General features: G+C 64.8%; 55 protein-coding genes and 2 tRNA genes (1 of these 57 only partly in view). 38 read left to right on the top strand and 19 right to left on the bottom strand.

Annotated elements, in window-relative coordinates; genetic code table 11:
* Positions 1–924, bottom strand: partial view of an ATP-binding protein gene (locus PMI15_RS18340; RefSeq protein WP_007872526.1) — the 5' portion only. Its footprint begins 393 nt before the window's first position; only the first 924 of its 1,317 coding nucleotides appear in the window; the start codon lies at positions 922–924; its stop codon lies off the left edge, out of view.
* 10 nt (positions 925–934) lie between these two features.
* Positions 935–1,684: a two-component system response regulator OmpR gene (gene ompR, locus PMI15_RS18335; RefSeq protein WP_007872524.1), complete on the bottom strand. Its 750-nt coding sequence runs from the start codon at positions 1,682–1,684 to the stop codon at positions 935–937.
* A gap of 278 nt (positions 1,685–1,962) precedes the next feature.
* Between ompR and PMI15_RS18330 the strand changes: the two genes are divergently transcribed.
* The 3 genes from PMI15_RS18330 (at position 1,963) to PMI15_RS18320 (ending at position 3,838) form a co-directional block, all read left to right on the top strand.
* Positions 1,963–2,496 carry a hypothetical protein gene (locus PMI15_RS18330; protein ID WP_007872522.1) on the top strand — a complete coding sequence of 178 codons (534 nt, stop codon included), beginning with the start codon at positions 1,963–1,965 and terminating at the stop codon, positions 2,494–2,496.
* A 65-nt stretch (positions 2,497–2,561) separates the two neighbouring features.
* Entirely contained in the window at positions 2,562–2,867 is a 306-nt protein-coding gene (locus PMI15_RS18325) for an EF-hand domain-containing protein (RefSeq protein ID WP_007872520.1), read from the top strand.
* 83 nt (positions 2,868–2,950) lie between these two features.
* A complete protein-coding gene (locus PMI15_RS18320) occupies positions 2,951–3,838 on the top strand; it encodes an alpha/beta hydrolase (protein WP_007872518.1) in 888 nt (295 codons plus the stop codon).
* On the opposite strand, the gene PMI15_RS18315 is transcribed toward PMI15_RS18320, so the two are convergent.
* Positions 3,810–5,012, bottom strand: a complete 1,203-nt coding sequence (locus PMI15_RS18315) for a PHB depolymerase family esterase (protein WP_007872516.1) — start codon at positions 5,010–5,012, stop codon at positions 3,810–3,812. The two genes, PMI15_RS18320 and PMI15_RS18315, sit on opposite strands and share 29 nt — an antisense overlap.
* A 274-nt stretch (positions 5,013–5,286) precedes the next feature.
* On the opposite strand from PMI15_RS18315, the gene PMI15_RS18310 reads away from it, so the two are divergent.
* The gene (locus PMI15_RS18310; protein ID WP_007872513.1) at positions 5,287–6,234 is read left to right on the top strand and encodes a rhodanese-related sulfurtransferase; all 948 of its coding nucleotides are present in this window, start codon (positions 5,287–5,289) and stop codon (positions 6,232–6,234) included.
* Between the two features lie 13 nt (positions 6,235–6,247).
* Positions 6,248–6,901 carry a glutathione S-transferase gene (locus PMI15_RS18305; RefSeq protein ID WP_007872511.1) on the top strand — a complete coding sequence of 218 codons (654 nt, stop codon included), beginning with the start codon at positions 6,248–6,250 and terminating at the stop codon, positions 6,899–6,901.
* Between the two features lie 170 nt (positions 6,902–7,071).
* Here PMI15_RS18305 and PMI15_RS18300 read toward each other — a convergent pair whose 3' ends face one another.
* Positions 7,072–7,503 (bottom strand): Lrp/AsnC family transcriptional regulator, encoded by a 432-nt coding sequence (locus PMI15_RS18300; protein WP_007872508.1) that lies wholly within the window; start codon positions 7,501–7,503, stop codon positions 7,072–7,074.
* Between the two features lie 153 nt (positions 7,504–7,656).
* Here PMI15_RS18300 and PMI15_RS18295 point away from each other — a divergent pair, with 153 nt between their 5' ends.
* Complete coding sequence (locus PMI15_RS18295) at positions 7,657–8,760, top strand: saccharopine dehydrogenase family protein (protein ID WP_007872505.1); 1,104 nt, start codon at positions 7,657–7,659, stop codon at positions 8,758–8,760.
* A gap of 9 nt (positions 8,761–8,769) precedes the next feature.
* Here PMI15_RS18295 and sbcB read toward each other — a convergent pair whose 3' ends face one another.
* The 5 genes from sbcB to icd all read right to left on the bottom strand — a co-directional run bounded on the left by sbcB (position 8,770) and on the right by icd (position 16,225).
* The gene (gene sbcB / locus PMI15_RS18290; protein ID WP_007872503.1) at positions 8,770–10,239 is read right to left on the bottom strand and encodes an exodeoxyribonuclease I; all 1,470 of its coding nucleotides are present in this window, start codon (positions 10,237–10,239) and stop codon (positions 8,770–8,772) included.
* Between the two features lie 19 nt (positions 10,240–10,258).
* Complete coding sequence (gene cls, locus PMI15_RS18285) at positions 10,259–11,716, bottom strand: cardiolipin synthase (RefSeq protein ID WP_007872502.1); 1,458 nt, start codon at positions 11,714–11,716, stop codon at positions 10,259–10,261.
* Positions 11,717–11,824: 108 nt separating this feature from the next.
* Entirely contained in the window at positions 11,825–14,161 is a 2,337-nt protein-coding gene (gene clpA / locus PMI15_RS18280) for an ATP-dependent Clp protease ATP-binding subunit ClpA (RefSeq protein ID WP_007872500.1), read from the bottom strand.
* Between the two features lie 69 nt (positions 14,162–14,230).
* Entirely contained in the window at positions 14,231–14,608 is a 378-nt protein-coding gene (gene clpS / locus PMI15_RS18275; RefSeq protein ID WP_074574175.1) for an ATP-dependent Clp protease adapter ClpS, read from the bottom strand.
* Positions 14,609–14,971: 363 nt separating this feature from the next.
* Positions 14,972–16,225: an NADP-dependent isocitrate dehydrogenase gene (icd, locus tag PMI15_RS18270; protein ID WP_007872496.1), complete on the bottom strand. Its 1,254-nt coding sequence runs from the start codon at positions 16,223–16,225 to the stop codon at positions 14,972–14,974.
* A gap of 204 nt (positions 16,226–16,429) precedes the next feature.
* Between icd and PMI15_RS24455 the strand changes: the two genes are divergently transcribed.
* Both PMI15_RS24455 and PMI15_RS18265 read left to right on the top strand, forming a co-directional pair.
* Positions 16,430–16,753: a cell envelope biogenesis protein TolA gene (locus PMI15_RS24455; RefSeq protein WP_081499636.1), complete on the top strand. Its 324-nt coding sequence runs from the start codon at positions 16,430–16,432 to the stop codon at positions 16,751–16,753.
* A gap of 95 nt (positions 16,754–16,848) precedes the next feature.
* Positions 16,849–17,343: a DUF192 domain-containing protein gene (locus tag PMI15_RS18265; protein ID WP_036839855.1), complete on the top strand. Its 495-nt coding sequence runs from the start codon at positions 16,849–16,851 to the stop codon at positions 17,341–17,343.
* Between the two features lie 81 nt (positions 17,344–17,424).
* Here the strand turns inward: PMI15_RS18265 and PMI15_RS18260 are convergent, their stop codons facing one another.
* Positions 17,425–18,006, bottom strand: a complete 582-nt coding sequence (locus PMI15_RS18260) for a Fe-Mn family superoxide dismutase (protein ID WP_007872493.1) — start codon at positions 18,004–18,006, stop codon at positions 17,425–17,427.
* 81 nt (positions 18,007–18,087) lie between these two features.
* Positions 18,088–19,407 carry an exodeoxyribonuclease VII large subunit gene (gene xseA / locus PMI15_RS18255; protein WP_007872490.1) on the bottom strand — a complete coding sequence of 440 codons (1,320 nt, stop codon included), beginning with the start codon at positions 19,405–19,407 and terminating at the stop codon, positions 18,088–18,090.
* A gap of 344 nt (positions 19,408–19,751) precedes the next feature.
* On the opposite strand from xseA, the gene PMI15_RS18250 reads away from it, so the two are divergent.
* The 6 genes from PMI15_RS18250 (at position 19,752) to adk (ending at position 23,660) form a co-directional block, all read left to right on the top strand.
* Complete coding sequence (locus PMI15_RS18250; protein WP_007872488.1) at positions 19,752–20,387, top strand: MotA/TolQ/ExbB proton channel family protein; 636 nt, start codon at positions 19,752–19,754, stop codon at positions 20,385–20,387.
* On the top strand, positions 20,384–20,812 hold the full coding sequence (locus PMI15_RS18245) for a biopolymer transporter ExbD (protein WP_007872485.1): 429 nt from the start codon (positions 20,384–20,386) through the stop codon (positions 20,810–20,812). Before PMI15_RS18250 ends, PMI15_RS18245 begins: the two co-directional genes overlap by 4 nt.
* Before the next feature lie 87 nt (positions 20,813–20,899).
* Positions 20,900–21,892 (top strand): tetraacyldisaccharide 4'-kinase, encoded by a 993-nt coding sequence (gene lpxK / locus PMI15_RS18240; RefSeq protein WP_007872482.1) that lies wholly within the window; start codon positions 20,900–20,902, stop codon positions 21,890–21,892.
* On the top strand, positions 21,873–22,055 hold the full coding sequence (locus PMI15_RS18235) for a Trm112 family protein (RefSeq protein ID WP_007872480.1): 183 nt from the start codon (positions 21,873–21,875) through the stop codon (positions 22,053–22,055). Before lpxK ends, PMI15_RS18235 begins: the two co-directional genes overlap by 20 nt.
* Positions 22,052–22,810, top strand: coding sequence for a 3-deoxy-manno-octulosonate cytidylyltransferase (gene kdsB / locus PMI15_RS18230; protein ID WP_007872477.1), 759 nt, complete (start codon positions 22,052–22,054; stop codon positions 22,808–22,810). Before PMI15_RS18235 ends, kdsB begins: the two co-directional genes overlap by 4 nt.
* Before the next feature lie 193 nt (positions 22,811–23,003).
* Entirely contained in the window at positions 23,004–23,660 is a 657-nt protein-coding gene (gene adk / locus PMI15_RS18225) for an adenylate kinase (protein ID WP_007872470.1), read from the top strand.
* 45 nt (positions 23,661–23,705) lie between these two features.
* Here adk and PMI15_RS18220 read toward each other — a convergent pair whose 3' ends face one another.
* Positions 23,706–25,391 carry a M14 family zinc carboxypeptidase gene (locus PMI15_RS18220; RefSeq protein WP_007872467.1) on the bottom strand — a complete coding sequence of 562 codons (1,686 nt, stop codon included), beginning with the start codon at positions 25,389–25,391 and terminating at the stop codon, positions 23,706–23,708.
* Positions 25,392–25,459: 68 nt separating this feature from the next.
* On the bottom strand, positions 25,460–26,404 hold the full coding sequence (locus tag PMI15_RS18215) for an asparaginase (RefSeq protein ID WP_007872464.1): 945 nt from the start codon (positions 26,402–26,404) through the stop codon (positions 25,460–25,462).
* A gap of 130 nt (positions 26,405–26,534) precedes the next feature.
* On the opposite strand from PMI15_RS18215, the gene lexA reads away from it, so the two are divergent.
* The 3 genes from lexA (at position 26,535) to PMI15_RS18200 (ending at position 28,917) form a co-directional block, all read left to right on the top strand.
* Complete coding sequence (lexA, locus tag PMI15_RS18210) at positions 26,535–27,239, top strand: transcriptional repressor LexA (protein WP_007872461.1); 705 nt, start codon at positions 26,535–26,537, stop codon at positions 27,237–27,239.
* A gap of 134 nt (positions 27,240–27,373) precedes the next feature.
* Positions 27,374–27,742, top strand: coding sequence for a hypothetical protein (locus PMI15_RS18205; protein WP_007872460.1), 369 nt, complete (start codon positions 27,374–27,376; stop codon positions 27,740–27,742).
* Positions 27,743–27,909: 167 nt separating this feature from the next.
* Complete coding sequence (locus PMI15_RS18200; protein ID WP_007872458.1) at positions 27,910–28,917, top strand: D-2-hydroxyacid dehydrogenase family protein; 1,008 nt, start codon at positions 27,910–27,912, stop codon at positions 28,915–28,917.
* A 33-nt stretch (positions 28,918–28,950) separates the two neighbouring features.
* Here the strand turns inward: PMI15_RS18200 and PMI15_RS18195 are convergent, their stop codons facing one another.
* Entirely contained in the window at positions 28,951–31,011 is a 2,061-nt protein-coding gene (locus tag PMI15_RS18195) for a hypothetical protein (RefSeq protein WP_007872456.1), read from the bottom strand.
* A 57-nt stretch (positions 31,012–31,068) separates the two neighbouring features.
* Here PMI15_RS18195 and PMI15_RS18190 point away from each other — a divergent pair, with 57 nt between their 5' ends.
* The 5 genes from PMI15_RS18190 (at position 31,069) to PMI15_RS18170 (ending at position 36,861) form a co-directional block, all read left to right on the top strand.
* On the top strand, positions 31,069–32,589 hold the full coding sequence (locus PMI15_RS18190) for a 3-hydroxyacyl-CoA dehydrogenase (RefSeq protein WP_036839863.1): 1,521 nt from the start codon (positions 31,069–31,071) through the stop codon (positions 32,587–32,589).
* A 167-nt stretch (positions 32,590–32,756) separates the two neighbouring features.
* Entirely contained in the window at positions 32,757–33,536 is a 780-nt protein-coding gene (locus tag PMI15_RS18185) for an oxepin-CoA hydrolase, alternative type (protein ID WP_007872452.1), read from the top strand.
* Positions 33,537–33,704: 168 nt separating this feature from the next.
* A complete protein-coding gene (locus tag PMI15_RS18180; RefSeq protein ID WP_007872449.1) occupies positions 33,705–34,430 on the top strand; it encodes a Crp/Fnr family transcriptional regulator in 726 nt (241 codons plus the stop codon).
* Between the two features lie 25 nt (positions 34,431–34,455).
* Positions 34,456–35,547 carry a phosphotransferase gene (locus tag PMI15_RS18175; RefSeq protein ID WP_007872446.1) on the top strand — a complete coding sequence of 364 codons (1,092 nt, stop codon included), beginning with the start codon at positions 34,456–34,458 and terminating at the stop codon, positions 35,545–35,547.
* Positions 35,548–35,601: 54 nt separating this feature from the next.
* On the top strand, positions 35,602–36,861 hold the full coding sequence (locus tag PMI15_RS18170) for an acyl-CoA dehydrogenase family protein (RefSeq protein WP_007872444.1): 1,260 nt from the start codon (positions 35,602–35,604) through the stop codon (positions 36,859–36,861).
* A gap of 12 nt (positions 36,862–36,873) precedes the next feature.
* On the opposite strand, the gene PMI15_RS18165 is transcribed toward PMI15_RS18170, so the two are convergent.
* Positions 36,874–37,560, bottom strand: a complete 687-nt coding sequence (locus PMI15_RS18165) for a hypothetical protein (protein ID WP_007872443.1) — start codon at positions 37,558–37,560, stop codon at positions 36,874–36,876.
* Positions 37,561–37,616: 56 nt separating this feature from the next.
* Between PMI15_RS18165 and PMI15_RS18160 the strand changes: the two genes are divergently transcribed.
* From PMI15_RS18160 to PMI15_RS18150, 3 genes are all read left to right on the top strand, one after another.
* Positions 37,617–38,321 carry a glutathione binding-like protein gene (locus PMI15_RS18160; RefSeq protein WP_007872440.1) on the top strand — a complete coding sequence of 235 codons (705 nt, stop codon included), beginning with the start codon at positions 37,617–37,619 and terminating at the stop codon, positions 38,319–38,321.
* Positions 38,322–38,430: 109 nt separating this feature from the next.
* Positions 38,431–38,507 (top strand) — tRNA-Arg (locus tag PMI15_RS18155).
* Between the two features lie 131 nt (positions 38,508–38,638).
* Positions 38,639–39,079 carry a response regulator gene (locus PMI15_RS18150; protein WP_007872431.1) on the top strand — a complete coding sequence of 147 codons (441 nt, stop codon included), beginning with the start codon at positions 38,639–38,641 and terminating at the stop codon, positions 39,077–39,079.
* 86 nt (positions 39,080–39,165) lie between these two features.
* Here the strand turns inward: PMI15_RS18150 and PMI15_RS18145 are convergent.
* Positions 39,166–39,242 (bottom strand) — tRNA-Pro (locus PMI15_RS18145).
* 154 nt (positions 39,243–39,396) lie between these two features.
* Here PMI15_RS18145 and PMI15_RS18140 point away from each other — a divergent pair.
* The 4 genes from PMI15_RS18140 to PMI15_RS18125 are packed head-to-tail and all read left to right on the top strand — an operon-like array spanning position 39,397 to position 42,324.
* A complete protein-coding gene (locus tag PMI15_RS18140) occupies positions 39,397–39,900 on the top strand; it encodes a C4-dicarboxylate ABC transporter substrate-binding protein (protein ID WP_238541152.1) in 504 nt (167 codons plus the stop codon).
* Positions 39,897–41,372: a TRAP transporter large permease subunit gene (locus PMI15_RS18135; RefSeq protein ID WP_007872428.1), complete on the top strand. Its 1,476-nt coding sequence runs from the start codon at positions 39,897–39,899 to the stop codon at positions 41,370–41,372. The genes PMI15_RS18140 and PMI15_RS18135 overlap by 4 nt, the downstream gene beginning before the upstream one ends.
* A gap of 53 nt (positions 41,373–41,425) precedes the next feature.
* On the top strand, positions 41,426–41,812 hold the full coding sequence (locus PMI15_RS18130; RefSeq protein ID WP_007872422.1) for a DUF488 domain-containing protein: 387 nt from the start codon (positions 41,426–41,428) through the stop codon (positions 41,810–41,812).
* A gap of 32 nt (positions 41,813–41,844) precedes the next feature.
* Positions 41,845–42,324, top strand: coding sequence for a DUF4188 domain-containing protein (locus PMI15_RS18125; RefSeq protein ID WP_007872414.1), 480 nt, complete (start codon positions 41,845–41,847; stop codon positions 42,322–42,324).
* A 14-nt stretch (positions 42,325–42,338) separates the two neighbouring features.
* Here PMI15_RS18125 and boxB read toward each other — a convergent pair whose 3' ends face one another.
* Genes boxB through PMI15_RS18110 form a run of 3 tightly spaced genes read right to left on the bottom strand, consistent with a single transcriptional unit; the run spans position 42,339 to position 46,384 of the window.
* Complete coding sequence (boxB, locus tag PMI15_RS18120) at positions 42,339–43,763, bottom strand: benzoyl-CoA 2,3-epoxidase subunit BoxB (protein ID WP_007872411.1); 1,425 nt, start codon at positions 43,761–43,763, stop codon at positions 42,339–42,341.
* A 9-nt stretch (positions 43,764–43,772) separates the two neighbouring features.
* Positions 43,773–45,464, bottom strand: coding sequence for a 2,3-epoxybenzoyl-CoA dihydrolase (gene boxC, locus PMI15_RS18115; RefSeq protein ID WP_036839861.1), 1,692 nt, complete (start codon positions 45,462–45,464; stop codon positions 43,773–43,775).
* Between the two features lie 23 nt (positions 45,465–45,487).
* A complete protein-coding gene (locus PMI15_RS18110) occupies positions 45,488–46,384 on the bottom strand; it encodes a helix-turn-helix transcriptional regulator (protein ID WP_007872408.1) in 897 nt (298 codons plus the stop codon).
* A gap of 143 nt (positions 46,385–46,527) precedes the next feature.
* Between PMI15_RS18110 and PMI15_RS18105 the strand changes: the two genes are divergently transcribed.
* From PMI15_RS18105 to PMI15_RS18065, 9 genes are all read left to right on the top strand, one after another.
* The gene (locus tag PMI15_RS18105; RefSeq protein WP_007872407.1) at positions 46,528–47,019 is read left to right on the top strand and encodes a flavodoxin domain-containing protein; all 492 of its coding nucleotides are present in this window, start codon (positions 46,528–46,530) and stop codon (positions 47,017–47,019) included.
* Between the two features lie 78 nt (positions 47,020–47,097).
* Entirely contained in the window at positions 47,098–48,675 is a 1,578-nt protein-coding gene (locus PMI15_RS18100; RefSeq protein WP_007872406.1) for a benzoate-CoA ligase family protein, read from the top strand.
* 196 nt (positions 48,676–48,871) lie between these two features.
* Positions 48,872–50,059, top strand: a complete 1,188-nt coding sequence (locus tag PMI15_RS18095) for an ABC transporter substrate-binding protein (RefSeq protein ID WP_007872404.1) — start codon at positions 48,872–48,874, stop codon at positions 50,057–50,059.
* A gap of 106 nt (positions 50,060–50,165) precedes the next feature.
* A complete protein-coding gene (locus PMI15_RS18090; RefSeq protein WP_007872397.1) occupies positions 50,166–50,792 on the top strand; it encodes a LysE family translocator in 627 nt (208 codons plus the stop codon).
* 8 nt (positions 50,793–50,800) lie between these two features.
* Positions 50,801–51,664 (top strand): branched-chain amino acid ABC transporter permease, encoded by an 864-nt coding sequence (locus tag PMI15_RS18085; protein ID WP_007872396.1) that lies wholly within the window; start codon positions 50,801–50,803, stop codon positions 51,662–51,664.
* Positions 51,661–52,683, top strand: coding sequence for a branched-chain amino acid ABC transporter permease (locus PMI15_RS18080; protein ID WP_007872395.1), 1,023 nt, complete (start codon positions 51,661–51,663; stop codon positions 52,681–52,683). Before PMI15_RS18085 ends, PMI15_RS18080 begins: the two co-directional genes overlap by 4 nt.
* Positions 52,676–53,425: an ABC transporter ATP-binding protein gene (locus PMI15_RS18075; RefSeq protein ID WP_007872394.1), complete on the top strand. Its 750-nt coding sequence runs from the start codon at positions 52,676–52,678 to the stop codon at positions 53,423–53,425. Before PMI15_RS18080 ends, PMI15_RS18075 begins: the two co-directional genes overlap by 8 nt.
* 102 nt (positions 53,426–53,527) lie before the next feature.
* Positions 53,528–54,259 (top strand): ABC transporter ATP-binding protein, encoded by a 732-nt coding sequence (locus tag PMI15_RS18070; RefSeq protein ID WP_007872392.1) that lies wholly within the window; start codon positions 53,528–53,530, stop codon positions 54,257–54,259.
* Between the two features lie 27 nt (positions 54,260–54,286).
* Positions 54,287–54,978 (top strand): DMT family transporter (locus PMI15_RS18065; RefSeq protein ID WP_007872390.1); only part of this gene is annotated, 692 nt, incomplete at its 3' end.

Raw genomic sequence — 54,978 nt, 5'->3', positions numbered from 1 at the left:
CGCCACCTCGGCCGCCAGCGCATCCAGCGACACGGGTACCGGGGCTTCGCTGTCGGTGCTGCGGGCAAAGTCCAGGAACTGGCCGATGATGGCGTCCATTTCTTCCACGCCGCGCGTCATGCGGGCCATGAGTTCCTCATCGGCCTTTTCGCGCAGGATCTCTATGCCCAGGCGCAGCTTGGTCAGCGGCGTGCGCAGGTCGTGCGACACCCCCGCCAGCATCAGCGCGCGCTCGTCGTCGGCCTGGGCCAGGCTGCGCACCATCTGGTTGAAGCTGCGGCTCAGGTCGGCGATTTCCGTGGGGCCGTCTTCGGGCAGCGGCTGGGGGCTGCCGCCGCCGGCCAGGGTGTGCGCCGAAGCCACCACGCGCCGCAGGGGCCGGTTCAGGTGGCGATGGATCAGCAATGCGCCCAGCAAGGCCAGCAAGGCGCTGGTGAGCGAGGCCGCGATCCACGCACCGGTGAATTCGCGCGCCGGCAGCACGCCGGGCAAGGTCACCCAATGGTCGGCGCCATCGAGGCGCAGCCGCACAGCCAGGCTGCCGCCGGCCTCGCGGCGCCAGATGATTTCGGAGCCCTCGCCTTCCAGCGCAATGCCGCGCGAGGCTTCATTGACGAAGCGCCGCTCAAGCCGGCTCAGGAGCGGGCGCTGGCCGCGGCCTCCGCCTTCCTCGTCGTCCGCGATGCCCTGCATGGCACGGCGGTTGAACTGGGCCACAAAGGCTTCGCGCTGGGCCGGCGGCATGGCGGCCAGGCCGGCGCGGATGGCGCCGACGTTGCGGGCCACCGCCACCGACAGCTGCGCCAGCCGCGGCTTGACGATCAGCTGGCGCACCAGCAGCGCGCTGGCCAGCTGGCCGACCACAACGAGCACCACGATGAGCAGCACGTTGCGCCCGAACAGGCTGCGCGGGAACAGCGTCATGCAAAAAACCTCATGGCTTGCCCGCCTTGCCGTGTCTGGCCGCGCCGCCTTCGGGCACAAACACATAACCGACGCCCCACACCGTCTGGATGTGCGCCGGCTGCGAGGGGTCGGCTTCGATCAGCTTGCGCAGGCGCATGACCTGCACGTCAATGCTGCGGTCGGTGGCTTCGTGGTCGCGGCCATAGGCCAGCTCGATCAGCCTGTCGCGGCCCAGGGGGCGGTTGGGATGCAGCGCCATCGCCTGCAACAGGCTGAATTCGCCGGTGGTGAGCGGCACGTCCTCACCGTTTTTGTCCAGCCGGCGCGCATCGAGCGCCAGGGTGAAGTCGCCGAAGCGCACCGTGCCCCGGCCGGGCAGCGGACCGCTGTGCGCGCCCAGCATGCGCTGGCGACGTACCAGCGCCTGGATGCGGGCCAGCAGTTCGCGCGGGTTGAAGGGCTTGGGCAGGTAGTCGTCGGCGCCCATTTCCAGCCCGACGATGCGGTCCACCGGGTCGCCGCGGGCGGTGAGCATGACGATGGGAATGGTTTCGCCCTGGGCGCGCAGGCGCCGGCACACCGCCAGGCCGTCTTCGCCCGGCATCATCACATCGAGCACCAGCACGTCAAAGCGCTCGCGCGCCAGCAGGGTGTCCAGGGTTTTGGCGTCCTCCAGCGTGCGCACGGCATAGCCCTGGTCGCCCAGGTAGCGCTGCAGCAGGCTGCGCAGGTCGGCCTCGTCGTCGACCACCAGGACCCGGGCCAGTGGCTCGCTCATGGTGATGGGCCTGTCTGCAAAAGCGCGTTGAAAACAACCATCGGAAACACCCGCAGCAAGAAAGATGCCCCCATGGTAGCGGCCCGCGCCCGGCCGCCTGCCCGGCAAATCATGACAAATGATGACAAAGCCGGGGTTTGCTCATGCCTTGTCATCAAGAGGCCGCTTGCCGCCATGCCTGGTTCACATCTTGCGGCCACAGTGGCGTCACGGCGCTGCAATACGGCCGAAACCTCAAGTCCCTTCACCGTTCAACACCAACCTTCAAGGAGTTCGCCATGAAAACCACGCTTTCCGCCACCGCCCTGACATGTGCCTTGCTGGTCGCGGGTTTTGCCGCCCCCGCCGCCGAAGCGGCCAGCCGCCACGTGGTGCGAACCCACGCCGATGGCGGCGCCACCGTCAGCAAGGCCATCACCCGCCAGGGCCCGCAAGGCGGCACGCGGGTACGGAACCGCAGCACGACCGCCGACGGGCAAGGCAATGCCAGCACCGCGGGCAGCGTCTCCACCACGGGCCCCAACGGTGCCACCGCCGTGCGCAACGGCCAGGCCAGCCGCAGCGCGGACGGCTCGGCCGAGCGCAGTGGCAGCTTCGCCGCCACCGGCGCCAAAGGCAGCGTGGAAAGCAGCGGCAGCAGCAGCAAAACCGCCGACGGCAGCGTGAACGCCAGCCGCAACACCACGGCCACCAGCGCCGCCACCGGCAACAGCGTGCAAAGCACGGCGTCCTATAACCAGGCCACCGGCGTCACGCGCAGCACGACCTGCTATGACGCCACGGGCACGGCCATGAGTTGCCCCTCGCGCTGAACGGGCCCGGCCTTCCACCGGAGCGGATTCTTCCAAACCTTCCAACCTTTACCTGGAGCACTTTCATGACCCCCACCTTCCACCTCCGCGCTTTTTCCATCATGGCCGTGCTGGCACTGGGCACCGCGGCCCATGCCCAGTCAGCCAACGCCGCCCGCCTGGAAAAAGCCCGCACCGAATTGCAAAAGCGCTTTGACGCGGCCGACACCAACAAGGACGGCAAGCTGACACGCGAAGAAGCACAGGCCAAAATGCCCAAGGTGTACAAAAACTTTGATGCCATCGATACCGGCCATAGCGGCGCCGTTTCGCTGGCCGACATCGAAACCTTTGTGGTGTCGAAAAAAGGTTCGCGCAAGCCGGCCGGCTGAGCCGCATGCATGCTTCAAGCTCGACAACGGCCGGCTTTGCCTTCTTCCCGTCCCACCGGACGCTGATTGACTGGAGATTCTTGATGACGCTTCTTGCCACCCGGGCTGGGCATGCCGGCCTTGTCGCGACGCTGCTTTTGTCCGCCACCTTGAGCCTGGCCGCGCCGGCGATACCCGAGGGCGTGCGCCGTATCGCCGACCTGCCCTACGGCCAGGACGAGCGACAGCGCATGGACGTCTACCTGCCGGCCCCCACGTCGGGCATGGCGGGCAACACGGCGAAGGCGCCCGTCATCGTGATGGTGCACGGCGGCGCCTGGATGGTGGGCAACAAGGCCATGCCCAAGGTGGTGGAGAACAAGGTGGCCTACTGGGTCAAGCAGAAGGGCTATGTCTTTGTCTCGGTCGGCTACCGCCTGATGCCGCAGGCCGACCCCCTGCTGCAGGCGCGCGACGTGGCCACGGCGCTGGCCAAGGCGCAGGGCCTGGCGGCCTCCTGGGGCGGCGACCCGGCGAAGTTCATCCTCATGGGCCATTCGGCCGGCGCGCACCTGGTGGCCCTGCTGGCGGCCTCGCCGGCGCTGGCGCGCGAGGCCGGCGCCCACCCCTGGCTGGGCACCGTCGCGCTCGACAGCGCGGCGCTGGACCTGGAGCGCATCATGCGGGCGCACCACATGCGCTTTTACGACAAGGTGTTCGGCGCCGACCCGGCTTACTGGCGCAGCGTATCGCCCAGCAGCGTGCTGGCGCCGGACGCCACGCCCATGCTGCTGGTGTGCTCGACGCAACGGGGCGACGGCCCCTGCCCCCAGGCGCGCGATTTTGCCGCCAAGGCCGCAGCCAAAGGCGTGCGCGCGAGCGTGCTGCCGCAGGACCTCACGCACGAGCAGGTCAACGCCACGCTGGGCCTGCCCGGCGCCTACACCGAGGCTGTCGACGGCTTTATGGCAAGCCTGTTGTCTCGTCCTTAGGCACCGGCTCGCGGCGGTGGTGGCTGAAAAAAGTCCACATCAGCAGCGAGGCATCGGGCCCCTGGGGCTCGTTGAATTCGAAACTCGCGTTGCCGCCGCTCCAGGCGTGGCCCAGCATGTCCACATCACATTTGACGAGCTGCGGCTTGCGGCCCGCATACCAGGTGGCGGTCTGGTAGGCATGGCGCGGCCGCCGGCCGCCGCGGCGCTCGGGATGGCGGCGCACGACGGGCCCCTCGCGCGACGCGCCCTCGGTGATGGCCGGGCCGTTGATGATTTCAAACTGCTCGGCCAGCTGGTCGGCGTTGACCCGCCGCACCACGCTGTCGTGGTCGCCGTGGATCAGCAGGGCCGGCATGCCCGGGAACTGCGGCTGCTGGCTGGCAAAGGAGCGCGCGGCCGCGCCGTAGGATGAGCCCGAGCCGTGCTGCATGGCGCGGTAGGCGCTGAAGGGCGAATGCGTGGTGCCGAACACCGGCGCCGAGTGCATGCCCACGGCCGCGATCAGCTGCGGATGGCGCAAGGCCACGATGGCGGCCAGCGCGGCGCCGGCCGACAGGCCCGCGACATAGGTGCGCGAGGCGTCCAGGCCGTGCTTGTTCTGCACCTGAGCGATCATCGCGGCGATCACCTCGACATCGCCCTCCCCCCGCTGCGTGGCCCGCCTGTACCAATGCCAGCAACGATGGGCATCGGCCGCGGCCGATTGTTGCGGATAAAGCACTGCGAAGCCCTTGCGTTCGGCCAGCTCGTTCATGCGGCTGCCCGCCGCGAAGTCGGCCGCCGTTTGCCGGCAACCGTGCAGCATGACCACCAGCGGGCGCGGCGTAGCGGGCGTATCGGACACCCCGGCCGCGGTGGCGGGGAGGTAAAGCCAGTACATCATGCGCCGCGCATCGGTGTAGAGGCCGTCCCCCGGTAAAGTGAACCAGGCCTTGCGCCAGGTGCCGGGCAGGCCGGCGGCCGCGCGCGCCTTGGCCGCCGCGGACCGGCGCGCCTTTTTGGCGGCGGACAGGTCCGCGGCGGGCTTGACCTCCTTGAGCCGGGAGCGCGGCAAGCCAAACACCGAGCCTTTGGGCAAGAAGCTTTCGAACAGGCGCAAGCCCTCCGCCTGCTGGACCTTGCTGACGCGGCGCATGCTTTTCAGCCAGAGGCTGCTCAGGCTTTTGGACATGAAGGGCGGTGGAGTTGAGGGGTCATGGAAGACGGCGCGGTGTGCCGGGCCGGCGTGCAATTTATAAGTACACGGTTATTTTGCTGCATCGCAGCAAAATGTCTACCCACCAAGGGCTTTAAGCGCTGCCGTCCGGCTTGAATCGAGTGCCTTTCGTCACAAAATCAGGGTTTTCGGGTGCAAAAACCCTGGCCGTTACCATTGGGGGCCTGGCCCGCGCGCCCAAAAATGCCTTTTTGAGGCCCTCTTCGACCTGTTTCACCCGTTTTGCCCCATGCCCCAGTTTCTGACCGCCGCCCTCTACCAATTCGTCGAGCTGCCCGATTTCGCCGCGCTGCAGGCGCCGCTGCTCGCGCATTGCGAGGTGCATGGCGTCAAGGGCACGCTGTTGCTCGCCGCTGAAGGGATTAACGGCACGATTGCGGGATTGCCTGAGGGCGTTCATGCGGTGCTGGCCTATCTGCGCGCCGACCCGCGCCTGGCGAAGCTGGAGCACAAGGAGGCCTGGGCCGGGCAGATGCCCTTTTACCGCATGAAAGTGCGGCTCAAGCGCGAGATCGTCACCATGGGCGTGCCCGAAGTCCACCCGGCGCTGATGGCCGGCGAATACGTCAAGCCGCAGGACTGGAACAAGCTGATCCATGAGCCCGGCGTGGTGCTGGTCGACACGCGCAACGACTATGAGGTCTCCATAGGCAGCTTCGAGGGCGCGATCAACCCGCACACCGGCAGCTTTTCGGAGCTGCCCGGCTGGGTGGAGCGCGAAATGGCCGAGGGCGGCAAGCTGGCCGCGCGTGACGGCAAAAAACCCAAGGTGGCGATGTTCTGCACGGGCGGCATACGCTGCGAAAAATCCACCGCGCTGCTGCGATCCAAGGGCTTTGAGGAGGTCTACCACCTCGAAGGCGGCATCCTCAAATACCTGGAGACCGTGCCCGAGGCGCAAAGCACCTGGCAAGGCGAGTGTTTTGTGTTCGACGAGCGCGTCTCGGTGGGCCACGGGCTCAAGCCCGGCGGCTTCACGCTGTGCCGCTCCTGCCGCGACCCGCTCAGCGAGCAGGATCGCCAGTCGCCGCTGTATGAACTCGGGGTGAGCTGCCCGCACTGCCACGGCAAGACGACCGACGAACAAAAAGCCGGCTACCGCGAACGCCAGCGACAGGTCGAGCTGGCCGACAAACGCCAGGCCGCGCACATAGGCGTGCGCCAGCCCGGCGCCTGACGGTTTTCTGCCCATGACCGGCGCGCTGCCCGTCCTGTATTCCTTTCGCCGCTGCCCCTATGCGATGCGTGCGCGCCTGGCGCTGGCCGTGAGCGGCGAGCCTTACGAATTGCGCGAAGTCGTGCTGCGCGACAAGCCGGCCGAACTGCTGGCCGCCTCGCCCAAGGGCACGGTGCCCGTGCTGGTGCTGACTGATGGCACGGTGATAGACCAGAGCCTGGACGTGATGTTGTGGGCGCTGCGGCGCAAGGATCCGCAAAGCTGGCTGCAGCCGCCCCGGGGCTCCCTGGACGACATGCTCGCGCTGATCGGCCACAACGACGGCGAGTTCAAGCGCCACCTGGACCGCTACAAATACCCCCATCGTTATCCCGATGAATCGGCCGGTGATGCGCAGGCTTTTGCGTTGTTGAACCGCGCGCAAGGTGCGGTGTGGATGGCCCGGCTCGACGGCATGTTGGACGCCGGCTGGCTGTATGGCACACGCGCGAGCCTCGCCGACATGGCGCTGCTGCCCTTTGTGCGCCAGTTCGCGCATACCGATGCCGCCTGGTTTGCCGCGCAACCGTGGCCTAAGCTGCAGGCCTGGCTGGCGGAGTTTGAGGCCGGCGCGCTGTATGCCGGGGTGATGGACAAGCATGCGCCCTGGCGGGCCGGACCTGCCTAGCCCTTGGCATATTGCCGGAACTCCATCAGGCGTTCCCAACGGCGCAACCCCATGACCATCATCATTACAGGCAGATATTCATGAGACTTGGCCGCAGCAGCTTGTTGCGATGGTGCTAGGCCTCTTTGCGTTTTACCCCCTCTCCCTCTGGGAGAGGGACTAAGAAGGCCTCAGCGCTGAATACGCGTGGACAGCACCACCGAGGTATGCGTGCGCTCCACCCCGTCGAGCAGGCCTATGCCGTCTATCAGCGCGTCCAGCCTTTCGATGGAGCCGGCCTGCACGATGGCAATCATGTCGTAGGTGCCGCTGATGGACAGCAGTGAACGCACCTCGGGAATCTTGCGCAGCGCCGCCTCCACCGTGCCCGTGAGCTTGAGGCCGACGGTGAGCATCACGTGGGCCGATACCTGCGACTGTTCATAGGCCTCACCGGTGCGCGCGCCGTAGCCGGTGATGACCTTGTCGCGCTCCAGCCGCGTGATGCGGGCCTGTACCGCCGTGCGCGACAGCCCGACCTTGCGCGCAAGCAAGGCCATGGGGCAGCGCGCGTTGTCGCGCAGCTCGGCAAGCAGGGCCTGGTCTATGGCGTCGAGTTGCATGGTGTCACTCCAAAATAGTCAAATTGTGTATTTAGATAGACCATTTATCTAAAGTATGGCGTTATTTTGTCTAAATTGATACTGGTAACTGCCTGCCCCGGCTTCCACAATGGGCCATGCCTCGCACCGGGGCACATTCCCCAGGAGAACCTTATGAAAAAAATCATGGTCGCAGGCGCCGGAAAAATCGGCTCGGCGATTGCCGCGCTGCTGGGCGCCACCCGGGACTATTCGGTAACGGTGGCCGATGCCTCGCCGGCCGCGCTGGCCGGCATCAAGACCGGCCCGCGCGTGCAGCGGCTGGCGCTGGACATCGGCAACCCGGCGGCCCTGCGCACCGCGCTGGCCGGGCAATATGCGGTGCTCAGCGCGGCGCCCTTCCACCTGACCACGCAGATCGCCGAAGCCGCCGTTGCCGAAGGCGTGCACTACCTGGACCTCACAGAAGACGTGGCCAGCACGCGGCGTGTGAAGGAGCTGGCCGCCGCGGGCGCGCGCACGGCATTGATCCCGCAGTGCGGCCTGGCGCCGGGTTTTGTCTCCATCGTCGCGGCTGAGCTGTGCCGGCGCTTTGACAGCCTGCACAGCGTGCGCATGCGGGTGGGTGCGCTGCCGCAGTTCCCGTCGAACGCGCTCAACTACAACCTGACCTGGAGCACCGACGGCGTCATCAACGAGTACTGCGAGCCCTGCGAGGCGATTGTCGAAGGCGTGCTGCGCCAGGTGCCGCCGCTGGCCGAGCATGAGGAGTTCTCGCTGGACGGCGTAACCTACGAGGCCTTCAACACCTCGGGCGGGCTGGGCACGCTGTGCGAAACCCTGCAGGGCAAGGTCACCCACCTCAACTACAAAACCATACGCTACCCGGGCCACGCGGCCATCATGAAGGTGCTGCTCAACGACCTGCGCCTGCGCGAGCGCCGCCATGTGCTCAAGGACCTGCTGGAAAACGCCCTGCCCGTGACGCTGCAGGACGTGGTCATCGTTTTTGTCACCGTGAGCGGCCAGCGCGAGGGCCGGCTGATGCAGGAGACCTATGCGCACAAGATCTACAGCCAGGTGGTGGACGGTGTGCTGCGCAGCGCGATCCAGGTGACCACGGCTTCCGGCATCTGTGCGGTGCTGGACTTGCTGGCCGCAGGCCGGCTGCCGGCGCGGGGGTTTGTGCGGCAGGAGGAGATCGCGCTGGGGGACTTTTTGGCCAACCGCTTCGGCAAGGCTTATGCCGAGCACCCGGCCGAACGCGCCGCAGCCTGAGGACTGCGTTCAGAGATCTGGCGCTATCGCCTCGGCATAGTCATACAGCGCGCCCAGGATGGCCTCGCCGCGCTCGTCGGTGGTTTCCGAAAGCACGTCGATGCGTGCAAACAGCGCATCCACATTGCGCGCCCCGCCCTCGCCTTCGAGCAGCCAGGCCACGCGGTGCGCCTCCCAGCGTTCGGTGTCTTCGGGCGACAAGGTTTCGGGGAAATTGCGGGCGCGGTAGCGGAACAGTATTTCCTCGAGCCTGTCGTCGTCAAAGCCGGTGCGGCTGTGGGCGAGTTCGGCGGGCGACAGCGCACGCAGCTGGTTCAGGCGGCGCCGGTCGGCGTTGCCGACAAAGCCGCCGTAGAGGTCTTCATCGACGTCGGGCGCGGCCTCCTTGGGGCGCTGGAAGACCTCGGGCCAGATGGCGCTCATGTCGGGCAAGGCCGCGGCTTTTTCGGCATTGCGCAGGGCCGCGGGGATGTCCACGCCCCACTGGGCCGCCATTTCGGGCGTCAGGGTGGCGAGCTTGCGCACCACCATGGGCGATTTGTTGAGGTGCACCGACTTGATGGGCAGGCGCTGCACGCCCTCGGGCAGGTCGGCGGAGCGGCTGAACAGGCGCTGGCGCAGCGTGGCGACGTCCAGCAGCGGCAGCTCGGCGGGGTCTTGCGACAGGTCCCAGGCCAGCAGTTCGTTTTTGTTGGTGGGGTGCGTGGCCAGCGGCCACATGACGGCCAGGCAGCCGCGCTCGGGCGGGAACATGCCGGAGATGTGCAAAAAGGGCTGGGCCGTCTGCGGGCTGGTGGGCAGGCCGAGTTCCGTGGCAACCCTGTCCTTTTTGTGCAGGCTCAGGGCAAAGTCGAAGAGCTTGGGCTGGGCCTGGCGTATCAGCCGCGCCAGCGCGATGGTGGCGCGCACGTCGGACAGCGCGTCGTGCGCCGCATCGTGCATCAGGCCGTTGGCGCGTGCCAGGTCCTCGAGCTTGAAGCTGGGGCGGGTTACGCTGGGGTCATCGGGAAAACGTTCATCGGGTTTGCGCGGCCAGACGATGCCTTCGGGCCGCAAGGCGTAGCACATGCGCACCACGTCCAGCAAATCCCAGCGGCCGCAGTCGTTCTGCCACTCGCGCGCGTAGGGGTCTATCAGGTTGCGCCAGAACAGGTGGCGCGTGACTTCGTCGTCAAAGCGTATGGTGTTGTAGCCCACGCCTATGGTGCCGGGCTGGGCCAGCACGGCCTCGATGCCGGCGGCGAATTCATGCTCGGCCACGCCGCGCTCCAGGCACAGCTGGGGCGTGATGCCGGTGAGCAGGCAGGACTCCGGGTCGGGCAGGTAGTCGCTGGCGGGCTTGCAGTACAGCATCAGCGGTTCGCCGATTTCATTGAGGTCGGCGTCGGTGCGTATGCCGGCGAACTGCGCGGGCCGGTCGCGCCGGGGGTTGATGCCGAAGGTCTCGTAGTCGTGCCAGAGAAAGGTGTGGGAGGCCATGGAGCGTCTCGGTAAGGATTTAAAGCAGGGGGGAGAACAGCCGCGCCGTGGCGTCGGCCAGCCGCATCAGAAAACGCTGCGACCGGTGAGCACGCACGGCGGCGGCGCTGCGCAGGTCGGTTTCAAACTGGGCGGCCAGGGGCCCGGCCAGCGCCGGGCCATAGACCACCGCCATGACCTCGAAGTTCAGGCGAAAGCTGCGATTGTCGAAGTTGGCGGTGCCGGCCATGGCGCAGTTGTCGTCGACCACCAGCGTCTTGGAATGCAGCATGCGGGCCTTGTATTCCCAGACCTGGACGCCGGCGGCAATCAGCTCGTCGTAGTAGGAGCGCGCGGCAGCGCTGACGATAAAGCTGTCGCTGCGGCGCGGCAGCAGCAGGCGCACGTCGACGCCGCGCAGCGCGGCGCTGGTCAGCGCCATCAAGGCCGGCTCGCCGGGCACAAAGTACGGCGTGGTCAGCCAGGCGCGCTGGGTGGAGGCGTTGATGGCCGCGACCTGCATGCGGTGTATGGGCTCCAGTGTGGTGTCGGGCCCGCTGGTGACGATCTGCACCGGGATCTCGCCGGCCTCGGCGTCGGGCTGCAGCTGCGGCAGCAGTTGCGGCACGGCGCGCTGCCCGTCGTTGGGGGACTTGCCGGTGGTATAGGCCCAGTCCTCAAGAAAGGTGGTCTGCAGCCAGCGCACAGCACTGCCTTCTATGCGCAGGTGCACGTCGTGGTAGGCGTCGCGGCGGGCACGCCGGTCTTCCTCGTCGGTGATGTTGACGCCGCCAGTAAAGCCTATGCTGCCGTCGCAGACCACGATCTTGCGGTGGGTGCGGTAGTTGGTCACCGGGCGCAGCCGCCGGCCTATGCGGGTGTCGTGGAAAAACGCGACCTGGCCGCCGGCGGCCAGCAGCGGCGCCAGGAATTTGCCGCCCAGGCGCTTGGAGCCCAGCGCGTCCACCAGCAGGCGTACGGTGACGCCCTGCCCGGCTTTTTCCACCAGCAGGTCGCGCAGCAAGGTGCCTATCTGGTCGGGCTCGAAGATGTAGTACTCGAGGTGGACGTGGTCGCGCGCGCCGCGCACGGCCTTGAAGATGCTGTCAAAGGTGCGCACGCCGCCCGACAGCAGCTTGACCGAGGTCGCGCTGGATACCGGCAGGCCGCAGGCGGCGGTGCCCAGCGCCGCCATTTGCCGCAGGGCCGCGGGCGCCTTCTCGGCGGCCTCGCGCAGCAGGGCCAGGTCGGCACCCGCGCGCTCGCCGGCGCGGCTGCGCAAGCGCTTGAGGCGCTGTTTTTTCAGGCGCTGGGGCCCGAGGAAGTAATAAATGACAAAGCCCGCGAAAGGCAGCAGGGCCAGCGACAGTATCCAGCTCATGGTGGACACCGGAGCACGCTTTTGCATCACGATCCAGATGGACAGCACCGCGATGTAAAGGCTCCAGGCCAGGGAAAGGCCGGTTTTCCATTCGGAGCTGAGTTCGGGGAGCGTCAAGGCGTGGACTGAAAGGGTTGGCGGCGCTGGCGGACATGAAAAAAGGCCGATAGCGTGATGCTACCGGCCTTTTGGGTGAGTGCCGGGAATTCAGCGCCCCGGCTTGCCTCAGTTGGTCTCCGCCGCCTCGGCTTCGGGCTTGGCCTTGCCCTCTTTCTTGGGCAAGGGCTGGATGTCGAGCTCGACTTCGCCGGTTTCCACGCCTTTTTCGTCGGCCGTCACCTTCATGTCGACCGTGAGGCGCCCGCCGTCTATCAGTCGGCCGAACAGCAGTTCGTCGGCCAGGGCGCGGCGAATCGTGTCCTGGATCAGGCGCTGCATGGGGCGCGCGCCCATCAACGGATCGAAGCCCTTCTTGCCGAGGTACTTGCGCAGCGTGTCGGTGAAGGTGACTTCGACCTTCTTCTCGGCCAGCTGGGTCTCGAGCTGCAGCAGGAACTTGTCGACCACGCGCAGGATGACGGCTTCATCAAGCGCCTTGAAGCTGACAGTGGCGTCCAGGCGGTTGCGGAACTCGGGCGTGAACAGGCGCTTGATGTCGGCCATTTCGTCGCCGGACTCGCGCGGGTTGGTAAAACCGATGGTCGCCTTGTTCATCGTCTCGGCACCGGCATTGGTGGTCATGACGATGATGACATTGCGGAAATCGGCCTTGCGCCCGTTGTTGTCCGTCAGCGTGCCGTGGTCCATGACCTGCAGCAGCACGTTGAAGATGTCCGGGTGCGCCTTCTCGATTTCGTCGAGCAGCAGCACGGCATGCGGCTTCTTGGTGATGGCCTCGGTCAGCAGGCCGCCCTGGTCGAAACCGACATAGCCCGGGGGCGCGCCTATCAGGCGGCTCACGGCATGGCGCTCCATGTACTCGGACATGTCGAAGCGGATCAGCTCGATGCCCATGATGTAGGCCAGCTGCTTGGCGGCTTCCGTCTTGCCGACGCCCGTGGGGCCGGAGAACAGGAAGGAGCCGATCGGCTTGTCGTCCTTGCCCAGGCCCGAGCGCGCCATCTTGACGGCGGACGCGAGCACGTCGAGGGCCTTGTCCTGGCCGAAGACCACACTCTTGAGGTCGCGTTCCAGCGTCTTGAGCTTGCCGCGGTCGTCGTTGGACACGTTGGCGGGCGGGATGCGGGCGATCTTGGCCACGATCTCTTCGACCTCGGCCTTGCTGATGATCTTTTTGCGCTTGGACGCGGGCAGGATGCGCTGGGCGGCGCCGGCTTCATCGATGACGTCAATCGCCTTGTCGGGCAAATGGCGGTCGTTGATGTACTTGGCGCTGAGTTCGGCCGCGGCCTGCAGGGCGGCCACGGCGTACTTGACGCTGTGGTGCTCTTCAAAGCGCGACTTCAGGCCCTTGAGGATGTCGACGGTTTCCTGCACGGTCGGCTCGACCACGTCGACCTTCTGGAAGCGCCGCGACAGGGCCGCGTCTTTCTCGAAGATGCCGCGGTATTCGGTGAAGGTGGTCGCGCCTATGCACTTGAGCTGGCCCGAGCTGAGCGCGGGCTTGAGCAGGTTGGACGCGTCCAGCGTGCCGCCCGAGGCCGCGCCGGCACCGATCAGGGTGTGGATTTCGTCGATGAAGAGGATGCCGTTGGGCTTGTCCTTCAGCGCCTTGAGCACGCCTTTCAGGCGCTGCTCGAAGTCGCCGCGGTACTTGGTGCCCGCGAGCAAGGCGCCCATGTCCAGCGAGTAGACATTGGCTTCGGCCAGGATCTCGGGCACGTCTTTCTGCGTGATGCGCCAGGCCAGGCCCTCGGCGATGGCGGTCTTGCCCACGCCGGCCTCGCCGACCAGCAGCGGGTTGTTCTTGCGGCGGCGGCAGAGGATCTGGATGACGCGCTCGACCTCGTACTGGCGGCCGATCAGCGGGTCGATCTTGCCGTCCTTGGCGAGCTGGTTCAGGTTGACGGTGAACTGCTCGAGCGGAGAGGCTTTTTCGTTCTTCTCGCCGCCCTCTTCGTTCTCGGCAGCGCTCTCGCCGGCCTTGGCGGGCTCGGGCGGGTCGCTCTTCTTGATGCCGTGGGCGATGAAGTTCACCACGTCCAGGCGGGTGACGCCCTGCTGGTGGAGGTAATACACGGCGTGCGAGTCTTTTTCGCCGAAGATGGCGACCAGCACGTTGGCGCCGGTGACCTCCTTCTTGCCGTTGCCGGTGGACTGCACGTGCATGATGGCGCGCTGGATCACGCGCTGGAAGCCCAGCGTGGGCTGCGTGTCGACGTCGTCGGTGCCGGCGACCTGCGGCGTGTTGTCCTTGATGAAGTTGGCAAGCGACTTGCGCAGATCATCCACGTTGGCGGAGCATGCGCGCAGCACTTCCGCGGCACTGGGGTTGTCCAGCAAGGCAAGCAGGAGGTGCTCGACGGTGATGAACTCGTGGCGCTGCTGACGCGCCTCGACAAACGCCATATGCAAGCTGACTTCTAATTCCTGGGCAATCATTGATCTTCCTTTCGGCTTGCTTGGGTTAACTTAACTGACAGATAGTTCAAATATTGGCCGGATTCGCGATTATTCAATGGGCTCGCTGACACACTGCAGCGGATGGCCGTTCTTGCGGGCGGCCTCGGTGACCTGGTCGACCTTGGTGGCGGCCACATCCTTGGAGAAGACCCCGCAGACGCCTTTACCGTCCAGGTGGATCTTCAGCATGATCTGGGTGGCGGTTTCCCGGTCCTTGTTGAAAAACTCCTGGATCACCACCACCACGAACTCCATGGGGGTGTAGTCGTCGTTGAGCAGGACCACCTGGTACATCTGCGGCGGCTTGGTTTTTTGCGGCCGGCGCTCCAGCACGACCGAATCCCCTCCGGCGCCGTTGTCCGGCCTGACGGCGGGTACCGGAGGCTGCGCCGGGGAACTGGGAGATTTGGGAGACTTGGTTGCCATGGAATTCATTCTAGCCACCGATATAGCCCAGTGCGCCTGATAGGGAAATTGGTGGCGGGAACGCGACATTCAAGCGTGATTTTTTGCTTAGAACCTGCTTACGATTTATTGGGGGTCACGCAGGAGTCTTTTCGGGATGGGATGCAAGGCGCGGTGCGCCGCCAATAGCGAGCTATTGGCAAGCGCCGCAACGCCGCAGACCGCCCGAAAAGGCTCCTGCCCTTCGGGTTGGGGTGCAATCGGGCGATTTGGCGCCCCAACGTGACCCCCAATAAATCGTAAGCAGGTTCTTATTTCGCGGACATGAAAAAACCGCCTCGGGATTGCTCCCGGGCGGCTTCAGAATAGAGGGCTGGGCCCGCTTTACATGTGGTCGATCATGACCTGGCCGAAACCGGAGCAGCTGACCTGGGTCGCGCCTTCCATGAGGCGCGCGAAGTCATAGGTGACCTTCTTGGACTCGATGGATTTTTCCATCGAGCTGATGATCAGGTCGGCAGCCTTGGTCCAGCCCATGTGGCGCAACATCATCTCGGCCGAGAGGATCTCGGAGCCGGGGTTGACGTAGTCCTTGCCGGCGTACTTGGGCGCCGTGCCGTGGGTGGCTTCGAACATCGCGACGGTATCGCTCAGGTTGGCGCCGGGAGCGATGCCGATGCCGCCGACCTGGGCCGCCAGCGCGTCGGAGACGTAGTCGCCGTTCAGGTTCAGGGTGGCGATCACGCTGTATTCAGCGGGGCGCAGCAGGATCTGCTGCAGGAAGGCGTCGGCGATGCTGTCCTTGACCGTGATTTCCTTGCCGGTTTTCGGGTTCTTGAACTTCATCCATGGGCCGCCGTCGATTTCCACTGCGCCGAATTCCTTCTTCGCCAGGGCGTAGGCCCAGTCACGGAAGCCGCCTTCGGTGAATTTCATGATGTTGCCCTTGTGCACGATGGTCACGCTGGGCTTGTCGTTGTCGATGGCGTACTGGATGGCCTTGCGCACCAGGCGCTCGGTGCCTTCGCTGGAAACCGGCTTGATGCCGATGCCGGAGGTGTTCGGGAAGCGGATCTTCTTGACGCCCATCTCGTCCTGCAGGAACTTGATGAGTTTTTTGGCCTTGTCGCTGCCGGATTCGAACTCGATGCCGGCGTAGATGTCTTCCGAGTTTTCACGGAAGATGACCATGTTGGTCTTCTGCGGCTCTTTGACGGGCGAAGGAACGCCCGCGAAGTACTGGATGGGGCGCAGGCAGACGTAGAGGTCAAGTTCCTGGCGCAGCGCTACGTTCAGGCTGCGGATGCCGCCGCCCACGGGCGTCGTCAGCGGGCCCTTGATCGACACGACGTAGTCGCGCACGGCATGCAGGGTTTCCTCAGGCAGCCACACGTCGGGACCGTAGACCTTGGTGGACTTTTCGCCGGCATAGACTTCCATCCAGTGGATCTTCTTCTTGCCGCCGTAAGCCTTGGCAACAGCAGCATCGACCACTTTCAACATGACCGGCGTGATATCGGCGCCGGTGCCGTCGCCTTCGATGAACGGGATGACGGGTTCGTCAGGCACATTCAGGGAGTTGTCGGCGTTGACAGTGATTTTTTTGCCTTGGGAAGGCACTTTGATGTGCTGGTACATGTAGGAAAGTCTCCGGTGGGCGCTGTGGCGATGATAGGTACGCCGTGTAGCAGGTTAGGTAAAAACCCCTAAATTCTAGCCGTAAATCCACGGGGGAAAAGAATTTGGGGGCTTGTGTCAACGGCCGGTGAAGGGGCTCCGTTACGGAAGGGCCTCCGAGAAGTTCGGGGTATTTTTTCCAATAACGTTTTAAGGAAATTCCAAATGAACAAAATCCTCGCTGCTCTGATCGCTGGCCTCTTCGCCGTTGGTGCCTACGCACAAGCTCCCGCTGCCAAGCCTGCTTCCGCTCCTGCTGCTGCAGCAGCCCCCGCAGCTACCCCCGCTACGCCAGCCACCCCTGCTGCCAAGCCAGCAAAGCCCACCAAGGAAGAAAAAGCTGCCGCTGCTGCCGCCAAGAAGGAAAAAGCCGCTGCTGAAAAGAAAGCAAAAGCTGAAGCCAAGGCCGCCAAGAAAGCTGAAGCTGCTGCAGCCAAGAAGGCAAAGGCTGAAGCCGCTGCCGCCAAGAAAACTGAAGCCAAGAAGTAAATTCCTGGTGACTTCGGTCAGAATGCCCGCCGCGTGCGGGCATTTTTTATGCGCGTCGTTTATGCTGGCAGGTCAACTTCATGCGTGGTGACTCTATGTTTTCAACCCCTGGCGCCTTCTCTCTGGGCAAGGCATTTCGGGCCCTGGCCGGCACTTTTTCCCTGGCCGCCCTGCTCTCCCCGCTATGCGCCTGGTCCCAGGACGGCCCACAGATGAACCTGCAGCGCGTCAAGCTGTCGGCCGGCATGCACCTGATTGATGCACAGGTGGCCCTCACGCCTGAGCAGCGGCAAACCGGCCTGATGTTCCGCAAGGAGATGCCGCAGCAGGAAGGCATGATCTTCGTGTTCGAGCAGGCCAGCCAGCAATGTTTCTGGATGAAAAACACCCTGCTGCCCCTGACGGCGGCCTTTGTGGCGGATGACGGCACCATCGTGAACCTGGCCGACATGAAGCCGCAGACCACGGATGCCCACTGCTCGGCCCAGCCGGTGCGCTATGTGCTGGAAATGAACAAGGGCTGGTTCGCGAAAAAAGGCATCAAGGCCGGCAGCAAGCTGGGCGGTCCCTTCTTTGAGGCCAGGCGCTGATTTTTCTGCCTGCCCGGAACAAAAAAAGCCGACTTGAAGTCGGCTTTTTTGCGGGGGCGCTGGATGCGCCGCAAGCGTCAATCAGGCGAAGTTGGCTTCCGCGAAGCTCCAGTTGACCAGGTTGGACAGGAAGGTTTCCACGAATTTGGGGCGAAGGTTGCGGTAGTCGATGTAGTAGGCGTGCTCCCAGACGTCCACCGTCAGCAAAGCCTTGTCGGCGGTGGTCAGCGGGGTGCCGGCCGGGCCGGTGTTAACGATGTCCACGGTGCCGTCGGCTTTCTTGACCAGCCAGGTCCAGCCGGAGCCGAAATTGCCCACGGCAGATTTGACGAAGGCTTCCTTGAAAGCTGCATAGGAGCCGAATTTGGCATTGATGGCCGCGGCCAGCGCGCCGCCGGGCTCGCCGCCGCCGGCGGGCTTCATGCAGCTCCAGAAAAAGGTGTGGTTCCAGATCTGGGCCGCGTTGTTGTAGACGCCGCCGCTGGACTTCTTGACGATCTCTTCGAGCGTCATGGACTCGAACTCGGTGCCTTTTTGCAGGTTGTTGAGGTTCACCACATAGGCGTTGTGGTGCTTGCCATGGTGGTACTCAAAGGCTTCCTGGCTGTAATGCGGCGCCAATGCGTCGATCGGGTAAGGGAGTGGTGGGAGCTTGTGTTCCATGATTTTCCTCGTGGTGATGAATAAACTGTTGTTGAACGATTGTGAACGCGGTTGCGAACACTGTCCGGGCCATTGTAAAAACTAAATCAGCCGGCGCGCCGTGACGGTCAAATCGACCTCGCCGCCGGCAAGGGTAGCGCGCACGGGCTGGCCTTCATGCGTGTTCTCGGGGCTGGTGATCGGTTGTCCCTGCAGGTCGGCCAGCCAGGCGTAGCCTCGCATGAGGACCAGTTTGGGGTCCAGCAGTTCCAGCCGCAGCTGCGCGCGCTCCAGGCGCTGGCGGCCGCGCAGCAGGTTTCCTTGCACCTCGCGCGGGAAATCGCCCGCCAGGGATTGCAGCCTCAGCCGCTCACGCTGCAGGGCCGAGCGCATGGCGTGGCTCAGGCCTTGCCCCAAGCCAGCCAGCCGCGCATGCTGGCGCGTCACCAGATGGGAAGGACGGCTGACCCGGGATGCGGCCCAGTCCAGGCGCTGGTTGTGCGACTGCAGCTGCCGGTCCACGCCGTTTTGCAGGCGCGAAGCGGCCAGATCCAGCGCGCTGAGCCAGATGCTTTGCGGCTGCGCGCACAGCTCGGCCGCGGCGGTGGGCGTCGGCGCGCGCACGTCGGCGCAGAAATCGGCAATCGTGAAATCGGTTTCATGGCCCACGCCGCTGATGACCGGAACCGGCGATGCCACAATGGCCCGCGCGAGTTGTTCGTCGTTGAAGGCCCACAGGTCTTCCATCGCGCCGCCGCCGCGCACCAGCAGCAGCACGTCAACCCGGTCCTGGGCGCGCCTCTGGTAGGCCTTGTGCAAGGCCTCCCGCAACTCGCCCGCGGCCTGCCCACCCTGCACGCTGGCCGGGTAAATCACCACGGGGATGTGCGGCACGCGCCGCTGCAGCGCGGTCGCCACGTCGTGCAGGGCCGCAGCGCCCAGCGAGGTGACCAGGCCGATAGCGCGCGGCAGCAGGGGCAAGGGGCGCTTGCGGCCCGGGTCAAAAAGCCCCTCGGCCTCCAGTTTCGCCTTGAGCTGCAGGAATTGCTCAAACAGATTGCCCTGCCCGGCCTGCCGCATGGATTCCACCACCAGCTGCAGTTCGCCGCGCGGCTCGTACACGCCCAGGCGGCCTCGCAGTTCCACCAGTTGGCCGTCGCGCGGGGCGAAGTCGAGCAGACCGGCCGCGCGGCGAAACATGGCGCAGCGAATCTGGCCTTGCTCGTCCTTGAGGGAAAAATAGCAGTGCCCGCTGGCGGCGCGGGAAAAGCCGCTGATTTCGCCCTGCACGGCGACCGGGTTGAAACGCGCTTCCAGGCTGTCCGCAATCGCGCGCAGCAAGGAGCCCACGGGCCAGATACGCACACCGGCCTCGCGTCCCGCCGGGAAAGGCCTCTCGGAACGCGCGGCTGGCTCAAACATGGCTAAACCCCTTGATTTGCTGGGGGTAGTACTCCACAGAGCGCCGTCCCGCGTGGGCGCAAGACCCTGTTTCCTGCGGACGGCGCGATAAATTCGTGTAACTCATTGATTTTGAATAACTTAATTCTGCTCAAATTTTCATCGTTCTGTCATATTCGCGATTTGGCGCGGCTTGGAGGGCGCATCGCCCTTACTTGCTCACAAAGTTATCCACAAGTTCTGTGGGCTACGTCCGACAAAAACAGCATCTTGAAAACATTCATGAGCGATGTGCCGCGCGCCATGCGGCACTGCAGTATCTGTAAGCCATAATCCACCACAAATTATCTGCTTGGAGATGTGCATTGTTTTCGATCATACAAGCCGCAGGCTGGCCGATCTGGCCCTTGGTTGCCTGTTCCGTCTTGGCTCTTGCCCTGGTTATCGAGCGTTTCACCAGCCTCAAAATCCGTAAAGTCGCCCCGCCCAAACTGCTTGACGAAGCCATCACCGTCTCCCGCGCTTCCATTCCTTCGCCAGATGTCGTGGCGCAGCTCGAACAGAACTCGGTGCTCGGCGAAGTGCTGGCCAGCGGCTTTCGCGCGCTGAACACCAACCCGCGCATCAGCGAGGACGACCTGCGCTCCATCCTGGAAGGCGCCGGGCGCCAGGCCGCGCACAAGCTGGAGCGCTACCTGGCGGCCCTGGCGACCATTGCCTCCGCCGCGCCGCTGCTGGGCCTGCTGGGCACGGTGATCGGCATGATTGAGATCTTCGGCTCCCAGGGCGGCGGCGGTGGTGTCAGCGGCGCGGGTGGCAACCCCGCGCAACTGGCGCAAGGTATTTCGATCGCCCTCTACAACACGGCTTTCGGCCTGATGGTGGCGATTCCGGCGCTGATCTTCTGGCGATACTTCCGGGCGCGCGTGGACGGCTACCTGCTGACCATGGAACTGGCCGCCGAACGCTTCGTGCGCCACCTCAACACCCTCCGAAAATGAACTTCCGCCCGCATCCCCATGACGAACCGGAGATCAACCTGATCCCCTTCATCGACGTGCTGCTCGTGGTGCTGATCTTCCTGATGCTGTCCACCACCTACAGCAAGTTCACCGAGCTGCAGGTCAAGCTGCCGGTGGCCGACGCCGAGCAGCAGCGCGACTACCCCAAGGAAGTCATCGTCGCGGTGAGCAGCGACGGACGCTACATGGTCAACAAAACCCTGGTCGAGGGCCGGGGCATAGAGGCGCTGGGCGCCGCACTGACCGAGGCAGCCAAGGCCGGCAAGGAAAGCGTCATCATCATCAGCGCCGATGCCAGCGCCACGCACCAGGCGGTCATCACCGTCATGGAGGCGGCGCGCCGCCAGGGCCTCACGCAAATCACCTTTGCCACCCAGAGCGCCGCGATGGCCGGGGCGAAATAAGCCCCGGCTTTCCCGGCCCCAACAGCCGCCCTTCCCCGCGAAACGGCCGTGAAACAACTTTTGCAAAACGCCTGGCTCAGCCGTGGAATGCTGGCATGCCTGCTCTGGCCGCTGGCGCAGTGCTACGGCCTGCTGGTGCGCCTGCGCCGTGCGCTGTACCGCCGCGGCGTCCTGCGCTCCGAGCGCTTCAGGGTCCCCGTCGTGGTGGTCGGCAATGTGATTGCCGGCGGCGCCGGCAAAACCCCCCTGGTGATCGCCCTGGTCAGGCACTTGCAGGCGCAGCGGGTGGCGGTGGGCGTGGTGTCGCGCGGCTATGGGCGCACAGCTTCCGATTGCATGGAAGTTACGCCGGCCGCACCGCCCTCGCAAACCGGCGACGAGCCGGCCCTGATCCACCGGCTCACCGGCGCGCCGGTGTTTGTCGCCAGGCAGCGCACGCAAGCCCTGCGGGCCTTGCTTGCCGCCCATCCCAACACCGGCGTGGTGATCTGCGACGACGGCCTGCAGCATTACGCCCTGCAGCGTGACATTGAGATCGCCGCATTTGACGACCGCGGCACGGGCAACGGCTGGCTGCTGCCGGCGGGCCCGTTGCGTGAGCCCTGGCCCGCACGCAAGCGACAGGGCCTGGACCTGGTGCTGCACACCGGGCAGCGCCCCGCCTTTGACGGCTTCCAATCCAGCCGGCAGTTGGCCGGCGAGGCCTGGTCTGCCGGCGGCGGGCAGCTTGCGCTGGACGGTTTGCGCGGCCGCCCGGTAACCGCCCTGGCGGGCATCGCCAACCCGCAGGCGTTTTTCGGCATGCTCAGGGACCGAGGCCTGATGCTGGAGGCCACCATCGCCTTGCCCGACCACCATCAGTTCAGCGAAGCCGACCTGGCCGGGCTGCAGGGACGCACGGTGCTGTGCACCGAAAAAGATGCCGTCAAGCTGTTTGCCCTGCCCGGCGCCGCCGGGCTGGACCTGCTGGCCGTGCCGCTGGTGTTTTCGCCAGAGCCGGCTTTTTTCTCCGCCTTCGATGCGCTGCTGGCGCCCCTGCTTTCTCCAGTACCATCGACGCATGGACACCAAATTGCTTGAACTGCTGGTCTGCCCCGTGACCAAAGGCCCGCTCGATTACGACCGGGAAAAACAGGAGCTCGTCTCCCGCAGCGCCCGGCTGGCTTACCCCGTGCGCGACGGCCTGCCGGTGCTGCTCGAGAACGAAGCGCGTACCCTGACAGACGAAGAGCTGGGCCTGTGAGCTTCACCGTCCTGATCCCGGCCCGGCTGGCCTCCACCCGCCTGCCCAACAAGCCCCTGGCCGACATAGGCGGTGCGCCCATGGTCGTGCGCGTGGCGCAGCGCGCCATGCAAAGCGCGGCCCTGCGCACCGTGGTGGCAACCGACAGCAACGAAATCGTTGAAAAATGCGCGGCCTTCGGCGTCACGGCCGTGCTGACCCGCGCCGACCACCCCAGCGGCAGCGACCGGCTGGCCGAGGCCTGCGGCGTGCTGGGCCTGGCCAATGAGGACATCGTGGTCAACGTCCAGGGCGACGAGCCGCTGATAGACCCGGCGCTGATCAATGCCGTGGCGCGCCTGCTCAATGAGCGGCCCGACTGCGCCATGAGCACCGCCGCGCATTCCATCGCCCAGCTGGCGGACCTGCAGAACCCGAATGTGGTCAAGGTGGTACTCGATGCGCGCCACACCGCGCTTTACTTCAGCCGCTCGCCGATTCCGGCGGGCCGCGACTTCGCCGGCCAGGCCTGGTGGGAAGCCGGCAGCAAGCTGCCCAAGCCGCTTCGCCACGTCGGCATCTACGGCTACCGCGTGGGCTTTCTGCGCGAGTTTCCCCGCCTTCCCCAGGCGCCGCTGGAGCAACTAGAGCAGCTCGAGCAGCTGCGCGCCCTGTGGCATGGCCACCGCATCGCCGTGCACATCACCGACGACGCGCCGGGCCCGGGCGTGGACACGGCCGAAGACCTGGACCGCGCCCGCAAGCTGTTTTCCTGAGCGCGCGCCTTGCCGGCAAAGCCCCGTCCTGTAAGTTGCTGTCAGGGGTGCGTGCTATCCTTGGGAAAAACGCAAGTGGAAGGCCTGCAGGACGCGCTGGCAACCCTTCACACCTGCCCCAAGCAACCCCATCGGGTAACCGGCGCGCCGGACCGGGGCTGACTTCACGAATTCATAAAATCCGAGGACATCCATGAGACTGATATTGTTGGGCGCGCCTGGCGCGGGCAAAGGGACGCAAGCGACCTTCATCTGCCAGAAGTACGGCATCCCCCAGATTTCCACCGGCGACATGCTGCGCGCGGCCGTCAAGGCCGGCACGCCGTTGGGCATCGAAGCCAAAAAAATCATGGATGCCGGCGCGCTGGTCAGCGATGACCTGATCATCAACCTGGTGAAGGAACGCATCGCCCAGGCCGATTGCGCCAAGGGCTTTCTGTTCGACGGTTTCCCGCGCACCATCCCGCAAGCCGACGCGATGAAGTCGGCCGGCGTAAGGCTCGACTACGTGCTGGAGATCGACGTTCCCTTCGAGGCCATCATCGAGCGCATGAGCGGACGCCGCTCGCACCCGGCCTCGGGCCGCACCTACCACGTCAAGTTCAACCCGCCCAAGGTCGAGGGCAAGGACGACGTGACCGGCGAGCCGCTGATCCAGCGCGAAGACGACAAGGAAGAAACCGTGCGCAAGCGCCTGGAGGTCTACAGCGCCCAGACCCGCCCGCTGGTGGACTACTACTCGAGCTGGTCCAAGGTCGCACCCGACGCCGCGCCCAAATACCGCGCCATCAGCGGCATGGGCACGGTCGACCAGATCACGGCGCGGGCTTTCGAGGCCCTGTCCGCCTGAGCGCCCCGCGGATTCGCGAAAAAGCCGTCCTTGCGACGGCTTTTTTCATGGCGCTTCAAAAATCGACAGCACCGGGTAGCGCCGCCATTGCGGTTCGGCATAGCGCGCGCAGTTCTCGAAGATAAAACCGAGCACCTGCTTGGGGTCGGACAGCAGTTGCGGGTTGGCCGCCTTCCACTGCTCGAAGCGCGCGCGCAGTTCGGGCTCGTCCTTGAGCAACTGCAGCGCCATGTCTTCGAAAACATAGTCCGAGAAGTGCTCCTTCTTCTCAAGGATGCTGTTGAAAAATCCCCAGCGGAAAAAACTGTCGTGCGCTTGCGGCTCCAGGGTTTCGACGGCATAACGCGCCTTGTCCTGGTCCAGCGGCACCCACCAGTCGCCGGCCTGCAATTCCACGGCCTGCAGGCTGGTTTCCAGCGTGATCTCGTCGTGGAACATATGGCCCTCATAGGCGCCTGGCCGGCTTTGCACGGTCTGGATGCGGCTGACCTGGGCCTGCACCGTGCGGTGGGCGGCGAGGCGCTCCATGCGCACGCCGTTCCAGTCCAGGCGCTCAACCACCGCGCGCCAGGCCTGCGGGATCACGTAGGCCAGGGGTGCGCGCACCACGGCTTCCTCGGCAAAGTGGGTGAAGTAATCGATCTCGCGCTCCCAGGGTTGCTCCCTGTCGTAAGCCAGGCGCTGGTAATTGCCCAGCAGGCTGGGCGAGTGCACAGCGGCGTAGCCTTTGAAGCGCAGGCGTGAGCGGCGGGTTTCATCGAGTTTCCAGCGCACCGGCCAATGGGTCCTGCCGCCCGCCGCCTGCCGGGCCTGCCGCCGCAGCGCCTGGATTTGCGGCGCGTTGGCCACCGTGAACGCCAAGGTCACATCCAGCAGCGCGCGCATGGACTCATAGCGGTCCCTGAACGGCTTGAGCATGTGGGTCTCGGGCATAAAGCCTATGGTGTGGTTCAGCGCCGCATAGCCGGTCGAAAAGCGCGGCACCTCCAGAAAGTCGGCAATCCCCTGGTCGGGGCTCACCTGCACCGGGTTCACATAGGGGCAGGTCGGCCAGCCGCGCTCCTCCATGCCGCGGTAAATCACCGGCAGCATGCTGTCCCGCAGGAAGGCGCCCAGACCGCCGCCCAGCTTGTCGGCCTGGGTATGGATCAGCGTCATGGTGTAGCTGTAGTCCGCGCCGTTGGAGGTGTGGGTGTCGACCATCACGTCCGGGTCCCAGGCCGTGAAGAAACGGTTGAACAGCTGCGCGTTGAGGCTGTCGCATTTGATGAAATCGCGGTTCAGGTCCAGGTGCAGGCTGTTGCCGCGAAAGCCGAAGGACTCGGGCCCGTCCTGGTTGACGCGGCTGGCATCGCCGCGGTTGCAGCTGCCGTCGACGTTGTAAACCGGGATGAAAAGGTAGACCGCACTGCCCAGCGCGACCAGGCGCTCAGGCTCCAGGCACAGGTCGCGTACCAGTGCCATGCAGGCGTCTATGCCTTCGGGCTCGCCGGGGTGTATGCCGTTGTTGTTGAAGAAGACGGTGCGCCCGGCCTGCCGGATTTTCTCGCGCTCAAAGACCCCGTCGGCACTGACGATGCCCGCATGGATGGGCACGCCGGCATCGGAGATGCCAATTTGCGAGAACTGCAGGACGGCCGGGTAGCGCCGGGCCAGCGCTTCATAAAAACGGATGCAGGCCTCCCAGGTGGTGGTCTGGTTCTGGTTGCCGAGTTCATACGGGGTTTGCATGGGGTGTCCGCGAGGTCAGGTCAAAGGGAAAGGAGCTTAGGGGCCGGCGCTACCGGTCCCGCAGAGATTCAGGCCAGCAACTGCAGGATCAGGCTGACGCGGGCCTTGACCGGGCTCAGGCCTTCTGAATCCGGAATCGCGTCAGCCGGGGTCGGCAGCACCCGCCCTGAGGCGCAGCGACTGGCGCGAATCACCTTGACGCCATCGGCCTGGGCCTTGAGCAAGGCGGCCTGCAGCTCATGGTGCAAGCTGCCGTTGCCGGTTCCGGCCACTACCAGACCTTGCACCCCCTGTGCTTGCAAAGCTTGCACGATGGCGCCACCCGCGCCGGCATGGTTCATGATGATTTCGACGCGGGGCACGGCGCCGGCCAGGCCGGCAATGCTTTTGGCGGCAGCCTGCGCGCGCCCAGCTTGGGCTTGCGGCCAGCAGCGCAGCAGCCTCAGCTGGCCCTCCTCTACATAGCCTATGGGGCCGGCATCGCCCGAACTGAAGGGATCGAGCTTATAGGTGTGCACCTTCTGGACATCCGCCGCGCCGTGGATGACACCGGCGCATACCGCGACCACGCCCTGCGCGCCCGCATGGCGCGCCACGGCTACGGCATCGAGCAGGTTTTGCGGCCCGTCAGGCACCAGCGCCGTGGCCGGGCGCATCGCGCAGGTCAGCACCACGGGCTTGGCCGGCGCCAGCAGCGCCTGCAGGAAAAAAGCGGTTTCCTCCAGCGTATCGGTGCCGTGGGTGATGACGATGCCCTGGATATCGGGCTGCGCCAGGTAATGGCTGACGCGCGCGGCCAGCTTGGCCCATACGGCGAAAGTCATGTCCTTGCTGTCGACCTGGGCCACCTGCTCGGTGAGCACGGAACCGGCTTGCGCCAGGCCCGGGATCGCGGCCAGCAGTTCTTCAACACCCACCTGGGCGGCGGTGTAGCCGATGTTGTCCGACGCGCTGGCGGCCCGGCCGGCAATCGTGCCGCCGGTGCCCAGAATCACAATATTTTGAGGATGCATGGAAAGTGATCTTGCAATCTTTTAAAAACTGGATGAAAATACAGGTACTGGATATTAAAACAGGTCCACACAGGTAAATGGGTTACAGCCCCAGCCTCTTGACCTGACTGAAGAACCAAGGAGTCCCGCCATGAGCATCCTCGCCGATTTCCCGCATTTTCCCTCCGAAGGTCCCAAGCTCACGGCGCGCCAGCAACAAATCCTGGAATTGATCCAAAGCGCCATCGCGCGCACCGGCGCACCGCCCACCCGCGCTGAAATCGCCAACGAACTGGGTTTCAAGTCCGCCAATGCCGCCGAAGAACACTTGCAGGCGCTGGCCCGCAAAGGCGTCATTGAACTCGTCAGCGGCACCTCCCGCGGCATACGCCTGCGCGGCGACACCCTGCGCTCCATCAACGAATCGCGCACCAAACAGTTTTCCCTGCCGTTGCAAAGCCTGGCCCAACTCGCCCTACCTCTGGTAGGGCGGGTTGCTGCTGGCAGTCCGATTCTCGCGCAGGAACATATCGAACAAACCTATTATTTTGAAAGCGGCCTGTTCCAGCGCCAGCCCGATTACCTGCTCAAGGTTCGCGGCATGAGCATGCGCGACGTCGGCATCATGGACGGCGACCTGCTGGCCGTCAAACAGGCCAAAGAAGCCAAGAACGGCCAGATCGTCGTGGCCCGCCTCGGCGATGAAGTCACCGTCAAGCGCTTTCGCCGCAACAAGAACCTGATCGAGCTTTTGCCCGAGAACCCCGACTTCAAGACCATTGTGGTCGAGCCCGGTGAACCGTTTGAACTCGAAGGCCTGGCCGTCGGTTTGATACGCAACACCATGCTGATGTAGGCCACCCCACCCGGCCACGCACCAGGTGGCGGGCGTTTGGCTGTTGTGGCCAACACCCTGGTGCGGCGGCCCTGCCGGCCTGTCGCCGGTCCGAAATCCTGCCTGTGTAAACCTCTCTCATACAGGAGTTCATCATGGGAATCGTCAGTTTTTCACATTCACCCCTTCTGTCCATTCTGCTGGCCCCCGCGCAGGCGCTGGCAGCCTGGTTTGTGCCCGCGCAAAGCAGGTCCGGCCGGTATGGCGCGCCTGCGCGTGCCCAGCGCGCAGGCGGCCAACTGACATTGCCTTTTTCTTCGGGCGCCGCCACGGCCCTGCGCGAAACCAACCCAGCCGGCAAGGCCATGCCCAAACGTCCCACGCCCAGCCGCCTGCGCATCGTGCGCGAATTTGACGCCAATGTCGGCCCGGCCTGCGCCGGCCGTATGGTCATCTCGGGCCGTATGGCCGACGTCTGCGCGGAGCTTGATCGCATGGCCCAGCGCGAGGCTGCGCTGCAGTAAAACAAGCCCGGGGCCCGCCTTCGCCCCCTGCAGCAAAGGCCCATGAGACCGCGTAGCGCGCCGCCGCAAGGCTGAAATACCGCAACAGGTTTCCTGGCGATACAAAATGAGCGCGTTCGGGTAGCCTTTCCGGCAAGCAAGAAAAATCTTGCAGGCACAATATCGGCATGAATATTGTGATCCTCGACGACTACCAGGACGCAGTGCGAAAACTGAACTGCGCTGCCAAATTGGAGGCCTACCCCGCCAAGGTCTACACCAACACCGTCAAAGGCATAGGCCAGCTGTCCGTCCGCCTCAAGGATGCCGACGTCATCGTCCTCATCCGGGAGCGGACGCAGCTCAGCCGGCAGGTCATTGAAAAACTGCCCAAACTCAAGCTGATCGTGCAGACCGGCCGCGTCGGAGGCCACATCGACGTCGCGGCCTGCACCGAGCGCGGCATCGCGGTGGCCGAAGGCACCGGTTCGCCCACCGCACCGGCCGAACTGACCTGGGCCCTGGTCATGGCGGCCATGCGCCGCATCCCGCATTACGTGGCCCACCTCAAGCACGGCGCCTGGCAGCAGGCCGGCCTCAAGTCGGCCTCCATGCCGCCGAATTTCGGCATAGGCTCCGTCCTCAAGGGCAAGACCCTGGGCGTGTGGAGCTACGGAAAGATCGGGCAAATCGTCGCCGGCTACGGCCGGGCTTTCGGCATGCGGGTCATCATCTGGGGCCGCGAGGCCTCGCGCGAACGGGCCCAGGCCGACGGCTACGAAGTCGCCGGCAGCAAAGCCGAGTTTTTTGAGCAAAGCGATGTGCTGAGCCTGCATCTGCGCCTGCACGACGAAACCCGTGGCATCGTCACGCTGGAAGACCTGTCGCGCATGAAGACCACTTCCTTGCTGGTCAACACCTCGCGCGCCGAACTGATAGAGCCCGAAGCGCTGATTGCCTCGCTTAACCGCGGCCGCCCCGGCCTGGCGGCCATCGACGTGTTTGAGTCCGAGCCCATCCTGCAGGGCCACGCCCTGCTACGCCTCGAAAACTGCATCTGCACCCCGCACATCGGCTATGTGGAGCAAGACAGCTACGAGCTGTACTTCGGTGCGGCTTTCGACAACGTCGTCAACTTCATCAAGGGCACACCCACCAACATCGTGAATCCCGGCGCGCTGCAAGTGCGGCGCTGAGGCGATGTATTCCCTCCTGAAGCAGGGCCGAAACTAGGCTTTCGGGGCAGGCCTGGAGACCGGCGCATCGAGGTCGAACTCGATGAGGTTGCTGAAATCACCGGCTTCGGGCGCTATGTCCATCATGGCGATCGCAGGCAGCGGCGCAAGGGCGTCGCCGGCTTCCTCCTGGCTCAAGTCAATGTCCAGCCCAAGCCTCGGTGAAACAGGCGGCCGCGTCAGGTCCAGGCTGGGCACAATTTCCGTGGAAAAAGCGCCAGCCCCGGCGACCGGAAGTGCAACGGGAAGCGGCGGCGGCGTTTCCTGCAAGCGGGCGGACAGGGGCAGGATGTTGGTCGGGCCAAAGCTGCTCGCCTGCGGCAGGGCGGCAGTCAGGCTGGGCATCCCAGGTACCGGCACGCCGGCGCCCTCCCCGGGCTCCACGGGCCGGGTAACGATCTTCTTGGCGATGGAGTGAAGCAGCAGCAGCTCGCGGTAGGCCGCGAGGCTGAAAACCTCGCTGCGCGAGTCGGGTTTGCGAAAAATCGATTCTTCCAGCACATCCAGCACCTTGGGCGTGGGCCACAGCGACTCGATGCGCGTGAGGGCCGCCACATAAAACTCCAGGCCGTGCGTGTCCATCGCATAGTCGTCGAAGGCGGGCACCTGGGCATTGAACATGCGGTGGAACTCCTTGCGCAGCGCGTCGTAGTCGTCCTTGCGACCCAGGCTGTGGTAGAGGTCGAACAGGTCCAGATAGACCAGCGCGCTGGTCTCCACGTTGTCCATGATGTGCAAGCGCAGGACATCCACCGCCTTGTCGGGATGGCCCAGCGAGACGAAAAAATCCGCCTGCTGCTGGACATCAAACAACTCTTCGGCATTGACGATGCGGGGCATGCCGCTCAAGCCGCCCAGGCTGGGCAGGAATTCGGGGCGATCCACAGGCGCAACCGGCCTGGATGCGGGCAGCTTGCGCGTGCTTTCAAATTGAAGCGCGTCCAGGTCCAGGTCGACCGCCGGCGCCGGCGCCGGCGCCGGCGCTAGGCCGGCGGACCGGGAGGCCGACCCCGCCTCATCCGCAAACCCACTGGGTTTACCCTGGCCGGCTTCTTTGTCCCACCAGTGGCTCAGGCGCAGCGCCTGCTGGCGATCGCGCCTCCAGAAAAAAGCGGCTGCCAGCAGCGCGAGCAGCACAAGTGCGCCCAGGGCATACACCAGCCAGTTGCTGTAGCGCTCCTGGCGCGCCTGCTCCAGCTGGCCGCGCAGGTCCGTCACGGCCTGTTCCGTTTTGCGGCTTTGCGCCAGCATCGCGGCCACGTCGGACTCCAGGGACTTGAGCCGCTGGCTGTCACGTACCATGTCTTGCGGTTGGGCGTTAAGCGCCTGCCACAGCGCGGCCGCGGAAGCCCGTTGCTGGGCATCAGCGGAAGGCAGCGTCAGCAGCTCCGGCGACGCGCGAAGCACGGGGTCGCGTTCGGCGGCCAGGTCGATGGGGGCCAGTTGCAGGCGTGGCCCCGGTTTGCGCACCGCCGCTGGGGTTGGTGTGTGTTTTGGTGTCTGTTTGCCAGCCGTGCGGACCGGCGGCATGTCCAAAGAAGAAGCCATCGCGGTGCCGGCCCGGGTTTGCGGCTTGGCCTTCGATATGCCCGCTCGGGATGGCGCTGCCGTGCCCGCCGCCGCAACAGCCGGCGCTTGCGCAAGGGTCGAGGGCGCCGGGACGCTGTTGTCGCCCAGCATCTCGGCCAGCAACACGTATTTGCGGGAATTCTTTTGCAGGCAGCCCTCGCGCGCATACAGCGTCACGACCGGCTCATCCAGCACGACCGTCGTGCGGATGCGGACCAGGACTTCACCGGCAGCGGCGCCCGGCGAGATCGAAGTGCGCACCTTGTCGGGGGAAATCTGGCTGTCGCCGAAAAACACCTCGGCGGAGAGGCAGACGGAGGATGGGTTTTCAGCGTCGCCCAACTGCGCGCTCAGCGTGACGTCGAGCGGGCCGCCCACGATGGCCGCACCGCGCACGCGGCCCAGGGATGCGGCCAGCGCATTGGCGGCAAGCACCACCAGCAAAGCGCCAAGCAGGCATTTCAGAAACTTCTCGGCGGATTTCATGGGGTGAGCGAATTTTGCCACGCGCCTTCGCTGAAGACGCTCAGCCATAATTCGGCCATGAAAGTAAATTTTGCAAATGTGGGAATAGTTGGCACCGGCGCGATGGGACGCGGCATTGCCCAGATCGCCGCGCAGGCCGGCAGCACCGTCAGGCTGATGGATGCGCAGGCGGGTGCCGCCGAAAAAGCGCGCGAAGCCATCTGCGCCCAATGGGACAAGCTGGTTGAAAAAGGCCGCCTCGAAGCCCAGGCGGCCGCCGCGCACAAAGACCGCCTGCTGCTCGCCGGCACCCTGGCCGATCTCTCAGGCTGCGACCTCGTCATCGAGGCCATCGTCGAGCGCCTGGACGTCAAGCGCGCGCTGTTCGCCGAGCTGGAGGCCCTGGTGCCCGCGCAGACGGTGCTGGCCAGCAACACCTCTTCGCTGTCCGTGACCGCCATCGCGGCGGCGCTCAAGCACCCCGAACGCCTGGCCGGTTTTCACTTCTTCAACCCGGTTCCGCTGATGAAAGTGGTCGAGGTGATCGCGGGCCTGAAAACCAGCCCCGGCGTATGCGAGGGCCTGAGCCAATACGCCCGGCAAATGGGCCACACCCCCGTGCAGGCGCAGGACACGCCCGGCTTCATCGTCAACCACGCGGGCCGGGGCTACGGCACCGAGGCGCTGCGCATCGTCAGCGAAGGCGTCGCCGATTTCGCCACCGTAGACCGCATCCTGCGCGACCAGGCCGGCTTCAAGCTGGGCCCCTTTGAGCTCATGGACCTGACCGCGCTCGACGTCTCCCATCCGGTGATGGAGTCGATTTACCACCAGTACTACGAAGAGGCACGCTACCGCCCCAGCGTCATCACCGCGCAGCGCCTGGCCGGCGGCATGTTGGGCCGCAAGACCGGTGAAGGCTTTTACCGCTACGCGGACGGCGCCATGCAGGTACCCGCCGAACCCGCCGTTCCCCAGGTCGCCGAACTCCCGCCGGTCTGGGTCTCGCCCCGCGCCTCGCGCCGCGCTGAACTGCTGCAGCTGCTCAAGAACCTGGGCGCCAAAATCGAGACCGGCGCCTCCGCCTCGCCGCAGGCCCTGACACTGGTCGCCCCGCTGGGTTTTGACATCACCACGGTCGCCGTGGTCGAGCGCCTGGACCCGGCCCGCACCGTCGGCATCGACATGCTGATCGACGACGCGGCCACCAAGCGGCGCGTGCTGGCCACCAACCCGGCCACGCGCAGCGACATGCGCGACGCCGCACACGCCCTCTTCGCCCGCGACGGCAAGGCGGTCAGCGTGATCCGTGACAGCGGCGGCTTCGTCACCCAGCGCGTGGTGGCCACCATCGTCAACATCGCCAGCGACATCTGCCAGCAAGGCATCTGCAGCCCGAAGGACCTGGAAACCGCCGTGACCCTCGGGCTCGGTTATCCTCTGGGCCCGCTGGCCATGGGCGACCGCTACGGCCCCACCAATGTGCTGGAGGTGCTGTTCAACATGCAGACTGTTTACGGCGACCAGCGCTACCGCCCCTCTCCCTGGCTGCGCCGCCGCGGCGCTATTGGCCTGAGCCTCATGCACCAGGAAGAATGAAACACCCCCGTCGAAGATGAATCACCCCCGTCGGATGCTCACTTCGTGTAGCACCTTCCCCCCTCGAGGGGGCGGCGCCTGCGGCCTGGCGAAGCCAGTTCCGCGGCCCCCACTGGCGTGGGAATCCGCTCTCTGGCCACCCCTTCTTTCGCATTGGAACAACTGACATGGCAGGCGCAATCAAGAGTACCAGTGAGGGCCAGACCCTTATCCTGACGATCAGCAACCCGGAGTTCAGGAACGCCCTGGGCCCGGATATCTACGCGGCCGGCATTGAAGCCCTGAACGCCGCCGAGAACAACCCCGACATCCGCAGCGTGGTCATCACCGGCGAAGGCGCGATTTTCTGCGCGGGCGGCAATCTGCAGCGGCTGGAGGCCAACCGCCGCGAGGCGCCCGAGGTGCAGGCGCAGAGCATAGAAGGCCTGCACAACTGGATAGATTCGATACGCACCTACCCCAAGCCGGTGATCGCCGCCGTGGAAGGCGCGGCCGCCGGCGCCGGTTTTTCGCTGGTGCTGGCCTGCGATTTTGTGGTGGCGGCGGACAACGCCGTGTTTGTGATGTCCTACAGCACCGTCGCGCTGTCGCCCGATGGTGGCGGCAGCTGGGCGCTGGCGCGCGCCCTGCCGCGCGCGCTGGCCAGCGAGCTGCTGATGAACGGCGAACGCATAGGGGCGCGCCGGCTGCATGACTTCGGCCTGGTGAATCGGGTCACGGCCCCTGGCGAAGCCCTGGCCCAGGCCCGGGAACTGGCCGAAAGCCTGAATGCGCGCGCGCCCAACGCGCTGGCCAGCATCAAGGAGCTTATCAACGAGGCGGCCGGCAACACGCTGAACCAGCAGTTGGCCCGCGAGCAGGACCACTTCGTGCGCAACCTGCACGATGCCAATGCCGGCGAAGGCATAGACGCCTTCCTGAACAAGCGCACGCCGCACTACCGCTAGGCAGGCCTTTTGCGGGCCGGCCCGTCGCAGGCCGCCCAGCCGCCGAGCTTCGCAGAGCCGCGCCATTGCCCGGCACTCGCCGGGCGACACCCATGCGACAGCCCGCTGGCGCCGGACGGGTCCCTCAAGCGACAATGGACGTCTTGTTAGTCACTCAAAAGACAGACCATGGACGATCCCATTCTTACGATAGAGGAACGAGAGGCCATCAACAACGGCCGCTGGTTTTCATCCCTGTCCCCATCCCTGAGGCACGACATATTCCGATGCGCCTACGTCAAACGCTACAAAGACGGCGAACTCATCAGCGCCCGCGGCGATGTGCCGGAAGAATGGATCTCCTGCGCGCGGGGCGCCATTCGCGTGAGCTCGACCTCGATTTCGGGCAAACAGGTGACCCTGACCTATGTGGAGCCCGGGCTCTGGGTCGGCGACGTGGCGATCTTCGACGGCGAGCGGCGCACCCACGACTCCTATGCCCATGGCGAGACCACGCTGCTGTGCGTCTCGCGCGCCGACCTGCGCAAGATTTTGAGCCAGCACGTCGAGCTCTACGAAGCCCTGCTGCGCCTGCACGCGCGCCGCATCCGCCAGCTCTTCGGCCTGGTGGAAGACCTCAACACCCTGCCCCTGCGCGCGCGCCTGGCCAAGCAGCTGCTGCACCTGGTGCGCAGCTATGGCGTACCCAGCCTGGCGGACGGCGGCGAAGTGCGCATAGGCCTGCAGCTGGCGCAGGAGGAACTGGCCCAGTTGCTGGGCGCCTCGCGCCAGCGCGTGAACCAGGAACTCAAGGCCATGGAACGCGAGGAAGCCATACGCATAGAGCCGGGCGGCCTGGTGGTGCGCAACCGGCAAGCCCTGATGCGCATTTCCGAAGCCGAAATCGAAAAATAGACACACAGGGACAAGCCCCTTCAGCATGAGCAACTTCGACCACTTTGTCGGCACCCGGGCTGTATCCGGCGCGCACGCGTTTGACCTCGACGCGCTCACCGCTTACCTCGGCAGACACCTGCCCGGCTTCAAGGGCCCGTTGACGGCGGAAATCTTCAAGGGCGGCCAGTCCAACCCGACTTACAAGCTGCTCACGCCCACAGCCTCCTATGTGATGCGCGCCAAGCCCGGACCGGTGGCGAAGCTGCTGCCTTCGGCCCATGCGGTGGAGCGTGAATTCAAGGTCATGCAAGGCCTGCAGGGCACCGACGTGCCGGTGCCGAAGATGTATTGCCTCTGCGAAGACGAGTCCGTGATAGGCCGCGCCTTCTACGTGATGGAGTTCGTCGAAGGCCGCGTACTCTGGGACCAGTCCCTGCCCGGCATGGACAAAACCCAACGCGGCGAAATCTACGACGAAATGAACCGCGTGGTCGCCGCGCTGCACAAGGTGAAGTTCGCCGAGCGGGGCCTGGCCGACTACGGCAAACCCGGCAACTATTTTGAGCGCCAGATAGGCCGCTGGAGCAAGCAGTACATCGCCTCCATCACCCAGCCCATCACCGAGATGGACAGCCTGATGCAATGGCTGCCGGCCAACATCCCGGCCAGCGCGCGCGACGAAAGCCTGGTTTCCATCGTGCACGGCGACTTCCGGCTCGACAACCTGCTGTTCCACGCCACCGAGCCGCGCGTGCTGGCCGTGCTCGACTGGGAGCTGTCCACGCTGGGCCATCCGCTGGCCGATTTCAGCTACCACTGCATGGCCTGGCACATACCGCCCGGGGCCTTCCGCGGCATAGGCGGGCTGGACGTCGAAAGCCTGGGCATCCCCACCGAATCCGAGTACATACGCCGCTACTGCGAGCGCACCGGCCTGGCCACGCCCGAAGCGCTCAAGGCCGACTGGAACTTCTACATGGCCTACAACCTGTTTCGCATCGCGGCCATCCTGCAGGGCATTGCCAAGCGCGTCGAGGCCGGGACCGCCTCCAGCGCCCAGGCCGTGAGTTCGGCCGCCGGCGCGCCGCTGCTGGCCAAAATGGCCTGGGGCTTTGCCCTCAAGAGCCAGGGCTGACGACAGCCCTCTCCTTTACAACAACACCGCCCCACACCCCTTTCTGGAGATTTCATGGACTTCAACTACACCCCCAAGGTACAGGAACTGCGGGCGCGCCTGCTCAAGTTCATGGATGAGCACATCTACCCGAACGAGGCGCGCTTCTTCCGCGAGATCGCCGAGAACCGCGCCAAGGGCAATGCCTGGGTGCCGACAAAGCTGGTCGAAGAACTCAAGCCCAAGGCCCGCGCGGCCGGCCTGTGGAACCTGTTTTTGCCGCACTCGCCGCGCGCGCCTGAAGGCCTGTCCAACCTCGAGTACGCGCCGCTGTGCGAGATCATGGGCCGCGTGCCTTTCGCGGCCGAGGTCTTCAACTGCTCGGCGCCCGACACTGGCAACATGGAAACCATCGCCCGCTACGGCTCCGAGGCCAACAAGGACCAGTGGCTGGACCCTCTGCTCAAGGGCGAGATCCGCTCGGCCTTCCTGATGACCGAGCCCGAAGTCGCATCGTCCGACGCAACAAACATCCAGTGCCGCATTGAGCGCGACGGCGACCACTATGTGCTCAACGGCCTCAAGTGGTGGTCCTCCGGCGCTGGTGACCCGCGCTGCGCCGTCTACATCGTCATGGGCAAGACCAATCCCGACGCCGGCCGCCACGAGCAGCAATCGATGATCCTGGTGCCGGCCAACACGCCCGGCATCACGGTGATCCGCCCGCTGTCCGTGTTCGGCTACGACGACGCGCCGCACGGCCACATGGAGGTGCGCCTGACGAATGTGCGCGTGCCCGCCGCCAACCTGCTGCTGGGCGAAGGCCGTGGCTTTGAGATCGCCCAGGGCCGCCTGGGGCCCGGACGCATACACCACTGCATGCGCAGCATAGGCATCGCCGAGCGCGCGCTGGAACTGATGTGCAAGCGCCTGAACAGCCGCGTCGCCTTCGGCAAGCCGATTGCCAGCCAGTCGGTCTGGCACGAGCGCATCGCCGAGGCGCGCTGCATGATAGAGCAGGCCCGCCTGCTGACGCTCAAGGCCGCCTACATGATGGACACCGTGGGCAACAAGGTCGCCAAGGCCGAGATCGCGATGATCAAGGTGGTGGCACCCAATATGGCCTGCCAGATCATCGACTGGGCCATACAGGCCCACGGCGGCGGCGGTGTGTCGGACGACTTCCCGCTGGCTTACGCCTATGCCAGCCAGCGCACCCTGCGCCTGGCCGACGGCCCGGACGAGGTGCATCGCGCCTCGCTGGCCAAGCTGGAACTGGCCAAGCACCTTTTGATGCCGGGCGAAGTCGAAATGCCCATTACGCGCGGCAGCTGAAGGGAATGCCTCTTACAGCGTGAGGTCGTTGGAGAGGCCAGCGATCGCCGACTCGCAAGCCGTGGTGAAAACCAGGGCCGCATGCTCCAGCGTGGGCATGTCGGCCGGGGTGTACTGCATGCGCAGATAGGCCTTGCCGCGCAGCACCATCAGGATAAAAGGCACCTGCGGGTCGGGTGCCGGCTCGGGCCAGGACATCATCAGCTCGACCAGTTGCGGATCCAGCCAGGCCATCGCATTGGAACGGTGGTCGGCCATCACCGCGTAGCGTTCCCAGAAAGGCTTGGGCAGGCTTTCCCAGCCGACTTCGGGGTACATGGCCAGCCAGCGCACCTCTTCCGGCATGCTGGGGTCGGCGGTGGTCTGCAGGGTGTCGGTATAGGCCTGGTAGGCTTTTTTTTCCAGCGCATCCTTCAGGGCCCGGTTCATGACCAGGACGGTGACGTCGTCATTGACCTTGATCTCGCCGCGGGCGCGCAGTTCCTCGCCGCGAATGTAGTCGCGCGATGGGCGGCCGCGCTCCATCTTCCAGGGATTGCCGCCCACATTGCCCTTGAGCGCAAACCCCTTGCCCTGCCCCATGCCGGTGAAAGAAAAGCCGCGGGTCCCGGCCCATTCGGACACAGCTTCATCGGACGCGGCCGCATCGCCGGCATCCGCCTTACCCGCAACAAAGACTTTCTTCAGCCGCTCGAACATGGTTTTCGCTTTTCTCTTAAAGTGCAGCGTCCATCATAGTAGTCAAGGACAACCCGATGATCAACGTTTACTCATGGCCCACGCCCAACGGCCACAAAGTCCACATCATGCTGGAAGAATGCGGCCTGCGCCTGGGCCGCGACTGGCAGGCCATTCCCGTCAACATCGGCACCGGCGACCAGTTCAAGCCCGAATTCCTGGCCATCAGCCCGAACAACAAGATCCCGGCCCTGGTCGACCCGGTGGGCCCCGACGGCAAACCCATCTCCGTATTCGAGTCCGGCGCCATCCTGCTCTACCTGGCCGCCAAGACCGACAAGCTGCTGCCGAAAACCGACCGCCTGAAGTTCCAGGTGCTGCAGTGGCTGATGTTCCAGATGGGCGGTGTCGGCCCCATGATCGGGCAAACCCACCATTTTCGCCAGTATGCGCCCGAAAAAATTGACTACGCGATCAAGCGCTATACCAATGAAACCAGGCGCCTTTACGGCGTAATGGACAAGCAACTGTCCACCCACGCCTTCATCGCCTGCGATGAATACAGCATTGCCGACATCGCCATCTTCCCCTGGCTGCGCAACTGGGAGAACCATGGCATAGACTGGGCCGACTACCCGCACCTCAAAAAATGGTTCGACCTCCTCAGTGAACGCCCGGCCGTGCAGCGCGGCGTCAAGGTGCTGGCCGAGCTGCGCAGGCCCATCACCGACGACAAGGCGCGGGAAGTGCTGTTCGGCAAAACACAGTACGAAAAGCGCTGAGTTGGGGCCTGCCGGCAAGGCCGGCGGCCGGCGATTGAAGGTATGATTCGCGACGAGCTGGAAACGGCGGCCGCCCCTGCGCGACCCTTCCCCGGCTTGCATACACAGACTGCCCGTAGCTCAGTTGGATAGAGCATCAGCCTTCTAAGCTGAGGGTCGGGGGTTCGATCCCCTCCGGGCAGGCCAGACATGGCGCCAGCCACGCCCTCATCCGATACCAGCGAACTTCCCTGACACCGCCGGTTGGGGCCCGAGGTATATATTCGGGGTTACGGCCGCAAGCCCGAAGGCCGTCAAAACCAAGGAGGCGAGCAAACATGCCCAGACCAACCATGCTGCTGGTGGAGGATAACCCCGCTCACGTCGAGTTGACGTTGGTGACGCTGCAGGAAAACGGCGCCGACCATGAAATCATCGTCGCCCGCGATGGCACGGAAGCCCTGGAATACCTTTTCTGCGAAGGTGCTTACAGCGGCCGTCCGTCCGACCAGCCGCCCGAGCTGGTCATGCTCGACCTGAATTTGCCCGGGCTCAGCGGCGCGGAAGTCATGCAGCGCATGCGCGGCGACCCCCGCACCTTCTTTGTGCCCGTGGTCATCCTGACCTCCGAGCCCAAATACTCCCCGATCGTGAAGGAAATCCAGGGCGGCCTCAACAGCTATGTGCGCAAACCGCTGCATTTCCGGGATTTCCAGGAAAAGCTGGAACAGGTGCGCGAATATTGGCGCACTTCCAACTTCGGGCCGCTCAAATCCTGAGGATTGCGCCGCCGGGGCCCAAGGCCCGGGCCGCCTGAGGCGGACATGAAAAAGCCCACTCGCGTGGGCTTTTTACGGGGAAATTGTGGTCGGAGTACAAGGATTCGAACCTTGGACCCCCTGGTCCCAAACCAGGTGCGCTACCAGACTGCGCCACACTCCGACTAGTCAAATATTATAGCCCGAACCCACTACACTTTCCCGCGGCCTCCTCATTTTTTCCATTCAATGGATCGGACCATGAAACTTCGCAGCGCTGCCCTGCCTGATCCGCACCGGCCCGACGCAAAGGCTTGCCGCGGCAAGCCTGGAGCCGCATGAGGATGGAGGCCATCGCCAGCGCTGTGTCCGGGGTGGGCAAAGGCCTGACCCGCATGACCGCGGTGTTCGGCCTGCTGGTGCTGCCGCTGGCGGCGCTGCTGCTGGCCCAATGGCCGCTGCGTGAACTCGTGCAAGCCTATTCGCGCCAGGCCAATGATGCGGCGCAGGTGCTGTTCGCGCTGTATGTGGCGGTGGCCGTGACCGCGGCCTCCAGAAGCCACGCCCACCTGGCCTCCCTGCAGCCGCACCCGACCGGCGCATCCCGCCCGCGCTGGCATGCCTGGGCATTGCTGGCCTGCGTCGCGCCCTGGGCGCTGTTCATGCTCTGGGCTGGCTGGCCGCTGGTGCTGGCCTCCGTGGCTTCTTTGGAGCGGTTTGGCGAAACGCTCACGCCGGGTTATTTTGTGATCAAGCTCGCCATGGCGCTGATGCTTTTGCTGGTGCTGGCGGAAGGCCTGCTCGAACTTCTGCCGCACGGCCGCGCGCCGGGCTCGCCATGAGCCTCACCGGCCCCCTCGCGGGCGTGTGGATGCTGCTGGCGCTGGGCGCGCTGATTCTCGCCACCGGCCTGCCGGTCTGGGCCTTGCTGATAGGCGTGTCCAGCCTGTTCGCGGCGCTGGGCCTGGCCGCGGGCGCCTTCGACCTCCAGATTCTGCAAGCCTTGCCCGTGCGCACGCTGGGCCTGCTGGAAAACGATTTGCTGCAAGCCATGCCGCTGTACGTTTTTATGGGCGTGCTGCTGCAGCGGCTGACGGTGGCCGATGCCCTGTTTTCCGCGCTGCTGCGGCTGTTCCGCCCGCTGGCCGGCGCGCATGCCCTCTCGGCCCTGGGCGTGGGCGCCCTCATCGCCCCCATGAACGGCTCGGTCGCCTCCAGTTCGGCCCTGCTTTCGCGCCTGGTGGCGCCGCGCATGGCGCACCTGGACACCGCCCGGGCCGTCTCCATCATCAGCGTAGCCGCCACCATAGGCGTGGTGGTGCCGCCCTCACTGGTGTTGCTGCTGCTGGGCGACGCCATGATGCTGGCGCACCTGGAAGCCAGCCGGCTACCCGGTTACCTGCAGGCCGGCCAGCGCATCATCAACACCCAGGACGTGATGCATGCGGCGCTGCTGCCCGCCCTGTGCGTGCTGGCGCTCTGGGCCCTGGTGGCCTGGCGACAGGCACGCAAGCTCACGCAAGCGGCGCCGCCAATCCCGGCCGGGCGGGCGCAGACAGCCATCGCCCTGGCCGCGGGCGGCACCATCCTTTTACTGCTGGCCGGTGTCTTCACCGGAAAGCTCTACGCCGTGGAGGCGGCGGCCACCGGCGCGATGCTGCTGGTCGCCACAGCCCTCATGGGCCGTTCGCTGCCGGCCTCCGGCTGGCGGCTGGTGCTGGCCGACACGCTCAAGCTCAGCGGCGCGCTGTTCGCGCTACTGGTCGGCGCCACCACCTTCAGCCTGGTGTTTCGCATATTCGGCACCGACCGCTGGCTTAACGGCCTGCTGCTGGGCTCCACGCTCCCGCCGGGTGTGACGGCAGCGCTGGTGCTGTTGCTGGTGGCCCTGTGCGCCTGGGTGCTGGATGCGTTTGAGATGATTTTTGTCATCGTGCCCATCGTCGCGCCTGCGCTCATCGCGCGCCTGGGCGACGCCCAGCAGGCGGCGGTGCTGCTGCTGTTGGTGCTGCAACTGAGTTTCCTGATTCCGCCCATGGGTTATGCGGTGCTGATGGCCCGCTCCCGCTCGGGCTTGCCGGCTATTTCAAGCCGGCTGCTGCTGGGTGCGCTGTGGCCCATGCTGCTGGTGCAGGTCGCGCTCACGGCGGCAGTGTTCGCGTTTCCGGCCACCGCGCACTGGCTGGATGCGCCCGCCCCCGCGGCTTCCGCGCAGACGCCCATGGCCGACGATGAAATTGCCCGCCAGATGCGGGAGATGTCGGGTGCCGAACCCCTGGATCCTGGCGCGGCCACCGCCCCGGCTGCGCCCTGAATCGTTTCAAAATAGAGCCCTCTGAATAGCTTTCGCGAAAAAAGGAGACCGCAATGGCCGTGAAGATCGTCAGGCTGGGCACAGCCCGCAGCGCCAACGAGGGATTGCGCATCGGCACGGTGCGCAGGCCGCCGCGCGGCGTGCCCAAGACCGAGTTCGCCTCGCAGGATTGGTACGACGTCTGGTACCCCAATCTCGCGCCCAGCGTGGAAACCATGAAGCTGGGCCAGAGTGTCGATTCCGACAAGGACTGGGCCGCCTTCAGCAAAAAATACCGGGCCGAGATGAACGAGCCCGACGCCAGCCGCAACCTCGACCTGCTCGCGGCGCTGTCGCACCAGGCCAATTTCGCGATGGGCTGCTACTGTGAGAACGAGGCGCGCTGCCACCGCTCGCTGCTGCGTGGGCTGCTCCAGGAAAGAGGCGCAAGCATTGCCTGAAGGGGCACTTTGACACCCCAGCAAAGGAAACCATGATCCATCGTGAACGACTCACCGCCTCCGTCGAAGGCGACTTTGTGGTGTTCCTCATCGGCATGCGCATCAACCATCCGCTGAAGCTGCACAAGTGGCTCCCTGTCGCAGGGGCCATGCCGCGCATGATCAAGGAGTTGCGCAAACAGCCCGAGCTGGGTTTGTTGCATGCGGAGATGTGGTTTTCCCGAACCATCGTCCTGATTCAATACTGGCGTTCTATGGAACAACTCCTCGCTTATGCAAAGAATCGCCAGGCCCAGCACCTGCCGGCCTGGCAAGCGTTCAACAAAGCGGTGGGCACAGATGGTTCGGTAGGCATATGGCACGAAACCTACGCGGCCTCGGCAGGCAGCTACGAAAACGTTTACGTCAACATGCCGGCATTCGGGCTCGGAAAGGCCGGCACCCTCCAGGCGGCAACGGACGGCAGGCAATCAGCGGCGGGCAGGCTTCAGTCCCACAAAGCCGGGCCCTGAACCCACCCAGCCTCTCACAATTTCACGTATTCGTATTCAAGCGGGTTGGCGTTGATACCGCGGTCCGGCGGTGCAATCCACGCCGCCATCTTGCCGGGTTCGGTGACACGGTTCATCAGGCTTTTGACAAAAGCAATGTCGGCCGGCGTGGGCAGCCACTGGTCTTTCCTGGCCTCGAAATCGGCGGCACTGATCGGCTTGCCCTGCGGGTCGGTGAAATTGCCGGCCCAGGCACCGACCTCGCGGCGAAAACGCGTGGACGGCAGGGTCAGTTCAAAGTCCACGCCGGCGCGCTTGATGCCCATGTTCCAGCGCGTCACGCCGACATTGCAATCCTTGACGTATTCGAGGCGCGTGATTTCATTCATGCCGTTGCGGGTCGAAATGGTCTCGTTCTTGAGACCGCCCTGCCCGTCAGGCACCACGATGCTCATCTCGCTTTCCAGCTCCAGGTGGTCGGCGAACTTGGCTTCGTCGGGCCGGCCCTTGATGCCGTTGCTGAAGTAGTTGGCGGCGTTCGACGAGGCTTCCGAGCCGAACAGGTCCAGTGAGGAGGTGAACCAGAAGTTCATGAACTTCTGGATGGTGGGCAGGTCGATCACGCCGGCCTTGCGCAGCGTGGCCACATCGTCGGTGTCCAGCTCCTTCATCACTTCCAGCGTGCGCTTGATGACGCGGCCCACCCCGGTCTCGCCCACAAACATGTGGTGGGCTTCCTCGGTCAGCATGAAGCGCGTGGTGCGGGCCAGCGGGTCGAATGCGGACTCGGCAAATGACTTGAGCTGGAACTTGCCGTCGCGGTCGGTGAAATAGGTGAACATGAAGAAGCTCAGCCAGTTGTCCATGGGCTCGTTGAAGGTGCCCAGGATGCGCGGCTTGTCGGCATCGCCGCTGTGGCGCATCAACAGCTCTTCGGCCTCTTCGCGGCCGTCGCGGCCGAAATGCGCGTGCAGCAGGTACACCATGGCCCAGAGGTGCCGGCCCTCTTCCACATTGACCTGGAACAGGTTGCGCAGGTCGTAGAGCGAAGGCGCGGTGTGGCCCAGCAGACGCTGCTGCTCGACGGATGCCGGCTCGGTGTCGCCCTGGGTCACGATGAGGCGGCGGAAGGTGGAGCGGTATTCACCGGGCACGTCCTGCCAGACGTCCTCGCCCATGTGGTCGCCAAAGCCGATCTTGCGGCCCTCTTCCTTGTCGGCCAGGAAGATGCCCCAGCGGTAGTCGGGCATGGGCGTATAACCGTAGCTAGCCCAGCCCGAAGCGTCCACACCGACGGCGGTGCGCAAATAGACTTCCTTGGCCTTGAAGTCGCTGGGGCCCATCTCGTCCCACCAGTTCAGGAAAGCAGGTTGCCAGTGCTCGAGCGCGCGCTGGAGCTGTCGGTTTTCGCCAAGGTGGACGTTGTTGGGGATCAGGGCTTGGAGGTCTATGGTGCTCATGGTGTTTCCTTAAATCCGTTTCCAGTCGAACTTGGCTTTTTTGCCTGTGCCGAAGAGCTTGAGCGCACCGTCCTCACCCACCGCATTCGGGCGAATGAATATCCAGTTCTGCCAGGCCGAGAGGCGGCCGAAGACGCGCGTTTCCATGGTCTCCTTGCCCGGGAAGCGCAGCGAGGCCTCCATGCCGGTCATGGCGTCGGGCGAGAGCGAAGCGCGCTCTTCCAGCATGATGCGGATCTCGTCTTCCCAGTCGATGTCGTCGGGCGTCAAGGTGACCAGGCCCAGGGCCAGCGCCTGGTCGGCGCGCAGCGGGCTGTCGCCGAGTTTTTGCAGTTGGGAAATCGTGGCCTGGTCTTCGCAAAAGCGGGTCTGCAGGCGTGTCAGGCTGTTGACGGCCGGGAACCAGCCAAAGTTGGCTGGGCTCAGTTGCAAGGCCGGGGCGCTGTCGGGCGCATCGGGCAAATCCAGCATGTAAATACGGTCGCAAGCCAGGGCCAGCTCATAGAAGGTGCCGGCAAAGCACGAACCGGCATCCACCAGCGCGATCAGCGAACGGCTGGTGACATCCAGCCGTGCCAGCGTGCGGCGCAGCGCGCCCGTGGTTTCCTTGACCAGCCAGTGGTCTTTGAGTTTGGCCAACACCTCGTCCATGCGTATCACCTGGCCGGCATCGCCCGTGGTCTTGATGACCCAGGTGCCGACTTCGAGTTCATTCGTGCGCAGGTTCAGGATGGCGTCGTCGAGTTCGCGCTGCAGCTTGAGCGGGTACCAGTTGGCGCCGGCCGCCTCAATCGCTTCGGGCGTGGATTCAATGGCGCTTGCCGGCGCCTTCACCGTCAGGGTGGCGATGCGCTTTTCGCGGTCCACCTGCGCGTCGACGACGCTGTAGTGGTAGCCGCTGTCGTCGATCAGCGCCTTGAGCGGCGTCAGTTCAATGCCCTTGGCGCCGGCCCGTGTGGACTGCGCGCGCAGCGCCTGGATTTCAGCGGCCAGCAACTCGCCGAACTGCTGCGGCTTGGCATGGGCGTCGATCAGCTTCCAGTCCTTGGCGCGGTCGGCGCGCACGCCCTCGGAGGTGGTGCAAAAGATGTCGGCCAGGTCGCGGCGTACCTTGCGCTTGTCGGTCACGCGGGTCAGGCCGCCAGTGCCCGGCAGCACGCCCAGCAGGGGCACTTCCGGCAGGCTGACGGTGGAGGAACGGTCGTCCACCATGATGATGCGATCGCAGGCCAGGGCCAGCTCATAGCCGCCGCCGGCGCAGGCGCCGGTCACCGCGGCAACCGCCTTCAGGCCGTCGTGGCGAGAGGAGTCTTCCAGGCCGTTGCGGGTTTCGTTGGTGAACTTGCAGAAGTTGACCTTCCAGCCGTGCGTCGAGAGGCCCAGCATGTAGATATTGGCGCCCGAGCACCAGATCTTCTCCTTGCCCGACTCGAACACCAGCACCTTGACGGCCGGGTGCTCGAAGCGCACGCGGTTGATGGCGTCGTGCAGCTCGATGTCCACGCCCAGGTCGTAGCTGTTGAGCTTGAGCTTGTAGCCGGGCTTGATGCCGCCGTCTTCGTTGATGTCGAGCTTCAGGCGCGCGACGTCGCCCTCCACGCTCAGCGTCCAGTGCTGGTATTTGCCCGGGTGGGTCGAGAAGCTCACGAGCTCGCGCTCCTGGCCGGCGATGACTTGTTTGAATAAAAGCGGCTCTGTCATGGCGTTCATGGGGTTGTCTCCGGTTAGGTCCGTTCCAGCTGGTCGCGGACGGTTGTTTTGGGAACGGCGCGTTCCAAGTCTTTCAGGCTTTGTTTCAGTGTGCGCGCGGCGGTATCAACCACGGCGTCGGCGCGGGCATACAGCGCCTCGCGGCTGGAGAGGATGCGGCGTATGTCTTCCATCGCCTCGTCGGTCGCACCGCGTGTCGTGTCAAAGGGCCGCATGTCGCCCTGGGCCACCACGCGGGCCATGTGCTCTTCGGGGCTGGCCTTGAGCCAGACGCAGTAAAAGCGGCTTTGCAGAAGGTCGAAGGTTTCGCGCTCGCTCACGATGCTGCCGCCTGTGGTCATGACCACGCCTTCGGGGTGGTCCTCGGCGATGCGAAACAGCGCGCGCCGCTCATAGCGCCGGTAACCGGCCTGGCCGTGCAGCAGCAGGATTTCGTTCATGCTGGTGCCGGCCTCGCGTTCGATTTCCCGGTCGAGCTCGATGAAAGGCACGCCGCGCTCGGCCGCCAGCTGGCTGCCCAGTGTGGATTTACCGGCCCCGCGCAAGCCTATCAGCGCCACGCGCCGCTCGCGGCCCAAGGAATCGCTGAGGCCGAAAGTGCCGCCCAGCAAGCTGTACGCCTGGTCCAGCTGGGCATCGTCCAGCCTCGTCAGCAGGCCCTGCACACGGGCCAGCGCCGGGCGCGGAGCGTCCTGCAGCAGCTCCAGGATGGAGATGTTGAGCGCGCGGGCCGCCGCTTCGAGCGAATTGATGGAGACATTGCCCTTGCCGCTTTCCACGTCGGCCAGAAAGCGCTCGCTCAGGCCCGAATCCGAAGCCAGCTGCTTGCGCGTCATGCCGCGGCGGGCACGCCAGGCGCGAACGCGGGCACCCAGTTCGCTGAGCGTGGCTTTCGATTCCTGTTCAGACATGATTTCCAAGAAGCACCTGTCTCAAAAACACCTGTGAAAACCCTAGGAAGGGACTTTGGTGGTTGCGATTTGAATGAATTGCAGTATACTTCAGGTTAAATTGATGTCAAGCAGTTTATTGCATCTTTATCCGGAGATCCCTGATGAAACTCAAAATCCTTGTAGGCACCATGACCAGCACTGCCGACTATGTTGCGCAAGCGATCCAGATGGACTGCGCCGATCTGGTCAGCGAAATCGAGGTCGAGTTGATGGATAAGCTGGACATCAGCGTGTTCGATGCGGCTCAGGCGGAAGATGCACTTTATCTCATCTGCAGCTCCACCTATGGCTCAGGCGACGTGCCCGACAACGCGCGCGCGCTCTGCGAATCCCTGGGCAGCACTCCCCAATTCCTCGGCCACGTGCGCTACGGCGTGATTGCGCTGGGCGACCGCACTTATATGCAGACCTTCTGCTTCGGCGGCAAAAAGTTCGACGAGCGCCTGCAGGACCTGGGCGCACAGCGTATTGGCGAGATCTGGTGCCATGACGCGAGCAGCGGCACCATGCCGGAAACCGAAGGCACCGAGTGGTGCCGCCAGTGGCTCACCGGTGCCCTGCAGACATTGGGGGCCAGTCCCGCCACCGCCTGACGCACAAGAAAAAGACCCCGTAGCGCTTGATCAGCGTGCGCAAGCAGCTACCAAAACAACAGCAATCTGGAGACAAGCATGCAAGCAAGCAGCGCAGACCATTCGGCAAGCCCGCCCCGGGTGAGCATCCCGCGCGACTACAACGCGGCGCACGACCTGCTGGCGCGCAACGCCACGCGCCCCAGCAAAGTGGCTTTCATGGACGCACTGAGCGGCGAGCAGCTGAGCTACGGCGAACTTGCCGAGCAATCCCACCGTTTTGCCAATGCCCTGCGCGCCCAGGGCTTCGCGCCCGAAAGCCGCGTGCTGCTGGCCATGCTGGACACGCCGCAGTGGCCGGTCGTCTTCCTGGGTTGCATACTCGCGGGCGTGCTGCCCATCGCGGCCAACACCTTGCTGACCGCACAGGACTTTGAATTCATGCTGCGCGACTCGCGCGCCCGGGGCCTGATCGTCTCGCACGCCCTGCTGCCGGCCTTCGAGCCGCTGCTCGGAAAAATCGACACGCTGAAAACAGTGGTCGTCGCCGGCGTCGACAACTGCGCTCCGCACGCCACCCTGGCCAGCCTGCTGCGCGCGGCGCCGGCCACGCCCACAGTCGCCGCCACCTGCGCCGACGACGCCTGCTTCTGGCTGTACTCCAGCGGCTCCACCGGCACGCCCAAGGGCACGGTGCACCTGCACAGCCATTTGATCCAGACGGCCGAGCTCTACGGCCGCGGCGTGCTGGGCATACGCGAGTCCGACGTGGTGTATTCCGCTGCCAAGCTGTTTTTTGCCTACGGCCTGGGCAATGCGCTGACCTTTCCCATGAGCGTAGGCGCCACCACCGTGCTGCTGCCCGCGCGCCCGGCGCCGGCCGATGTCTTTGCCCTGCTCAAAAAATACCGGCCGACGATTTTCTACGGCGTGCCCACGCTGTATGCCGCCCTGCTGGCCGATCCGGCGCGGCCGGCGAAATCCGAACTGAGCTTGCGTGTGTGCACCAGCGCCGGCGAAGCCCTGCCCGCCGAAATCGGCAAAAAATGGACGGCGCAGTACGGCTGCGAAATCCTGGACGGCATAGGCTCGACCGAGATGCTGCACATCTTTTTGTCCAACCGGCCCGGCCAGGTGCGCTACGGCACCACCGGCCAGGCGGTGCCGGGCTACGCGCTGCGCATCGTCGGCGACGATGGCCGCGAATGCGCCGACGGCGAGATCGGCGAGCTGCAGATCAGCGGCCCCAGCGCCGCCATCATGTACTGGAACAACCGGGCCAAGACCAAGGCCACCTTCGCCGGCGAATGGACCAAGAGCGGCGACAAGTACACACGCGACGCCGACGGTTTTTACACCTACGGCGGGCGCAGCGACGACATGCTCAAGGTCGGCGGCATTTATGTCTCGCCCTTCGAGGTCGAGGCCTGCCTGATGACGCATCCCGCCGTGCTGGAAGTGGCGGTCATCGGCGTGGCCGATGCCGACGAGCTCGTCAAGCCCAAGGCCTATGTAGTGTTCAAGGCTGGCCAGAGCGCCACCATGGACGAGCTCAAGGCCCATGTGAAGCAGCAGCTCGCGCCCTACAAATACCCGCGCTGGATAGAGTTCGTGAGCGAACTTCCCAAGACGGCCACCGGCAAGATCCAGCGCTTCAAGCTGCGCCAGCCGCGTTGAGCCGCCGCGCGCAAAAGAACCCGGCGCGTGGCAACAGCGCATCGCAAAAAAGTGCAAACCGGCCCAAATCAGGCACGGTCATTGCTTTAGATGTAAACAATTTAATCCTCAATCTCGGGTTTTACACTAGGGCCGTCCACACAACGCACGCTTACTATTCGTCTAACAGTTTTCAGCCTCAACCAGGAGCTATTCCATGACTTCACGCCGACTTGTCCTGACCCGCAGCGCCGCCATGATAGGTGCGGCCTCCACCGGTCTTTTGCTCCCCGAAATCGTGCGCGCGCAGTCCGGCAAGGTGCGTGTGGGCTTCATGCTGCCCTATACCGGTACCTTCGCCCAGCTCGGCGTGGCCATTGAAAACGGCTTTCGCATGGCGATCAACGACCAAGGCGGCAAACTGGGCGGCCGCGAAATCGAATTCTTCAAGGTGGACGACGAATCCGAGCCCTCCAAGGGCATTGAAAACGCCAACAAGCTGGTGCAACGCGACAAGGTCGACGTGCTGGTCGGCACGGTGCACTCCGGCGTGCAGATGGGCATCCAGAAGGTCGCGCGCGACAGCGGCGTGCTGAGCCTGATCCCCAACGCCGGCGTGCATGCCGCCACGCGCAGCCTGTGCGCGCCCAATGTGTTCCGCACTTCCTTCACCAACTCCCAGCCCACGCGTGCCCTGGGCAAGGCCATGGTGGACCGTGGCCACAAGAAAGCCGTCTGGATTACCTGGAAGTACGCGGCCGGCGACGAGGCTTTTGAAGGCTTCAAGGAGAGCTACACCGCCGCGGGCGGCACCATCGTCAAGGAATTGGGCCTGCCCTTTCCGCAAGTCGAGTTCCAGGCCCTGCTGACCGAGATCGCGGCGATCAAGCCTGATGCCGTGGCCTGCTTCTTCGCCGGCGGCGGCGCCGCCAAGTTCATCAAGGACTACGCCGCCGCGGGCCTCAAGGAAAAGATCCCGTTGTACGGCTCCGGCTTCTTGACCGAGGGCGTGCTCGACGCCGCCGGCCCCGCGGCCAACGGCATCATCACGACCATGCACTACAGCGATTCGCTGCCCACGCAGCGCAACGGCCAATTCCGCCTCAGCTACGCCAAGACATTCAAAATGCAGCCCGACGTGTACGCCGTACAGGGCTACGACACCGGCCTGCTGCTGATCCAGGGCGCCAATGCCGTCAAGGGTGATTTGAGCAACAAACAGGCCCTCTACAAAGCCCTTGAAGGCGCCGTCATCGACAGCCCGCGCGGCAAGTGGACCATGAGCCCCTCGCACAACCCGGTGCAGGACATGTACCTGCGCGTGGTCGAGAACAAGGAAAACAAAGTGATCGGCGTGGCGGCAAAAGCGCTGGCCGATTCCGGCGCCGGTTGCAAGATGGGCTGATCGCTTGAATGTCAGCGTAATGGGAGGTCTTCAGGCCTCCCATTTTTTTGAACAAAGCTGGCACGGACCACGCTGATCGGTCTTTAGCAATGCTATCTTCAAGCCCATGACGCTCACCACCTACCTCCTCTACGTTGCAGCAGTTGCCCTGCTGATCCTCACGCCCGGCCCCACCATGCTGATGTGCATGACGAACGCGCTCAACCATGGTCCGCGCAAGGCCATGACTTCTGTGGCTGGCAGCGTAAGCGCGGTGCTGTGTGTGATGCTGCTGTCGGCGATGGGACTGGGCGCGCTGCTCGCCGCGTCTGAAACCGCCTTCACCGTCGCCAAGGTCATTGGCGCGGCGTATCTGATCTGGCTTGGCATCAAGACTTTCCGTAGCGAAGCAGCCGTCTTTGACCCTGCCGCCGGTGAAGCGCCGGCCCAGCGCCGCTCGTTTTTTCTCCGCGGCTTCCTGGTCGGTGCCAGCAACCCCAAGGCTGTGCTGTTTTTCGCCGCCTTCTTCCCGCAATTCCTGAACCCGGCCGCGCCCTTTGTGCCGCAGTTCGCCATCCTCGCCCTGACCTTCATGGCGTTTGAGTTCACCGTGCTGACCTGCTGCGCGCTGGGCGTGGCGCGCATCGCGCCGCTGCTGCGCTCCAGCCGCGCCGTGCGCTGGTTCAACCGCGTCTCTGGCGGCCTGTTCACGCTCATGGGCAGCCTGCTCCTGTTCACGCGCCGCCACACTTAATTGGATCTATGGATTTAGCCAACTTCCTTATCCAGCTGCTCAACAGCGTCCAGTACGGCCTGCTGCTGTTCATGCTGGCCGCCGGCCTCACGCTCATCTTCGGCATCATGGGCGTGGTCAACCTGGCCCACGGCAGTTTTTACATGCTGGGCGCCTACCTGGCCTGGTCGCTCAGCACACTGACGGGCAGCCTCACGCTGGCCATTGTGATGGGCGCGGTGCTCTCGGTCGCCTTCGGCCTGGCGCTGGAATGGCTGCTGTTCAGGCACTTCTACAAACGCGACCACCTGGACCAGGTGCTGCTGACCTTCGGCCTGATCTATATCTTTGAGGAAGTGCGCTCCATCCTCTGGGGCGACGACGTGCACGGCGTGACGATTCCCGACGTGCTCAGCGCCTCGGTGCCGCTCACCGAAAACCTTTCCTACCCGGTCTACCGGCTCTTCATGTCGGGTGTCTGCATCGCGCTGGCCCTGGGCCTTTATTTCATGATCTCCAAAACCCGGCTGGGCATGAAGATTCGCGCCGGCGCCTTTAACCGCGACATGGCCGAATCGCTGGGCATCAACATCAAGCTGATCCATGCCGTGGTCTTCGCGCTGGGCGTGGGCCTGGCCGCCGTGGCCGGCATGATCGCCGCGCCGGTCGCCAGCGTCTACCCCAACATGGGCTCGCAAGTGCTGATCATGTGCTTTGTGGTGGTGGTGATTGGCGGCATAGGCTCGGTGCGCGGCGCGCTGATTTCCGCGCTGCTGGTAGGCCTGGTCGACACCTTCGGCAAGGTGCTGCTGCCTTCCATGGCGGGCATGCTGGTGTATATGTTGATGGCTGCTGTCCTTTTGTGGAAGCCAGAAGGACTGTTCAAACAATGAGCGCGGCAAAAGCAAACCTTGAAATCCTGCCGCGCGGCGTGCAGGTGGCGTTGGCGCTGGGCTTGATCGCTCTGGTCGCCTTTCCCTTCGTCGGCACCGACTTCTACACGCAGATGGTCACGCGCATGATGATCATGGCGATCTTCGCAATGAGCCTGGACCTGCTGCAAGGCGTGACCGGCCTGGTGTCGCTGGGCCATGCGGCCTACTTCGGCCTGGCCGGTTATGCGCTGGCCTTCCTGACACCCGCGGGCACGCCCGTGAGCCTGTGGTGGACGCTGCCGCTGGCCGTGCTGGCCTCCGGCCTGGCCGCGCTCATCATCGGCTTTTTTGTGGTGCGCACACACGGCATCTACTTCATCATGGTCACCATGGCCTTCGCGCAAATGGTGTTCTACCTCTTCTTCGACAACAAGGCCCTGGGCGGCTCCGACGGGCTCTACATCAACTTCAAGCCCAGCGCGGCTGTCTTCGGCTGGACGCCCTTCGACCTGGACAACAAGCTCACGCTCTACTACTTCACGCTGGGCGCGATGCTGGCGGTCTACGCCTTTTTGCGCCGCCTGCTCTGGAGTCCCTTCGGCCGCACGCTGGCCGGCATACGCGTCAACGAGCACCGTATGCGCGCCATGGGCTTCGGCACCTTCGGCTACAAGCTCTCGGCCTTCACGCTGGCCGGCGCGCTGGCGGGCCTGGCCGGCTACCTGTGGGGCACACAGACCGGCTACATCAACCCCGAGCTCATGGGTTTTCACATGAGCGCGCATGCCATCATGATGGTCATCCTGGGCGGCATGGGCAATTTCGCCGGCGCCATCGTCGGCGCCTTCGCGTTTGAATACCTGCTGCATGTGTTCAAGGATCTCCCGACCCTTGGAAGCGTGAACCTCGGCAAACACTGGCAGCTCTGGATGGGCCTGTTCATCGTGCTGCTGGTGGTCTTCGCGCCGCGCGGCATCCTGGGCCTGGTCGAAAAATTCACCCAGCGCAAAGACAAGGCGGAGGCCGGCCATGAGTGAAGTCCTCCTCAGCGCGAAGAACCTGACAAAACGGTTCGGCGGTTTGGCCGCGGTCAACGATGTATCAGTCGACCTCTGGCGCAACCACATCCATGCGGTGATAGGCCCCAACGGCGCGGGCAAATCCACCTTGACAAACCTGCTCTCGGGCGACCTGCCGCCCACGTCGGGATCCGTCACCCTGGGCAGCCATGACGTGACCGGCTGGACGCCCGAAAAAATCTCGGGCAAGGGCCTGGGCCGCAGCTACCAGAAGACCAATATCTTTTTGCCCTTCAGCGTCTGGGAAAACGTGAGGTTGGCCTCACAGTCACGCGCGCCAAATGCCGCACGCTGGCTGCAGCGCGCCACCGGCTTCGCGGCGGTCAACGCCCGTGCCGAAGAAGCGCTGAAACTGGCCGGCCTGCAGCACCGCAAGCACAGCATCGCCGGCACCATCAGCCACGGCGAGCAGCGCCAGCTTGAGATCGCCATGACGCTGGCCACCGAGCCGCAGGTGCTGCTGCTGGATGAGCCGCTGGCCGGCATGGGCGTGGCCGAGGCCGAGCGCATGGTCGCCCTGCTGCTGGCCATCAAGAAAAACCACGGCATCCTGCTGGTCGAGCACGACATGGACGCGGTCTTTACCCTGGCCGACAAGCTCACCGTGATGGTCAACGGCCAGGTAATCGCCAGCGGCACGCCGGCGCAAATCCGCGCCGACGCGGGCGTGCAGGCGGCTTACCTTGGCGAGGAGCACTGAGAATATGGCCCCCACGCTTTTCACTTCGTGTAATGCGCTGCCCCCCGAGGGGGCTGGCCTTGCTTGGGGCGGCCCGGCGCTGCGGCCTCGCCTGGAGGCTTTATGAGCATGGTTGAAAAACAGATCGACATCCTGATAGGCGCCCAGGACATCAATACCTACTACGGCGCCAGCCACGTGCTGCGCGGCATCGACTTTCACGTCGCCCGCGGCGAGACGATTGGCCTCATGGGTCGCAACGGCATGGGCAAGAGCACCTTGCTCAAAAGCATCATGGGCCTGGTCAAGCCGCGCTCAGGGTCGGTCGCGATCAACGGCCGGCCCATGACGGGTGCCGCGCCCTACGAAATCGCCCGCCAGGGAATCGCCTATGTGCCCGAAGGCCGCGGCATCTTCGGCAACCTCAGCGTGGTGGAAAACCTCAAGATGGCGGCGCGACCCGGCACCCAGGGTCAGCGCGACTGGACTTATGACCGCGTGCTCGACACTTTCCCGCGCCTGAAAGAGCGCCTGGGCCACGGCGGCCAGCAGCTCTCGGGCGGCGAGCAGCAGATGCTGACCATAGGCCGCGCGCTCATGACCAACCCGGACGTGCTGATCCTGGACGAAGCCACCGAAGGGCTGGCGCCGCTGATCGCGCGCGACATCTGGCGCATCTGCGGCCTGATCCGCGAGACCGGCATCAGCAGCGTGATCGTCGACAAGAACTGGAAGCACGTCACGCAGATCACCGACCGCAACGTGATCCTGGTCAAGGGCCAGGTGGTGTTTGAAGGCAGCTCGGCCGAGCTGCATGCGAAGCCTGAGTTGCTGGCACAGTACCTGGGCGTATGAGCCGGGAGTTGCCAGGGAGCGGCAACCATGAAGATATCACCGGCCACCTCCACACTGAGCCTCACCGTGCTGGCCATGCTCGCCTTTGCGGGCAACTCGCTCCTGTGCCGCCTCGCACTGCGCAGCACGCCGATTGACGCGGCCAGCTTCACGGCCCTTCGCATCGCTTCGGGTGCGCTGGTGCTCTGGCTTTTCATGTGGCGGCGTGGTGTCACGGCGACCGGCAACTGGCCGTCGGCCGGAGCGCTGTTCGCATACGCGGCCGCATTCTCGCTAGCCTACGTAAGCCTGCCGGCGGCCACGGGTGCCCTGCTGCTGTTCGGCTCGGTGCAGCTGACGATGCTGGGCACCGGGCTGGCCCGCGGCGAGCGGCTGGGCGCCAGGCAAAGCGCCGGCCTGGCAATTGCCGTTGTGGGCCTCATCGCACTGTTGCTGCCGGGCGCCGCCGCCCCAAGCTTGCCGTCGGCCATGTTGATGTTGCTGGCCGGCGTCGCCTGGGCGGTGTATTCGCTGCGCGGAAAACACGCCGGTGACGCGACGCGGGCCACCGCCGGAAACTTCCTGCGCGCCACGCCGCTAGCGCTGTTGTTAGCCGGCTTGATGTTCCCGCAGCTGGTCTGGGATATGCGCGGAGCGGCATATGCCGTGACCTCTGGCGCGCTCACTTCCGGCGTGGGTTACATCGCCTGGTACGCGGCGGTGAAGCGGCTTTCCGCCAC

This window comes from Polaromonas sp. CF318 (genome assembly GCF_000282655.1).
Taxonomy (GTDB): domain Bacteria; phylum Pseudomonadota; class Gammaproteobacteria; order Burkholderiales; family Burkholderiaceae_C; genus Polaromonas.
Note: the sequence above shows the minus strand (reverse complement) of the source record. Positions and strands in the feature narration are given on the sequence as shown.

Coding starts and splice junctions, on each gene's coding strand:
- PMI15_RS18075 (WP_007872394.1), top strand. CDS start 52,676: ATGAGTGAAGTCCTCCTCAGCGCGAAGAACCTGACAAAACGGTTCGGC.
- PMI15_RS18070 (WP_007872392.1), top strand. CDS start 53,528: ATGAGCATGGTTGAAAAACAGATCGACATCCTGATAGGCGCCCAGGAC.
- PMI15_RS18260 (WP_007872493.1), bottom strand. CDS start 18,006: ATGGAACACAAGCTCCCACCACTCCCTTACCCGATCGACGCATTGGCG.
- PMI15_RS18160 (WP_007872440.1), top strand. CDS start 37,617: ATGATCAACGTTTACTCATGGCCCACGCCCAACGGCCACAAAGTCCAC.
- PMI15_RS18200 (WP_007872458.1), top strand. CDS start 27,910: ATGAATATTGTGATCCTCGACGACTACCAGGACGCAGTGCGAAAACTG.
- PMI15_RS18205 (WP_007872460.1), top strand. CDS start 27,374: ATGGGAATCGTCAGTTTTTCACATTCACCCCTTCTGTCCATTCTGCTG.
- lexA (WP_007872461.1), top strand. CDS start 26,535: ATGAGCATCCTCGCCGATTTCCCGCATTTTCCCTCCGAAGGTCCCAAG.
- PMI15_RS18265 (WP_036839855.1), top strand. CDS start 16,849: ATGTTTTCAACCCCTGGCGCCTTCTCTCTGGGCAAGGCATTTCGGGCC.
- clpA (WP_007872500.1), bottom strand. CDS start 14,161: ATGATTGCCCAGGAATTAGAAGTCAGCTTGCATATGGCGTTTGTCGAG.
- boxB (WP_007872411.1), bottom strand. CDS start 43,763: ATGAGCACCATAGACCTCCAAGCCCTGATCCCCAACAACGTCCACCTT.
- PMI15_RS18310 (WP_007872513.1), top strand. CDS start 5,287: ATGCCCCAGTTTCTGACCGCCGCCCTCTACCAATTCGTCGAGCTGCCC.
- PMI15_RS18105 (WP_007872407.1), top strand. CDS start 46,528: ATGAAACTCAAAATCCTTGTAGGCACCATGACCAGCACTGCCGACTAT.
- xseA (WP_007872490.1), bottom strand. CDS start 19,407: ATGTTTGAGCCAGCCGCGCGTTCCGAGAGGCCTTTCCCGGCGGGACGC.
- PMI15_RS18090 (WP_007872397.1), top strand. CDS start 50,166: ATGACGCTCACCACCTACCTCCTCTACGTTGCAGCAGTTGCCCTGCTG.
- clpS (WP_074574175.1), bottom strand. CDS start 14,608: ATGGCAACCAAGTCTCCCAAATCTCCCAGTTCCCCGGCGCAGCCTCCG.
- sbcB (WP_007872503.1), bottom strand. CDS start 10,239: ATGGCCTCCCACACCTTTCTCTGGCACGACTACGAGACCTTCGGCATC.
- adk (WP_007872470.1), top strand. CDS start 23,004: ATGAGACTGATATTGTTGGGCGCGCCTGGCGCGGGCAAAGGGACGCAA.
- icd (WP_007872496.1), bottom strand. CDS start 16,225: ATGTACCAGCACATCAAAGTGCCTTCCCAAGGCAAAAAAATCACTGTC.
- PMI15_RS18080 (WP_007872395.1), top strand. CDS start 51,661: ATGAGCGCGGCAAAAGCAAACCTTGAAATCCTGCCGCGCGGCGTGCAG.
- PMI15_RS18125 (WP_007872414.1), top strand. CDS start 41,845: ATGATCCATCGTGAACGACTCACCGCCTCCGTCGAAGGCGACTTTGTG.
- PMI15_RS18085 (WP_007872396.1), top strand. CDS start 50,801: ATGGATTTAGCCAACTTCCTTATCCAGCTGCTCAACAGCGTCCAGTAC.
- PMI15_RS18190 (WP_036839863.1), top strand. CDS start 31,069: ATGAAAGTAAATTTTGCAAATGTGGGAATAGTTGGCACCGGCGCGATG.
- PMI15_RS18130 (WP_007872422.1), top strand. CDS start 41,426: ATGGCCGTGAAGATCGTCAGGCTGGGCACAGCCCGCAGCGCCAACGAG.
- boxC (WP_036839861.1), bottom strand. CDS start 45,464: ATGACAGAGCCGCTTTTATTCAAACAAGTCATCGCCGGCCAGGAGCGC.
- PMI15_RS18215 (WP_007872464.1), bottom strand. CDS start 26,404: ATGCATCCTCAAAATATTGTGATTCTGGGCACCGGCGGCACGATTGCC.
- PMI15_RS18320 (WP_007872518.1), top strand. CDS start 2,951: ATGACGCTTCTTGCCACCCGGGCTGGGCATGCCGGCCTTGTCGCGACG.
- PMI15_RS18165 (WP_007872443.1), bottom strand. CDS start 37,560: ATGTTCGAGCGGCTGAAGAAAGTCTTTGTTGCGGGTAAGGCGGATGCC.
- PMI15_RS18295 (WP_007872505.1), top strand. CDS start 7,657: ATGAAAAAAATCATGGTCGCAGGCGCCGGAAAAATCGGCTCGGCGATT.
- ompR (WP_007872524.1), bottom strand. CDS start 1,684: ATGAGCGAGCCACTGGCCCGGGTCCTGGTGGTCGACGACGAGGCCGAC.
- PMI15_RS18300 (WP_007872508.1), bottom strand. CDS start 7,503: ATGCAACTCGACGCCATAGACCAGGCCCTGCTTGCCGAGCTGCGCGAC.
- PMI15_RS18175 (WP_007872446.1), top strand. CDS start 34,456: ATGAGCAACTTCGACCACTTTGTCGGCACCCGGGCTGTATCCGGCGCG.
- PMI15_RS18325 (WP_007872520.1), top strand. CDS start 2,562: ATGACCCCCACCTTCCACCTCCGCGCTTTTTCCATCATGGCCGTGCTG.
- PMI15_RS18330 (WP_007872522.1), top strand. CDS start 1,963: ATGAAAACCACGCTTTCCGCCACCGCCCTGACATGTGCCTTGCTGGTC.
- lpxK (WP_007872482.1), top strand. CDS start 20,900: ATGCTGGCATGCCTGCTCTGGCCGCTGGCGCAGTGCTACGGCCTGCTG.
- PMI15_RS24455 (WP_081499636.1), top strand. CDS start 16,430: ATGAACAAAATCCTCGCTGCTCTGATCGCTGGCCTCTTCGCCGTTGGT.
- PMI15_RS18170 (WP_007872444.1), top strand. CDS start 35,602: ATGGACTTCAACTACACCCCCAAGGTACAGGAACTGCGGGCGCGCCTG.
- PMI15_RS18315 (WP_007872516.1), bottom strand. CDS start 5,012: ATGTCCAAAAGCCTGAGCAGCCTCTGGCTGAAAAGCATGCGCCGCGTC.
- PMI15_RS18220 (WP_007872467.1), bottom strand. CDS start 25,391: ATGCAAACCCCGTATGAACTCGGCAACCAGAACCAGACCACCACCTGG.
- PMI15_RS18095 (WP_007872404.1), top strand. CDS start 48,872: ATGACTTCACGCCGACTTGTCCTGACCCGCAGCGCCGCCATGATAGGT.
- PMI15_RS18140 (WP_238541152.1), top strand. CDS start 39,397: ATGAGGATGGAGGCCATCGCCAGCGCTGTGTCCGGGGTGGGCAAAGGC.
- PMI15_RS18245 (WP_007872485.1), top strand. CDS start 20,384: ATGAACTTCCGCCCGCATCCCCATGACGAACCGGAGATCAACCTGATC.
- PMI15_RS18195 (WP_007872456.1), bottom strand. CDS start 31,011: ATGAAATCCGCCGAGAAGTTTCTGAAATGCCTGCTTGGCGCTTTGCTG.
- PMI15_RS18235 (WP_007872480.1), top strand. CDS start 21,873: ATGGACACCAAATTGCTTGAACTGCTGGTCTGCCCCGTGACCAAAGGC.
- PMI15_RS18185 (WP_007872452.1), top strand. CDS start 32,757: ATGGCAGGCGCAATCAAGAGTACCAGTGAGGGCCAGACCCTTATCCTG.
- PMI15_RS18110 (WP_007872408.1), bottom strand. CDS start 46,384: ATGTCTGAACAGGAATCGAAAGCCACGCTCAGCGAACTGGGTGCCCGC.
- PMI15_RS18305 (WP_007872511.1), top strand. CDS start 6,248: ATGACCGGCGCGCTGCCCGTCCTGTATTCCTTTCGCCGCTGCCCCTAT.
- PMI15_RS18135 (WP_007872428.1), top strand. CDS start 39,897: ATGAGCCTCACCGGCCCCCTCGCGGGCGTGTGGATGCTGCTGGCGCTG.
- PMI15_RS18180 (WP_007872449.1), top strand. CDS start 33,705: ATGGACGATCCCATTCTTACGATAGAGGAACGAGAGGCCATCAACAAC.
- PMI15_RS18150 (WP_007872431.1), top strand. CDS start 38,639: ATGCCCAGACCAACCATGCTGCTGGTGGAGGATAACCCCGCTCACGTC.
- PMI15_RS18100 (WP_007872406.1), top strand. CDS start 47,098: ATGCAAGCAAGCAGCGCAGACCATTCGGCAAGCCCGCCCCGGGTGAGC.